The 57,671-nt window shown below is 47.2% G+C and carries 49 protein-coding genes and 1 pseudogene (1 of these 50 cut by a window edge); 20 read left to right on the top strand and 30 right to left on the bottom strand.

The genetic code is table 11. The features are described 5' to 3' along the window. Positions 1 to 73 precede the first annotated feature (73 nt). Complete coding sequence (elbB, locus tag HRU42_RS01470) at positions 74 to 727, top strand: isoprenoid biosynthesis glyoxalase ElbB (RefSeq protein ID WP_295028327.1); 654 nt, start codon at positions 74 to 76, stop codon at positions 725 to 727. A gap of 9 nt (positions 728 to 736) precedes the next feature. Here the strand turns inward: elbB and glpG are convergent, their stop codons facing one another. From glpG to HRU42_RS01445, 5 genes are all read right to left on the bottom strand, one after another. Continuing rightward, positions 737 to 1,576 (bottom strand): rhomboid family intramembrane serine protease GlpG, encoded by an 840-nt coding sequence (gene glpG, locus HRU42_RS01465; RefSeq protein ID WP_295028324.1) that lies wholly within the window; start codon positions 1,574 to 1,576, stop codon positions 737 to 739. A gap of 28 nt (positions 1,577 to 1,604) precedes the next feature. Next, positions 1,605 to 1,913: a thiosulfate sulfurtransferase GlpE gene (gene glpE, locus HRU42_RS01460; RefSeq protein WP_295028322.1), complete on the bottom strand. Its 309-nt coding sequence runs from the start codon at positions 1,911 to 1,913 to the stop codon at positions 1,605 to 1,607. 93 nt (positions 1,914 to 2,006) lie between these two features. Next, a complete protein-coding gene (gene tdh / locus HRU42_RS01455) occupies positions 2,007 to 3,032 on the bottom strand; it encodes an L-threonine 3-dehydrogenase (RefSeq protein ID WP_295028321.1) in 1,026 nt (341 codons plus the stop codon). Continuing rightward, the gene (locus HRU42_RS01450; RefSeq protein ID WP_295028319.1) at positions 3,033 to 4,226 is read right to left on the bottom strand and encodes a glycine C-acetyltransferase; all 1,194 of its coding nucleotides are present in this window, start codon (positions 4,224 to 4,226) and stop codon (positions 3,033 to 3,035) included. Between the two features lie 284 nt (positions 4,227 to 4,510). After that, positions 4,511 to 5,167 carry a TetR/AcrR family transcriptional regulator gene (locus tag HRU42_RS01445; protein ID WP_295028317.1) on the bottom strand — a complete coding sequence of 219 codons (657 nt, stop codon included), beginning with the start codon at positions 5,165 to 5,167 and terminating at the stop codon, positions 4,511 to 4,513. 293 nt (positions 5,168 to 5,460) lie between these two features. Here HRU42_RS01445 and waaA point away from each other — a divergent pair, with 293 nt between their 5' ends. Then, on the top strand, positions 5,461 to 6,747 hold the full coding sequence (waaA, locus tag HRU42_RS01440) for a lipid IV(A) 3-deoxy-D-manno-octulosonic acid transferase (RefSeq protein WP_295028315.1): 1,287 nt from the start codon (positions 5,461 to 5,463) through the stop codon (positions 6,745 to 6,747). A gap of 238 nt (positions 6,748 to 6,985) precedes the next feature. Here waaA and HRU42_RS01435 read toward each other — a convergent pair whose 3' ends face one another. The 4 genes from HRU42_RS01435 to rfbC form a co-directional block, all read right to left on the bottom strand. Next, the gene (locus HRU42_RS01435; RefSeq protein WP_295028354.1) at positions 6,986 to 7,729 is read right to left on the bottom strand and encodes a 3-deoxy-D-manno-octulosonic acid kinase; all 744 of its coding nucleotides are present in this window, start codon (positions 7,727 to 7,729) and stop codon (positions 6,986 to 6,988) included. A 121-nt stretch (positions 7,730 to 7,850) separates the two neighbouring features. After that, complete coding sequence (rfbD, locus tag HRU42_RS01430) at positions 7,851 to 8,717, bottom strand: dTDP-4-dehydrorhamnose reductase (protein WP_295028313.1); 867 nt, start codon at positions 8,715 to 8,717, stop codon at positions 7,851 to 7,853. Beyond that, positions 8,714 to 9,787, bottom strand: coding sequence for a dTDP-glucose 4,6-dehydratase (gene rfbB / locus HRU42_RS01425; protein WP_295028311.1), 1,074 nt, complete (start codon positions 9,785 to 9,787; stop codon positions 8,714 to 8,716). Before rfbB ends, rfbD begins: the two co-directional genes overlap by 4 nt. Positions 9,788 to 9,789: 2 nt before the next feature. Then, on the bottom strand, positions 9,790 to 10,335 hold the full coding sequence (gene rfbC / locus HRU42_RS01420) for a dTDP-4-dehydrorhamnose 3,5-epimerase (protein WP_295028309.1): 546 nt from the start codon (positions 10,333 to 10,335) through the stop codon (positions 9,790 to 9,792). 184 nt (positions 10,336 to 10,519) lie between these two features. Between rfbC and HRU42_RS01415 the strand changes: the two genes are divergently transcribed. Both HRU42_RS01415 and HRU42_RS01410 read left to right on the top strand, forming a co-directional pair. Further along, positions 10,520 to 11,572 carry a glycosyltransferase family 9 protein gene (locus tag HRU42_RS01415; RefSeq protein WP_295028307.1) on the top strand — a complete coding sequence of 351 codons (1,053 nt, stop codon included), beginning with the start codon at positions 10,520 to 10,522 and terminating at the stop codon, positions 11,570 to 11,572. A gap of 241 nt (positions 11,573 to 11,813) precedes the next feature. Next, positions 11,814 to 12,824 (top strand): hypothetical protein, encoded by a 1,011-nt coding sequence (locus tag HRU42_RS01410; protein ID WP_295028305.1) that lies wholly within the window; start codon positions 11,814 to 11,816, stop codon positions 12,822 to 12,824. Positions 12,825 to 12,949: 125 nt separating this feature from the next. On the opposite strand, the gene HRU42_RS01405 is transcribed toward HRU42_RS01410, so the two are convergent. The 3 genes from HRU42_RS01405 to HRU42_RS01395 all read right to left on the bottom strand — a co-directional run bounded on the left by HRU42_RS01405 (position 12,950) and on the right by HRU42_RS01395 (position 16,246). Beyond that, complete coding sequence (locus HRU42_RS01405; protein WP_295028303.1) at positions 12,950 to 14,065, bottom strand: glycosyltransferase family 9 protein; 1,116 nt, start codon at positions 14,063 to 14,065, stop codon at positions 12,950 to 12,952. Between the two features lie 253 nt (positions 14,066 to 14,318). Further along, on the bottom strand, positions 14,319 to 14,732 hold the full coding sequence (locus HRU42_RS01400; protein ID WP_295028301.1) for an adenylyltransferase/cytidyltransferase family protein: 414 nt from the start codon (positions 14,730 to 14,732) through the stop codon (positions 14,319 to 14,321). Then, positions 14,729 to 16,246, bottom strand: a complete 1,518-nt coding sequence (locus HRU42_RS01395) for an asparagine synthetase B (RefSeq protein ID WP_295028299.1) — start codon at positions 16,244 to 16,246, stop codon at positions 14,729 to 14,731. Before HRU42_RS01395 ends, HRU42_RS01400 begins: the two co-directional genes overlap by 4 nt. 408 nt (positions 16,247 to 16,654) lie before the next feature. Between HRU42_RS01395 and HRU42_RS01390 the strand changes: the two genes are divergently transcribed. Further along, complete coding sequence (locus tag HRU42_RS01390) at positions 16,655 to 17,668, top strand: CDP-glycerol glycerophosphotransferase family protein (protein ID WP_295028297.1); 1,014 nt, start codon at positions 16,655 to 16,657, stop codon at positions 17,666 to 17,668. Between the two features lie 56 nt (positions 17,669 to 17,724). Here HRU42_RS01390 and rfaD read toward each other — a convergent pair whose 3' ends face one another. Together rfaD and HRU42_RS01380 are read right to left on the bottom strand one after the other, a co-directional pair. Beyond that, entirely contained in the window at positions 17,725 to 18,678 is a 954-nt protein-coding gene (gene rfaD / locus HRU42_RS01385) for an ADP-glyceromanno-heptose 6-epimerase (protein ID WP_295028295.1), read from the bottom strand. A gap of 69 nt (positions 18,679 to 18,747) precedes the next feature. Next, positions 18,748 to 19,755, bottom strand: coding sequence for a glycosyltransferase family 9 protein (locus HRU42_RS01380; RefSeq protein ID WP_295028293.1), 1,008 nt, complete (start codon positions 19,753 to 19,755; stop codon positions 18,748 to 18,750). Between the two features lie 385 nt (positions 19,756 to 20,140). On the opposite strand from HRU42_RS01380, the gene hldE reads away from it, so the two are divergent. Genes hldE through HRU42_RS01365 form a run of 3 tightly spaced genes read left to right on the top strand, consistent with a single transcriptional unit; the run spans position 20,141 to position 23,554 of the window. Next, positions 20,141 to 21,571 (top strand): bifunctional D-glycero-beta-D-manno-heptose-7-phosphate kinase/D-glycero-beta-D-manno-heptose 1-phosphate adenylyltransferase HldE, encoded by a 1,431-nt coding sequence (gene hldE / locus HRU42_RS01375; RefSeq protein ID WP_295028352.1) that lies wholly within the window; start codon positions 20,141 to 20,143, stop codon positions 21,569 to 21,571. A gap of 2 nt (positions 21,572 to 21,573) precedes the next feature. Further along, positions 21,574 to 22,053, top strand: a complete 480-nt coding sequence (coaD, locus tag HRU42_RS01370; RefSeq protein WP_295028291.1) for a pantetheine-phosphate adenylyltransferase — start codon at positions 21,574 to 21,576, stop codon at positions 22,051 to 22,053. Positions 22,054 to 22,060: 7 nt separating this feature from the next. Continuing rightward, a complete protein-coding gene (locus HRU42_RS01365) occupies positions 22,061 to 23,554 on the top strand; it encodes a capsule assembly Wzi family protein (protein WP_295028290.1) in 1,494 nt (497 codons plus the stop codon). A gap of 153 nt (positions 23,555 to 23,707) precedes the next feature. Here HRU42_RS01365 and mutM read toward each other — a convergent pair whose 3' ends face one another. The 8 genes and pseudogenes from mutM to HRU42_RS01325 form a co-directional block, all read right to left on the bottom strand. Beyond that, entirely contained in the window at positions 23,708 to 24,523 is an 816-nt protein-coding gene (gene mutM, locus HRU42_RS01360) for a bifunctional DNA-formamidopyrimidine glycosylase/DNA-(apurinic or apyrimidinic site) lyase (protein ID WP_295028288.1), read from the bottom strand. A gap of 44 nt (positions 24,524 to 24,567) precedes the next feature. Beyond that, complete coding sequence (locus tag HRU42_RS01355; RefSeq protein WP_295028286.1) at positions 24,568 to 25,056, bottom strand: hypothetical protein; 489 nt, start codon at positions 25,054 to 25,056, stop codon at positions 24,568 to 24,570. A gap of 79 nt (positions 25,057 to 25,135) precedes the next feature. Beyond that, positions 25,136 to 25,306: pseudogene (locus tag HRU42_RS01350) on the bottom strand (GTP 3',8-cyclase MoaA); the annotation flags it as partial. Between the two features lie 52 nt (positions 25,307 to 25,358). After that, complete coding sequence (locus HRU42_RS01345; protein WP_295028282.1) at positions 25,359 to 27,158, bottom strand: bifunctional molybdopterin-guanine dinucleotide biosynthesis adaptor protein MobB/molybdopterin molybdotransferase MoeA; 1,800 nt, start codon at positions 27,156 to 27,158, stop codon at positions 25,359 to 25,361. Then, positions 27,155 to 27,763 carry a molybdenum cofactor guanylyltransferase MobA gene (gene mobA, locus HRU42_RS01340; protein WP_295028280.1) on the bottom strand — a complete coding sequence of 203 codons (609 nt, stop codon included), beginning with the start codon at positions 27,761 to 27,763 and terminating at the stop codon, positions 27,155 to 27,157. The genes HRU42_RS01345 and mobA overlap by 4 nt, the downstream gene beginning before the upstream one ends. Further along, positions 27,747 to 28,466, bottom strand: coding sequence for an energy-coupling factor ABC transporter ATP-binding protein (locus HRU42_RS01335; RefSeq protein WP_295028278.1), 720 nt, complete (start codon positions 28,464 to 28,466; stop codon positions 27,747 to 27,749). The genes mobA and HRU42_RS01335 overlap by 17 nt, the downstream gene beginning before the upstream one ends. Positions 28,467 to 28,469: 3 nt before the next feature. Then, a complete protein-coding gene (locus HRU42_RS01330) occupies positions 28,470 to 29,177 on the bottom strand; it encodes an ABC transporter permease (RefSeq protein WP_295028276.1) in 708 nt (235 codons plus the stop codon). A 94-nt stretch (positions 29,178 to 29,271) separates the two neighbouring features. Continuing rightward, positions 29,272 to 30,084 (bottom strand): substrate-binding domain-containing protein, encoded by an 813-nt coding sequence (locus HRU42_RS01325; protein WP_295028274.1) that lies wholly within the window; start codon positions 30,082 to 30,084, stop codon positions 29,272 to 29,274. Between the two features lie 271 nt (positions 30,085 to 30,355). Here HRU42_RS01325 and HRU42_RS01320 point away from each other — a divergent pair, with 271 nt between their 5' ends. Further along, entirely contained in the window at positions 30,356 to 31,738 is a 1,383-nt protein-coding gene (locus tag HRU42_RS01320; protein ID WP_295028272.1) for a sigma-54 dependent transcriptional regulator, read from the top strand. A 1-nt stretch (position 31,739) separates the two neighbouring features. Next, positions 31,740 to 33,857 carry a HAMP domain-containing sensor histidine kinase gene (locus tag HRU42_RS01315; RefSeq protein WP_295028270.1) on the top strand — a complete coding sequence of 706 codons (2,118 nt, stop codon included), beginning with the start codon at positions 31,740 to 31,742 and terminating at the stop codon, positions 33,855 to 33,857. A gap of 589 nt (positions 33,858 to 34,446) precedes the next feature. Here the strand turns inward: HRU42_RS01315 and HRU42_RS01310 are convergent. Both HRU42_RS01310 and HRU42_RS01305 read right to left on the bottom strand, forming a co-directional pair. Next, on the bottom strand, positions 34,447 to 35,103 hold the full coding sequence (locus tag HRU42_RS01310; RefSeq protein ID WP_295028268.1) for a 7-cyano-7-deazaguanine/7-aminomethyl-7-deazaguanine transporter: 657 nt from the start codon (positions 35,101 to 35,103) through the stop codon (positions 34,447 to 34,449). A gap of 223 nt (positions 35,104 to 35,326) precedes the next feature. Further along, positions 35,327 to 36,685 (bottom strand): isochorismate synthase MenF, encoded by a 1,359-nt coding sequence (locus tag HRU42_RS01305; protein WP_295028266.1) that lies wholly within the window; start codon positions 36,683 to 36,685, stop codon positions 35,327 to 35,329. Between the two features lie 430 nt (positions 36,686 to 37,115). Between HRU42_RS01305 and HRU42_RS01300 the strand changes: the two genes are divergently transcribed. From HRU42_RS01300 to HRU42_RS01290, 3 genes are all read left to right on the top strand, one after another. Further along, complete coding sequence (locus HRU42_RS01300; RefSeq protein ID WP_295028264.1) at positions 37,116 to 38,294, top strand: HD-GYP domain-containing protein; 1,179 nt, start codon at positions 37,116 to 37,118, stop codon at positions 38,292 to 38,294. Positions 38,295 to 38,374: 80 nt separating this feature from the next. Next, positions 38,375 to 39,016, top strand: a complete 642-nt coding sequence (locus tag HRU42_RS01295; protein WP_295028263.1) for a paraquat-inducible protein A — start codon at positions 38,375 to 38,377, stop codon at positions 39,014 to 39,016. A gap of 201 nt (positions 39,017 to 39,217) precedes the next feature. Next, on the top strand, positions 39,218 to 39,367 hold the full coding sequence (locus HRU42_RS01290) for a hypothetical protein (protein WP_295028261.1): 150 nt from the start codon (positions 39,218 to 39,220) through the stop codon (positions 39,365 to 39,367). A 66-nt stretch (positions 39,368 to 39,433) separates the two neighbouring features. Here HRU42_RS01290 and HRU42_RS01285 read toward each other — a convergent pair whose 3' ends face one another. From HRU42_RS01285 to HRU42_RS01270, 4 genes are all read right to left on the bottom strand, one after another. Beyond that, positions 39,434 to 40,390 carry a putative sulfate exporter family transporter gene (locus HRU42_RS01285; RefSeq protein WP_295028259.1) on the bottom strand — a complete coding sequence of 319 codons (957 nt, stop codon included), beginning with the start codon at positions 40,388 to 40,390 and terminating at the stop codon, positions 39,434 to 39,436. Between the two features lie 112 nt (positions 40,391 to 40,502). Beyond that, on the bottom strand, positions 40,503 to 40,994 hold the full coding sequence (locus HRU42_RS01280) for a hypothetical protein (protein ID WP_295028257.1): 492 nt from the start codon (positions 40,992 to 40,994) through the stop codon (positions 40,503 to 40,505). Positions 40,995 to 41,206: 212 nt separating this feature from the next. Beyond that, a complete protein-coding gene (gene gorA, locus HRU42_RS01275) occupies positions 41,207 to 42,562 on the bottom strand; it encodes a glutathione-disulfide reductase (RefSeq protein ID WP_295028255.1) in 1,356 nt (451 codons plus the stop codon). Positions 42,563 to 42,708: 146 nt separating this feature from the next. Continuing rightward, entirely contained in the window at positions 42,709 to 43,248 is a 540-nt protein-coding gene (locus HRU42_RS01270; RefSeq protein WP_295028254.1) for a hypothetical protein, read from the bottom strand. Positions 43,249 to 44,194: 946 nt separating this feature from the next. Between HRU42_RS01270 and prlC the strand changes: the two genes are divergently transcribed. Next, positions 44,195 to 46,237: an oligopeptidase A gene (gene prlC, locus HRU42_RS01265; RefSeq protein WP_295028253.1), complete on the top strand. Its 2,043-nt coding sequence runs from the start codon at positions 44,195 to 44,197 to the stop codon at positions 46,235 to 46,237. 165 nt (positions 46,238 to 46,402) lie between these two features. After that, on the top strand, positions 46,403 to 46,933 hold the full coding sequence (locus HRU42_RS01260) for a thioesterase family protein (protein ID WP_295028252.1): 531 nt from the start codon (positions 46,403 to 46,405) through the stop codon (positions 46,931 to 46,933). A gap of 26 nt (positions 46,934 to 46,959) precedes the next feature. Here HRU42_RS01260 and HRU42_RS01255 read toward each other — a convergent pair whose 3' ends face one another. After that, positions 46,960 to 47,610: a glutathione S-transferase family protein gene (locus HRU42_RS01255; protein ID WP_295028250.1), complete on the bottom strand. Its 651-nt coding sequence runs from the start codon at positions 47,608 to 47,610 to the stop codon at positions 46,960 to 46,962. A 256-nt stretch (positions 47,611 to 47,866) separates the two neighbouring features. On the opposite strand from HRU42_RS01255, the gene HRU42_RS01250 reads away from it, so the two are divergent. The 3 genes from HRU42_RS01250 (at position 47,867) to HRU42_RS01240 (ending at position 53,283) form a co-directional block, all read left to right on the top strand. Next, complete coding sequence (locus tag HRU42_RS01250; protein WP_295028248.1) at positions 47,867 to 48,565, top strand: DNA-3-methyladenine glycosylase I; 699 nt, start codon at positions 47,867 to 47,869, stop codon at positions 48,563 to 48,565. Positions 48,566 to 48,948: 383 nt separating this feature from the next. After that, positions 48,949 to 50,124, top strand: a complete 1,176-nt coding sequence (locus HRU42_RS01245; protein ID WP_295028246.1) for an efflux RND transporter periplasmic adaptor subunit — start codon at positions 48,949 to 48,951, stop codon at positions 50,122 to 50,124. A 15-nt stretch (positions 50,125 to 50,139) separates the two neighbouring features. Further along, on the top strand, positions 50,140 to 53,283 hold the full coding sequence (locus HRU42_RS01240) for an efflux RND transporter permease subunit (protein WP_295028244.1): 3,144 nt from the start codon (positions 50,140 to 50,142) through the stop codon (positions 53,281 to 53,283). 272 nt (positions 53,284 to 53,555) lie between these two features. On the opposite strand, the gene HRU42_RS01235 is transcribed toward HRU42_RS01240, so the two are convergent. Continuing rightward, entirely contained in the window at positions 53,556 to 55,142 is a 1,587-nt protein-coding gene (locus HRU42_RS01235; protein WP_295028350.1) for an AbgT family transporter, read from the bottom strand. A gap of 1,065 nt (positions 55,143 to 56,207) precedes the next feature. Here HRU42_RS01235 and HRU42_RS01230 point away from each other — a divergent pair. Together HRU42_RS01230 and HRU42_RS01225 are read left to right on the top strand one after the other, a co-directional pair. After that, the gene (locus tag HRU42_RS01230) at positions 56,208 to 56,777 is read left to right on the top strand and encodes a LemA family protein (protein ID WP_295028242.1); all 570 of its coding nucleotides are present in this window, start codon (positions 56,208 to 56,210) and stop codon (positions 56,775 to 56,777) included. Between the two features lie 498 nt (positions 56,778 to 57,275). Beyond that, on the top strand, positions 57,276 to 57,671 hold the 5' portion of the coding sequence (locus tag HRU42_RS01225; protein ID WP_295028348.1) for a lytic transglycosylase domain-containing protein. The gene runs 216 nt beyond the window's last position; the window shows 396 of its 612 coding nt (coding positions 1-396); its start codon is at positions 57,276 to 57,278; its stop codon lies beyond the right edge, outside the window.

The following is a 57,671-nucleotide window of genomic DNA, read 5'->3' as shown; positions in this document are numbered from 1 at the left end:
CACGAAAAATAATCGGATCAAGGGCTTTGTTGTCATCTTGTTAAAATAAAAAAGTATATGGAGATTAGTTTTAATGAAAAAAATAGCAGTCTTATTGAGTGGCTCTGGTGTATTCGATGGTAGCGAGATACATGAAGCTGTTTTATCTATGTTAGCGCTGGCAAAGCTGGGCGTGGGCTACCAGTGTTTTGCGCCTAATATTTTACAGATGCATGTGGTTAATCATCTCACTGGTGAGGTGGAATCGGACCAGAGCAGAAATGTTTTAGTTGAATCGGCTCGTATTGCCAGAGGCGAAATTAAGGCGACCGAAGATCTTGAACTCGATGAGTTTGATGCACTGATCATTCCTGGTGGCTTCGGTGCCGCGAAAAATTTATGCAACTTTGCTACTAATGGCAGTGATTGCGTTATTGCGCCAGAAATCACAAGTTTTATCGGTCAGTTTGCCAATAGTAACAAGCCGGTTGGCTTTATCTGTATCGCACCGGTAATGATCCCTCTGTTATACGGCGAGGGTGTCATAGGCACTATTGGTAATGACAGCGAGACTGCACAAGCCTTCAACTCGATGGGCGGGAAGCATCGGGAGGCCGAGGTTCAGGACATAGTAGTCGATGAGATAAACAAGGTGGTGAGCACCCCAGCCTATATGCTGGTGGCTAATATCGCCGAAGCGAGTGTCGGTATCGACAAGCTAGTGAAGAAAGTGGTTGAGATGGCTTAAAGCAGCGGGCTAGCGCTTAATTCTTTTACTATCAATAAATCCTTGTGCGAGTCCGACGAGTAATCCGCCTATGTGGGCGCCATTGGCGATAGAGAGGCCGAACATATCGGTGAAGCCAAACACTAACCAGACCAGCATGAAGCCCATGTAGGCTGGTGGTAGGCCTATGCCTAATTCGGGGCGTTTAGTACCCATGACCCAGGTATAACCGACCACGGCATAGACGACGCCGGATAGACCACCGAAATGTGGTCCTCCGACGAAGTACTGGGCTATGTTGGGTAAGGTTCCCGCAACGATCAGCAAGGTGAGTAGCGGGAGCATGCCTAATTTATTCTCTATCTTGCCTCCCAGATACCACCACCAGAGCAAGTTGAAAATAATATGCAGGGCGGAAAAGTGCAGTAGACTTGGGGTGAACAGGCGCCAAAATTCTTTCAGGCTAGTGTCGGGAACGGCATTAAAAAATGACAGATATTGATAGATCGAGTCGGCAAAGCCCAGATTGAATCCCGCAAATACTAAGACACAGATGAAGATGATGCCTAAGGTCAACGGGCCTGCACCGGTAATAAATTGTGTCACCAGTTGCAGCGAAGGGGAGCCGTAGTCGAGTTTAATTTTGCTATCACCATTATCCCAAGAAGCCTGCAGATACTTAGGATCGTGAGGGTTGTGGGTGAAGCGCTCAAACTCCTGTCTGGCACGAATACTATGATGGTCGTTGAGTACACAGATACTGACGCCCTGTTCGGCGGGCAAGATTTTACACTCAATCTGCTCGCCTTTAAGGTAATCGATCAACGCTTGAGCGGCTCGCTCGTTGGGGAGCCTACCTATTTCAACCATAGAGTATCCTTGAAAGGGATTTATTTGTTTATGCGTGAGCTTGGTGCCAAGCCTGATAGCCACCATCTAGGCTATAGACGTCATCGAATCCCTGCTCGACTAAATATTGTGCCGCGCCCTGACTGCTGATGCCATGATAACAGATAACAATAAGAGGTTGATCCATATTAGCTTCTGCTACGAAACTGGCGAAATTTTCGTTATTGAGATTGATGGCACCTTCAATGTGACCCGAGGTGAAGCTGGCTGCGTCGCGAATATCTACGATCTGAATATCTGAGTGACTCTCTGAGAGCTGAATCAATTGATTGACGCTAAAATGTTGGAAGTTAGACATAGAACCTTACAGCAAAAATTGAGGGATAGATTAATTGTGCGATAAGGGGCCGCAATAGTACAGCCCCTTATATAGCATTCACAACGGCAGCCGTTAATCCCAGTCGAGGATAACCTTGCCCGATTGTCCCGAACGCATGGCGTCGAAGCCTTGCTGGAAGTCATCGATCTTGTAGTGATGAGTAATGATAGGTGAGATATCTAGGCCCGATTGGATCAAGCTGGCCATCTTGTACCAGGTTTCGAACATTTCACGGCCATAGATGCCTTTAATGATCAATCCCTTAAAGATAATCTTGCTCCAGTCGATGGCCATATTATCGCCAGGAATACCCAGCATGGCGATTTTTCCGCCGTGATTCATGGTATCTAACATGGAGTGGAATGCACTCGGTACGCCAGACATCTCCAAGCCGACATCGAAGCCTTCTGTCATGCCAAGCTCAGCCATGACATCTTCCAACTTCTCTTTAGTCACATTGACAGTACGAGTCGCGCCCATCTTCTTGGCCAGTTCGAGTCTGTATTCGTTGACGTCAGTGATCACCACATGGCGAGCACCAACATGGCGGCATACTGCGGCAGCCATGATACCGATAGGACCGGCGCCGGTGATCAACACATCTTCACCGACCAAGTCAAATGATAGCGCGGTATGCACGGCATTGCCGAAAGGATCGAAGATAGCGGCAAGATCGTCTGAAATATCATCGGGGATTTTAAAGGCGTTAAATGCCGGAATAACCAGATATTCAGCGAAAGCGCCATCACGATTTACGCCGACACCCGAGGTGTTACGGCATAGGTGAGTTCGGCCCGCACGACAATTTCGGCAATGGCCACAGGTGATATGTCCTTCACCTGAGACTCGGTCGCCAAGGGTAAAGCCACGGACTTCCTGGCCGATCCCGACAACTTCACCCACATATTCATGGCCGACAACCATAGGTACCGGAATGGTATTTTGCGACCAGGTATCCCAGTTATAGATATGTATGTCGGTACCGCAGATGGCTGTCTTGCGGATCTTGATCAATAGATCGTTATGCCCTAGCTCTGGCTTAGGTGCATCGACCATCCAGATGCCTGGTTCAGGCTTTAACTTGCTTAATGCTTTCATTTAAATAATGCCCATCTCTTTGGCGATGCGAGTAAATGACTCGATAGCCTTATCCAGCTGCTCTCTAGTATGAGCGGCAGACATCTGCGTGCGGATACGCGCCTGTCCCTTAGGGACAACAGGGAAAGAGAAACCAACCACATAGATGTGCTCTTCGAGTAGACGATTAGCGAAGTCACCTGCCAGTTTTGCATCGCCAATCATCACAGGGATGATGGCGTGATCGGCTCCACCTAAGGTAAAGCCTGCTGCGGTCATTTTTTCACGGAAGTAGCGGCTGTTTTCCCACACGGCTTCACGCAGTGCCTGTCCTGTTTTTAGCATCTCGAGCACATGGATAGAGGCCGTGACAATCGAAGGTGCTAAAGAGTTAGAGAATAGGTAAGGGCGTGAACGCTGACGTAGCCAATCAACGACTTCTTTCTTGGCCGCGGTGAATCCACCCGAGGCGCCACCTAATGCCTTACCTAAAGTGCCAGTGATGATGTCGACACGATCCATCACTTGACAATATTCGTGAGTTCCTCGGCCATTTTGACCGATAAAGCCTACTGCGTGAGAGTCGTCGACCATGACGAGTGCGCCATATTGGTCGGCCAGATCACACACACCCTTGAGGTTAGCGATTACACCGTCCATGGAGAACACGCCATCGGTGGCGATCAAAATATTACGTGCGCCCGCTTCTTTGGCTGCCTTAAGCTGCTCTTCGAGGGCGGCCATGTCGTTGTTGGCGTAACGGAAACGTTTCGCCTTACACAGACGAACACCATCGATAATAGACGCATGATTCAGGGCGTCAGAGATAATGGCATCTTCCTTGCCAAGCAAGGTTTCAAACAGACCCGCGTTGGCATCGAAACAAGATGAATAAAGAATCGTGTCTTCCATACCCAAAAATTCGCTCAGGCTAGCCTCAAGCTGCTTGTGTATGTCTTGGGTGCCGCAGATAAATCTGACCGACGCCATGCCGAAACCATGATTGTTTAAGCCGTCTTGCGCCGCCTTGATGAGTTCAGGATGATTGGCTAAACCAAGGTAGTTATTGGCACAGAAGTTCATGACTTCGGCGCCATTAACCCGGATTTCGGTCTGCTGAGGAGAGACGATTATGCGCTCGCTCTTATATAAGCCTTCGGCTTTTACTTCAGCAAGTTGTTGATTGATCTGGTCGTAGAATGAGGTCGTTGCCACCTGAATTCTCCTTAATTAGCATTATATTGAGTATTGGAGTGGCGGCATTTTAACCTTAAAACCGCTCGCCCTACAGCCTTTTTTTACCTGTGATAGCAAGATGAATTAGATTAGGGCTAGTGCGACTTTAACATCAATAAAGCTAATCCATAACAAATGGGGTGCTTCGGTGGGCGGTATCAATATAAGCCTTGATTATAGAAGGAATTTTAACGTTTTGGTGGCTTTATTTTGCTTAACATATGCAGGGGGATATCGCCGACAACTCGTCGGCGATATGGGTATTAGGCTAGTTCTTCGACTCGGGCCGTGGCTAATTCTTGATAATGCTGCTCGAGTCTGACAAATGTCGCGTGGGAACTTGGCGTCGAATAGGCCTTAGACAGCATCAAGATCCTCAGCAGCCCCTCATAGAGGGAGGATTTAGTGATCTTGGTATCCGGGGAGTGGGTCTGCTTATAGCTGATCCAGAAGCAGACAATCATTCTGATGGTTTCCGCCAGAGGGGGGATCTCATCTTGCTCGATAGCGATCACACCATCTTGCTCGAGTTTACTCAGTACATGGCTGCAACGGGTGAGTACTTGTTGCTGCACCTGTAAATATTGCCGCTTCAGTTCATCATCACGACTCAATATATCTGTGAGGTTGGCATACATAAACCTAAACTCCCACATGGCATAGAAGATGGCATCGAAGTAGCCTATCAAGAGGTCGATAGTGACGGGTTTGCCTTCATAGGGCTGAAAACTGCTCTCAAGGTGACTCTCGTAAAGGGAGAAGATTGAGCGAATAATGTCCTCTTTATTACGGAAATGGTAATAGAGGTTACCCGGGCTAATGCCTAAGTGTGCGGCGATATGATTGGTGGTGATAGTCCTTTCACCATGCTCGTTAAAAAGCTCCAGGCTGGCATGTATAATTTTATCGCGGGTTTTCATCTTCGTCCTAATGGCATTTTACTTAATAACTTAGTTGACAAACATACTAGCACTGACGGAATTCATCAGGCAAAACTGATTTGTAAGTTACTGTCATATTACTTATGGCTGTGTGTCTGTTGCAAAGGATATTAGGAGATATAAAATAAATGCTGAACCGACCAGTAATGGTTTCACTCCTGTTTGGTAGGTAGCAGGCCTATAAGTATGGCCGTCCCGTGACATTATCCCTGAGTTTAGGGCTGTGATAGCATTAGCCATTCAACTGCCAAATATTTTAAGTACCTGATCATATGAATCGTTTTTTCTACTCTGCCTTACTTTACCTGTTATTGCCGTTATTGGTTATATATCTAGCCATACGTGGGGTGAAGAGCGCCGACTATCGTGGCCGTTGGGGAGAAAGATTTGGTCTGACATCACTGCAGCCAAGCGATCTGTTAATTCATTGCGTGTCCATGGGGGAGACATTGGCGGCGGTGCCCTTGATTAAAGCGATTCAGCAAGCCTTTCCCCAGCTGACCATTACAGTGACCACCACTAGTCCTACGGGTTCTGCCGAAGTGGTAAAAGCCTTTGGTGATAGTGTGCAGCACTGTTACTTACCCTTCGACATCTCAATTTGTGTCAGGCGTTTCCTCAAGCAGGTCGCGCCTAAGACTTGCATCATCATGGAGACGGAGCTCTGGCCTAACCTGCTGCATCAGGCATCGAAGTCTGGGGTAAACTTGATGCTGGCGAACGCCCGCTTATCTGAAAAGTCGGCGGGAAAGTATCGCAAACAGGCTACTCTGACCTTGCCCATGTTACAGAGCCTAGATCGAATAGCGGCTCAATCTGAGCAGGCGGCGGCGCGTTTTATCGATTTAGGCGTTAAGCCTGAAAATATCAGCGTCTGTGGTAGCCTAAAATTCGATCTCAACATATCGGCAGATAAAAAAGCGCAAGCCAAAGCATTGCGCCTGGAGTGGCACAGGGGCACTAGCCCAATCTGGGTGGCCGGCAGTGTGCATCCTGGGGAGTTTGATGCCATCTTGAATGCCCACCGCCAAGTATTAGCGGCTAAACCCGATGCCTTGCTTATCATGGTGCCCCGTCATCCAGAGCAGTTTAATGCCGCCGCAGGTAAGATTGCCGATGCCGGATTTAACTTAATTCGTCGCAGTTTCAATGAGCCGCTACAGCCAAATACTCAAGTACTATTAGGCGATACTATGGGGGAGCTACTCAGCTTCTATGGCGCCGCGGATCAGGCTTTTGTCGGTGGCACTCTGATCGACAATGGTGGCCATAACCCATTGGAGCCTGCCGCATTTGGAGTACCCGCGTACGTCGGCCCACAGCATTGGGATTTCGCCGAGATAAGCGACTTGCTTCAAGATGCCGGGGCTTTGCAGGTGATCGCGTCGGATAGTGAGCTGGCTGGAGAGTTAATCAATAAGTTCAATGACGGATCGGCCTATGACGCCGCCAGCGAGGCCGGGCTTAAAGTTGTCGCCGCTAATAGAGGCGCGCTGAAGCAGCAGTTTGATCTCGCGAAACAATTGATTGACTCACGAGATGGCTCCCAAACTAAATAGTTATTTGGTTTTACGATGGGCATGTATCAGGCATAAATTCATATAAAAGTTCTAGGCCTGCTTCTTCATGCGTAACTGATATAAAGCCAGTTAATTGGGATAATGCACCTGATTTGTCAATAGAAGTTCGCAATAGGTAGCGAGTACTGGAGTCGTAGTTTGGTTAATACAAGCGCAGCTTTGGGAGCGGTAGGCTCTGCCAAAGAATTAATGAGCTAATACTAATGAATATTTCGATCTAAGGTTTCGCATAACCTTTTAGTAATTCTTGCCAGTTAGATTCGGTGAATGCCAAGGAGGGCAGTTTGCCCTTCTCCTTGTTGAACGAGCGCAATAAGCGCTCAAGATTTGCCGCTTGCCACCTAGCATTCGGCGCGCGGATCTCCCCTCTGTCGAAGTCGATCAGATAGAACTCGTCAGCTGTGATGAGGATGTTTTTTGCATTGAGATCGGCATGATAGACGCCGCGCTGGTGGAACTTAGCGATGCAGCTTCCCAGTTGTCGCCACTGCGCGTCTGTCATTGTTGCTGTGCCTAGCTTGGCCACCAGATCCTGTGCGCCTGCGACTCGCTCGATGATGATATCGGCGCGGTAGTGCAATCCGCTGCGCACAACATTGGCGGCAATAGGCCTAGGCACGGCAAAGCCTTCATTAAACAGCTGGGTCAGTAGCGCCAGCTCTGCCACCGCTCGGGTCTGGTGTAATCCGGTGAACAGGTATTTGTCCTTACTTAGCTTCTCTATCAGGCCGCCACGATAGTAATGGCGTAATACCCATTCACTGTCGCTATCGACAGGTGCCTCGTTCTGAGATGCTTCCGCAGCAGGCTTCACAAACCAGGTGATATAGCGTCCCTTAGATGAGCCGGTGACTGCAGATCGTTGCTGCCAAAAATCAACATCGAACCATTCTGTGGTGATCCCTTGTGCCGCGCTAACGCAAAACGCGATAGCGCCTTGGTTGGTCTGTTTTATCTGCATGGTCATCTTGGGTTGTTCTGTTTGAACGTTAGCTGGCATAGAGTCTGACTTAATTGAGTAAAATTAACGTGAAGCATGAGGGCTGAGCTCATTCTACATCAAGTTGTATGATTCGAAAAAATTATAGCTGTTTCAGCACCGAGGTTAGATTTTCTTGCCAAGGTTTTGCGGTCATTATCTGCCTGGACGCCGTTATATCGAGCAAGCTAAATTTGGGGCGTGAGGCCGCACTGGAGAACTGACTGGATGAGATAGGCTCAATTGGGATACGAGTATCGAGTTTACCCAAATCCAGGGCTATATCTTGAATGGCCAGGGCGAATTGATACCAGCTAGCCCTGCCAGCATCGCTCCAGTGATACATAGGGGCTAACTTATCTTGTTGGCTCAGACTCCAGATAAACTGACCTAGCTCGGATGCCGAAGTTGGACAAGAGATCTGGTCATCAATAACCGATAATTTAGACTGCTGAGTCATGAGCCTGAGCATGGTCTTGACGAAATTCGTGCCAAATTGGGAGTAGAGCCAGGAACTGCGTACTATGCAGGCATCTTCGTAGTTAACGGCCATGACCGCTTGCTCTCCGGCGAGTTTAGAGGCGCCATATACATTGATCGCATCTGGCCTGTCATCTATCGAATAGGCCTGGCCTTGCTGACCGTTAAATACGTAATCGGTCGAAAGGTGGATCAAGCGAGTCCGGGTCTGTTTCGCCGCCAATGCAATATTTCCAGCACCATCTCGATTGACTAAAAATGCCTGCTCTCGCTGCGATTCTGCCATGTCGACTTGGGTATAGGCGGCGGTATTGATGATGAGTTCGGCGCGGGTCAGTTCAATCGCGGTTATGAGTGACGCTAATGAGCCGATATCGACATCATCTCGGCCCATGGTCGTGACATGTATTGAGCTTGGCTTATTGGCGATTAAGGCCTGAGCCAGTTGACCGTCTTTACCTATGATGAGTGCGCGGGATATCGCCGTCATCGAGTCTGACCATCAAGTTTGGGCAGGGCATCTAGGCCTTGTCGGCCCCATTGGGGATTATTGATATACCAGTCTAAGGTGCTGGCTAAGCCAGATTCGAAACTCTGTACAGGCTGCCAGCCCAGCTCTTGCGCTATTTTACTGGCATCTATGGCATAGCGTCGATCATGACCCGGCCTGTCTGCCACAAAAGTGATCAGTTGTTTGAAATCATCAATACCTTGGGGCTTATCTAAGATGCGTGTGTTTAACCGTTCACAGATCTCGGTCACCACCTCTAGGTTAGTCTTCTCGTTACCGCCACCAATGTTGTAGGTTTCACCTAGTTTGCCCCTCAAGGCCACAAGGTAGAGTGCCCGCACATGATCGTCCACATGGAGCCAGTCTCGGATCTGTTGTCCATCTCCATATATGGGCAATGACTCGCCTGCTAAAGCCTTGTGCAGTATCAGGGGGATGAGTTTTTCAGGGTATTGATAGGGGCCATAGTTATTCGAGCAGTTACTCAGCACGACCGGCAGTTTATAGGTGCGCCCCCAGGCCCGCACCAGATGATCCGCCGCCGCCTTACTCGCCGAATAGGGCGAACTAGGTTGGTAAGGGCTCAGTTCGGTAAACAGGCCTGTGTCGCCTAACTCACCGAAGACCTCATCGGTGGAGACATGGTGAAATCTAAATGTCGCCCGTGCTTCGATATCTAGTCGAGCAAAATAATGGCGGCAGGCCTCCAGGAGGCAGTAGGTGCCGACAATGTTGGTCTGGATGAATTCAGCCGAGCCGTCGATGGAGCGATCCACATGGCTTTCGGCCGCCAGATGCATGACGATATCGGGACGGTATTGAGTCAATAAGCGATCGATAAGTTCACGATCGCAGATATCCCCTTGGATAAACTGGTAGCGCCGATGGGTACTGATACTGGCCAGTGACTCAAGGTTGCCAGCATAAGTTAGCTTGTCTAAGTTGATGACTGTGTGTGACGTCTCGTTTATCAAGAAGCGTATTAACGCCGAGCCGATAAAGCCCGCACCGCCGGTGACCAATATCGTTTTATTGCTGACAGTATCCATAATCACACGCCCCTAGTAATGGCATCGAAGGAGAGACCCAGCTTATCTTTACTTGATAATATGGGGACTTGCCCTTCTAAAGGCCAATCAATGGCTAAGCTTGCATCGTCCCAGGCGAGGGTTTTCTCGAACTCGGGGGCATAATAATCGGTACATTTGTAAATTATTTCCGCAAAATTTGAGGTGACATAAAAGCCGTGGGCAAAGCCTTTTGGGAGCCACATCTGCTGACGGTTCTTGGCCGATAGATAGGTGCCGAACCATTGGCATAAGCTTGGGCTGCCTTCACGTAGGTCGACCGCAACATCGAATATCTCGCCAACAACTACACGTATCAACTTGCCTTGGCTGCGTGGCGATTGAAAGTGTAAGCCTCTCAAACAGCCTTTTGTCGAACGGCTATGATTCTCCTGCACGAATGTGACATCGGCTATCTGCTGCCTAAACCAGGAGTCACGGAAGGTTTCGCAGAAGTTGCCGCGCTCGTCTTGATGCACGCGAGGATCAAGTAATTTTAAATCTGCAATCGGGGTGTCGGTGATGTTCATAGGGCCATTATGTTCTGAGCTGAGTGTCACTGTATTTATAATAAGGGAGTTTGCTCTCAATGTTGAGGGCAAATGGATGAGAGTTAAGGTTTTGGCTATATATCGGTGGAACTTGATTGAAAGCTTGGAACCTAATCCAGATCTCAATTAAACTCTCTGGGTGCATCTCTAATTCTCGGATCCTATGAGCTTAAAACTAGATAATATCAATTCCTTGTGTTTGTTACGCTTGTCTGCAATCGGTGATGTATGTCATGCCGTGGCTATGGTGCAGGCGATACAGAGGCAATATCCCCAGCTTAAGATCACTTGGATTATCGGTAAGGTTGAATATCAGCTGCTTAAGCATCTGCACGGTGTCGAGTTTGTTATTTTTGACAAGTCACTGGGCTGGCGTAGCTACTTCAAGTTACGCAGGGATTTGGCGGGGAAAAAGTTCGATGTGCTCTTGCACATGCAGGTGGCTTTGAGGGCGACTATAGCCTCACTGGCAATATCCGCCAAGGTGCGGATCGGCTTCGATCGCGCGCGAGCGAAAGAGGGCCAATGGTTGGTGACTAACCACAGCGTCGAGCCACTCGTCACTCCCCATGTGCTCGAAGGCTTCATGGGCTTCGCTAAAGCGATAGGGGTGACTGTTCTCACTCCAAGCTGGGAGATTCCAGTGCCTCTCGCCGATAGCGAATTTGCCAAGAAGATGATCCCCGATGGCGATAAAACCTTAGTCATCTGCGCCGCCGCCAGTAAAGCCGAGCGCAACTGGTTACCTGAGCGCTACGCCGCGGTGGCAAAGCATGCCATAGCCAAAGGCTTCAGAGTGATCTTGTGTGGCGGACCTGCGCGCCTGGAACTAGAGTTAGCCGAAGCCATCGAACAAGCTTGTGGGCTTCCTCTGGAAAATCAGGTGGGTAAGACCTCTCTCACTCAGTTATTAGCCGTACTGAAACAAGCCTCTATAGTGTTGGCACCCGACACAGGTCCTGCGCATATGGCTGTGACCCAAGGAACCCCGGTGATCGGGCTTTATGCCCATTCAAATCCAGGGCGCACGGGTCCATACACCAGCCTTAAAAATGTGGTGAGTGTGTATGATAAAGCCATCAAGTCTCAGAATGAAGGTGATGTTCTTTGGGGGAAGCGAGCTAAAGGGCAGTCTTTGATGAAGATGATTCTGCTTGAAGCTGTCATCAAGCAGTTTGATATACTCTCGAGTGAGCATCACGCTCACTCAAGTTAAAAAACAACTTGGACCGCACTGGCTGATATTTTTATGGATAGGATGCTGTTGGATATTCGTTAAGTGCAAAGCTCTGTAAAGTGAGTGTCGCGTCTATAATGGGAATCGTGGTAAAATGGCGTGCGTAATTGCACTAGCACATTATATATCAGATCGATTTTTCATGAAGGATAAATGGATGTTGTCGACACCAAAGTTTTTGTTTGTTCCTGTATCTACTCCTGAAGGGATTGGGGAGTACATGCGTTCTAAAATTATCGCCGATGAGGTGATGAATCGCTGGCCGGAAGCGAAAATTGATTTCGTTCTCAATCGACATGTTGCTTATATTGGTGATTGCCCATATTCAACTCACCTTGTGGATGATACGCCAACTAAAAAAACCCGTGAAGTTAACCAGCTAATAACGGAACTCAAGCCTGATGTGGTTATTTTCGATGCGGCGGGCCGTAAAGCCCAACTTAAGCACGCCCATCGCATGGGGGCAAAAGTTATTTTTATCAGCCAGCACAGTAAAAAACGGTCGCGGGGGATGAAGATTGCTCGAGCACGGGTGACTGATAGCCATTGGGTCGTTCAGCCTAAGTTTGTTATAGGAGATATCAGTCGATTCGATAAATTGAAATTAGACCTGATAAAGCGCAAGCATCCGATATATACCGGCAGTATCTTCACCTCGCCAACGACTGAATTGCAACACGCACTCTTCGATAAATATGATATTAAGCAAGGCGAATACCTACTCTATAGTGCGGGTTCTGGTGGCCACCGTCTGAAAACGGGCTTGGCAGCCGATATGTTTGCCCAGCTGGCGAAGACTATCTATCGAGAAACTGGGATTTCGAGTCTCATGGTTTTTGGTCCAAACTATCCGAAGCCTCTACCAGATATGGAAGGGGTCATTGCCATTCCTCATCTTAATACCCNTGAGTTTATTAACCTANTGGACGGTGCTAAGGCTGCTATTTTGAGTGGCGGAGATACCATGCTGCAATCCATTGCCCTGAAAACACCAGCACTCGCTGTGGCAATATCTAAGGATCAACCGCCTCGTATCAATAGCTGTGCCGCTGCTAACGTGATCTTAGCCTGCGGCAGTGACCAGCAGGAGATGTTGGCTAGGACGCGTCAGTTGCTCGACGTCGAATATCTCGATAGCTTACAAGCAAGAATGACAGGCTTGAATGGTTCCAATGGCTTGGATATTGGTATGGCTGAGATTGCCCGCCTGATAGGGAGCCCTGAGAGTTAAATAATCGGCTATAAAGTGATTATTTAACAGTATCTTTGGCATCAAGGCCTTCACTCATTAACTCATTTTTCTAATTGAAAACCATCTATTTAAGAAGTAGATGGTTTTCATTGAAATAGCTGAAATTAGCTAACCTTTATCATCTTGGTGTATTGTTGATAAACAGTGTCAACGGAAATATCAGAAATATGTCCTCTCCCCTCAATGGCATACAAGACGTGTGATGAAGGACTTGCTGGCGGTGCCCAGTAAGGCTTCTTTTGTCGCATCATGGCTATAAGGGGCCTATTCGATGCGGTGGCAAAATGCATTATCGCTGTCTCTACGGTTATGACCAGATCTGCGTTTGAAATCATAGAGGGTAATTCAAAAAAATGCTCATTAACTGTGAACACGGATACTTGCATTGTGGCTAAATGAATATTATTTCTTACCGAATCAGATACTTTTGTATAATTTTCTTTAGTGACATTTACGACAAAACGACTATCGGGGCTTTTGTTGCCAATCAATTGAATTAATTCGAATAGTTGAGGTTCTTGCCAGTCTCGTTTGCTATTGGTTGAAAGGTGATTCAGGAATATCAATGGGCCCTGTCGAGCGTTATCGGTAAAGTGTGTTTTTAACCAGTTTTGCGTGGTTACGGCGACATGATCTGGAATGGTTAAGCTTGGCATAAAATCATCTTTATCCAACTTAATACCTACAATCCTATTCAGCAATTGATAGTACCTGTCGGTGATGTGATGTTTGGCTGGTAAATCATTTTCTTTAAGCTTGAATAGTCGATCGCTTTTTCTAAATAGAAAACTGTCAAACAGTCCAAAATACTTGGATTTCCCTATGCTTGAGACAATAAAAGCATCTGGACCTATCTCTCTGGCAATATTAGAAAATTGCTCACTCTTACTCCCTGAGTGGGTGATAATAAGATCGTAATTGAGCGACTGGGCGTCGAGAATCTGTACTTGTTGCTGTTTATCCGATGAGCAACATCCATAGCTTCTTGTAAAGGCGGGTTCGGTTTCTATCCATTGCTGAAGGATCTTACTGCGCGATAGACGCCAACTCTCTGTATTACACCTGTTATCATCTAACCAAATATCGAGTTCAATATGAGGGTATTGTTTCTTTAATGCGATAATAAAAGTTTTTATGTATAAAAAATCACCCAGCGCGAGAGGTGAAATGAATAGCAGTCTCTTTGCTGCTGTTAGTTGATTTTTTGAGATGATAGTCATAAATAATTGTTATTTATTTGTCGTATGCCAAGCATACCCTGAATGTTCATGTTATAAAAAAAAATCGATAATGATAGGCGCTGATTTCATTGCCTTGCTTATCGTGATTGCTGTCTTTATCTGTAGTCTTGGAGCTAGCGCATATAAGGGGATTTTCCCCTATATGCTGATTATTAGCTGAAAAGTGCAGTAAACTCGCTCCTGTATACCTTGCGACAACGCGAGGTGTTTACTTATTGAGCTGTAAGCGGGATTACTCTCTCAGCTTATTAAGCGTGTTGTTAATTAACGTACTTGAGGTGCCTTGTGTATATGGAAAATATATGACTTTACAGCCAACTTCTTCCAGCTCTTTCTCATGATCTTGCCACTTTTCTGTGGCATACCAATCATCACCTACAAACAAGTAGGATGCGTGATTTTTCTTCGCCGCAGCGGCCTTATCCATATTATTTTGAGGAATCGCTACGTCGACATAACGGCATGCTCTGACGACCTCAATTCGCTCATGATATGGAATAACGGGTTGTTTTCCTTTATAGGCAACCAATTCATCTACCGTAACACCAACGACTAATTTATCGCACATCGCTCTTGCGTTTCTCAGTATATTTACATGCCCTACGTGAAAAAGGTCGTAAACGCCACTCGTATAACCAATTATCATTTCAATACCTCTAAATTTTTTTCAAACCAAAGTTCATATGAGGTGAGTGACTTTGGGTTTTCGAAAATTTTCGTTAAATCGACGGGAAAGCCTACTTTCTTTTCAAATGCAAAACTGGCTCCTTTATAAGGGCTGATAAGCTCTCGTAAAGGGAGTTTTCCCAGTTCCCCAGCCATCAACTGTTGATGTGTATACTTGATGGCTGATTTAAATACATGATGGTTCGCAATTGGATCTCGGCCTTCTACTCCCGCGGCCATCAAGGCAAAATCAAGACGTCTGAATAGTATCGGTAAGTGATATTTGATAAAGAAATACCTTACTTTTTCAAATACAGATAGTGTGTCAATTTGATCAAATAGCTGAGAAAAATTGCGGTAGGTTTCAGTATCTTTAGCAGGAACTGAATAGCAATAATAGTTTAGAAATGTATCTAGGTCGAAATTATTCTCGCAAGATGCAGCCCAGTTAAATACACGATCATAGCCACCGAAAAATTCATCTGCACCTTCGCCTGAAAGTAAAACCTTTATGCCATCTTGTGCCGCAATACTTGCGATTTTATAGAGTAATACTTCATTGGGGACAGACATAGGTTCACCGCGAAGTTTTAATAGATATTCAAAACTGCTTTTATATTCATCGGCTTCACATTCATAGATACAGAGGTTTTTTATATTTTGTGATTTAAGGTAGACAATATCGTCATCGTCTTTGAACCCGATAGTGTACAGGTGGTCAAACTCCGCCAGCTGATGGATTAGGTTACTGTCTATTCCACGACTCAATAGTAGGCCTACTTTAGCGTCAGAGACTAAACGTGTTTTTATTCCTGTGCGGATGTTTTCTTCAAGCTCTGAGAGTGATGGACTATCGTAGTTGTTGAAATCATTTAAACAATCAAAATACGTACCGTTTACTAGGCATTCACCTGGCGTTACACTTTTTATTCCTGAAAAATAGGATCCGCTAAAGATAGGAGCTCTAGCTGAATGGTACTCCTCAATTGCGAGAGGGTTTACCGATAACTCAAATAACGCCTTCAAAACATTAGGCTCTGATGAGAAAGAGAAACCATAGCTATCTTCATGATAAAAAAGAGGCTTTACACCAAACTTATCCCGAGCAACATACTTTAATTCACCATTGCTATCTATATAAACAAATGCAAAAAAACCATCTAACTCGTTAAGGTCAATATGCTCGGAAACGATAAGATCACTAAGTAGTTCAGTGTCACTAGTATAGTCTTTGTTAAAATACTTAAGACCTAGCTCTTTATAGTTCAGTATTTCACCGTTAAAGACTAAAGTACCTCCAGTGTTATCGATAAAGGGCTGGTTACTCCCCGTGTTCAAATCGATAATGGATAGTCTAGAGTGATACGCCTTCCAACCATTACGTTCGACTAGGCCCGATGAGCAGTCAGGCCCACGGAAACGTAAACATTTTTCAATTAAATCGGCATGTTCTCGTAATACATTTGGGTTGTTAGAAATAAAAAATCCACACATATCATCCCTTACTTTTCTTCAATCGTGACGATAAATCGTCAATAACGCTGATAAATTTTGTCTCAGTATACCTGCTCCTTCTGAGACTTCTGCTATTAATTTTCTTACTGTAAAAAAGAGCAAAGCAGCCTGTGGGTTAGACTGAGTAACTCGCTACTATCGATTTATCATTGTTACTATATGGTTGCGTTTGTTTTCAAATTGGAAGGATATAACATAAATTGGGTGACGTTTTTAGACGTCAATACTAGCTGCTGAATGTAAGCGTATCTTGCTCATGAACACCGTGACTTTTCGAGGTGGCTGCCGTACTATTCGCGTTGTTGTTTTATATTTTAATTAGTAAGGTTTATCTTGATTTGCTTTGACGTATTGCACCCTTATTATTTGCCGCAATATTTTCCAGTTATGGAAGAATTAATTGCACGTGGTGAAACCGTGAAATTTGTCGTTTATCGCAGCGTAGATCAGCAAGCTGTGCTAGACCATATTGTTGCCGCACACCAACTTGATACGCATTGGGTTGACTCTACCGATGATGCATTGAATTTTTATTTGGCAGCCAAACCAAGTTGGATCATTTTTGGTAATGCTTTTGAACACATAGATAAGCTCAAAGGACATAGTAAATCGGCTATGGTTCAGCATGGTATGGGCCCCAAAGCATGTTATTACCAAGTCTCCGAGTCTGACTTTGATGTTCGATTTGTTGAGGGTGAATATCGGTTAAAGCGTCTTCAAAACATGTTTCCTCGGAAAACATTTGTCGATACTGGTTATGCTAAATTAGATCCTATTATTCAAGGTAAAGAGCCTGGATTAGACCTCATTTCTCTTGGTTTAGATCACAACAAGCCAACCATTCTATACGCACCAACATTTTATCCTAGTAGTATAGAAAAAATGGCTAAAGATTGGCCTCGGCTATTCAGTGAGTACAATATATTATTGAAACCTCACTATTTTTCGATGACGAAATCAACCTATAAAAAGCAAAAACAATTATTGGAGCATTGGGCGAGCTTTACCAATGTCTATCTAGCAACACTCGAACAAACTAATTTATTGCCATTCATGGCTAGTGCCGATCTGTTGATCAGCGATACATCTTCTGCCCTTTTTGAGTTTGTCGCATTAGATAAGCCGGTTGTATGGTGTGATTTTTACCATTTACGTTGGAGTTATAGAGGTATTTTCAAGTTTCGTTTTGATCGAAGAGTTGATGAAGATCTTTATAAATATGCAGCTGTTGCAGCACATGCCAAAACATTCAATGATTTAAAGCGTGCTGTTGATGAGCAAATTGAAGCGCCTAATTCATATGCACCTCAAAGAGCAAAATATACCTATGAGCTTGCGGGTAAGGTTGATGGCTTGTGTAGTCAAAGGATCGTCGATTACCTTTTATCTGGTAAGGGGTAGTCATAGAGGACATCGCCAAATAATCCATAAGTTATTTGGCGATTCTCAACAGTGGATTATTGGCCGATAAAGTGTTGTGACTTAAGCCAGTCCAGGTATTCGGGTACTGCTTGTTCTACCGTTTTAAATGCCTCAGTGTAACCCGCTTGACGCAGCCGAGTTAAATCGGCTTGAGTGTAATGTTGATAAGCGCCCTTCAACTTCTCTGGGAAGGGGATGTACTCAATTTTACCCTTGCCGTGATAGTTAATGACGGCATTCGCCACATCGTTAAAGCTTTGAGCCTCACCAGTACCACAGTTGAATACACCCGATATCTCAGGGTGCTGCCATAGCCACAAATTCACCTTAACGACGTCTTCTACATAAACGAAGTCACGTAGCTGTTGACCGTCCTGATAACCCTCAACGCCCTCGAAGAGTCGACAGACTTCAGTCGCGTTAATTTGATTATTAAAGTGAAATGCAACGCTAGCCATGCCAGCTTTATGCTGTTCGCGGGGGCCGTAAACGTTGAAGTAACGCAGGCCTGCGACTTGAGTGGTTAATTGCTGCTGCCTAACATATTGATCGAACAGAAACTTAGAGTAGGCATAGACGTTTAATGGCTTCTCAAACTCGCGCTGTTCAACAAACTTATCGCTGCCGCCATAAACAGAAGCCGAAGAGGCATAAATCAGCTGACAATTATTTGCTTGGCAATAATGGAGCATGCTCTTCGAGTACTCATAGTTATTGGCCATCATGAATTTTCCATCCCACTCAGTCGTTGACGAGCAAGCACCTTGATGGAATATCACTTCAAGTTGACCGTCGAAGACGCCAGATGTTATCTGGGCAAGAAAATCATCTTTATCGAGATAGTCGGCGATTTCACAGTCTGCTAGATTAAACATCTGCGTGCCATCGCTGAGATCGTCAACGGCAATGATGTCATTGCGGCCCATATCGTTGAGGGCTTTAACTAAGTTACTGCCGATAAATCCTGCGGCACCTGTGACTACTATCATATTCATCTTCCAATTTTCAGGCGAGCTGAGCATTTCTCAAATCGCGACAATTATTATTACTTGCTTAATTTAAGCATAATGCGCATCTAAGTAGGCCACCACATCTTTTGTGACAGCATCAAAATCGATTAGCGCCATGTTTCGTCCCGTTCTTTTACCTATTGGCGGCGTGTAAGATAAACGTTTATGGCGCTGAGACAGGGTTTGCCAGCGGACGTCAGGAGCAGAGCGTCTGCCGGCATAAAAACCAACTGTGGGCACATTATGTAAGCCTGCGATATGTAGTGGCCCCGTTGAGCCCGCCATAAACATGTCAGCAGCAACGATAGATTTTGCAAAGTCAGCCAGACTCGAAAGCGGTTTTGCCATGATAACCTTGACAGATTCTTGGTCGAGTTTGTCGGAAATCTCTTGGGCTAAGCGCTCTTCATCTCCGCTAAAGGTTAAAACGAATTTGCAGTTTACTCGTGTTTTACTGTCAATATTGATTAATAAGCTTGCAAAATCAGTCGGCGCTAAGCCACCTGATGAGCCGCCGGTTCCTGGATGCACAAAAATGAGTTTTTCATCGCCCTGGCGACCATAATAGCCTTGCCATTTTTCCCGTTCTGCACTCATGTCCCAATATTGCAGAGGAAGCGTTGGGGTTTGGTAGCCGTGCTGTGTTAGAAAGTGCTCCACGAGCATACAGCCTCCACGCCAGCCGCCTTCTCCTTTTTTATACTGTGCATCGGCTGTATATTTATATAAATATTGGTACCAGTTGTGCTTCGGTGCCAGCTTATAGGCTGTATCCAGTTGACGAATAATCTTATAAACTCTGAAACGTGAAAAAGATACGAGTATTGCATCGTAGTTTCGCGCTGCCAATTCTCCGGTAATTGCCTTGTCATCACCGGTATCGACTATGACGTGATCTACGTAGGGGCAGACCTCTGCAAGCGATTTCACCGCTGGAGCGACGAACACCTCAATACTGGCTTTGGGCATTGCTGTCTTTAACAAACACAATGCCGGCCAATAAAGGACAAAATCGCCGATCTTGTCATGTCGAATGACTAACACTCTTTCGATCATTTGCCAGTAACCAAGTTTTGATTATTATTTACCATATGTAATATGCAGCTATTATCCGCATCCTCGATAAAACTAATTTTAAAACGATAAAAATATCGCAAATGATAACAGTTTTACAGGGCTTACACTGCACTAATGATTGTTTGAAAATTGATTTGAAGATTAGATCCCGCTTAACAATAGCGATATAACTATTGTCTTAATCTTGTGATGTTAAATGTCGTTAAGGAGTAGCGAAATGGCATGTTTTATCTGTCTTGCTAGCTAATAACAGTTCCATTAAATAAGTGAACCACAGGCTTAAACAGAAATTGCCTGCAAAGGTAACAGCTGCAAGAAAAATTAGGTACAATCAGTGTCTAACTTTGCAAAAGATAAGAGTGTTATGAAGGTTTCTCTGCCAGCATTTGAAAAAGCTAAGGTCTTAGTCGTCGGTGATGTCATGCTAGATCGCTACTGGACTGGGCCTACAGGACGTATTTCTCCTGAAGCGCCAGTACCTGTGGTTCGAATCAATCACATCGAAGACCGTCCTGGTGGAGCCGCTAACGTGGCACTCAACATAGCTTCTCTGGGTGGTCAGGTTTCCTTAGCCGGCATTGTTGGTCAAGACGAAACTGCCGATGCATTAACCGCTGGGGTGCAAGCGCTAGGGGTGGAACCCAAATGGCATATCGTGGCCGATAAACCGACTATCACCAAACTTAGGGTGATGTCCCGTAGCCAGCAATTGATCCGTCTCGATTTTGAAGAGCCCTATGCTGCGGTTGAGAGTCAAGCCCTGCTAAATGCGGCGCTCGAGCAGCTGGCTAGCGTCGATGTGGTGGTGTTATCTGACTATGCTAAGGGAGCCCTCGTCGATCCCCAGCCCTTCATTCAACAAGCAAGAGCGCTTGGGGTTAAGGTGTTGGTCGATCCCAAGGGCAGTGATTTTTCCCGTTATCGTGGCGCGACCCTGATCACACCAAACCTGAATGAGTTTGAGATGGTCGCTGGCGAAGTCAGCTGCGAAGCCGATCTTGTCGAAAAAGCTCATAAACTGCTTAAGAAATTTGAACTTGAGGCCATACTGGTTACCCGTTCAGAGAAAGGCATGACACTGATCACATCAGACGAACTCGAGCTGCACATACCTACCGTAGCCCGAGAAGTTCATGATGTGACCGGTGCCGGTGATACGGTGATCTCGGCACTCGCTACCGCACTGGCTGCTGGTAGCTCGCTTCCAGAAGCTTGCGCCATTGCTAACACGGCGGCGGGGATCGTGGTGGCTAAAGTGGGGACCTCTACGGTCAGTCGCATCGAGTTAATCAAAGCTATGTCTCTGAGCAATGGTGAGATGGGCTTCGGGGTGATTTCTGAAGACCAACTCGCTTACGCGCTGGAGCAGGCGAAATTACGTGGTGAACGCGTGGTGATGACCAATGGCTGCTTCGATATTCTCCATGCTGGTCACGTGAGCTACTTGCAGGAAGCAAAGGCTCACGGAGACCGGCTGATTGTCGCGGTCAATGATGATGACTCGGTGAAGCGTTTAAAGGGAGATGGTAGACCGATTAATCCTCTCGACAGGCGCATGGCGGTACTCGCAGGCCTAGCTTCGGTCGACTGGGTGGTCCCTTTTAGCGAGGATACACCTCAAAGGATCATCGCCCACTTGTTACCCAATATGTTAGTGAAAGGTGGGGATTACCAAATAGAGGACATTGCCGGTGGCAAAGAGGTGATGGCTGCTGGTGGTGTGGTAAAGGTACTCTGTTTTGAAGATGGTATATCTACTACCAAGATTATCGAAAATATAATGGCGAAAGGTTAACCATGCACACAAAAGCGATTTACCCTGGTACATTCGATCCTGTGACCAATGGTCATACGGATCTAATCGAGCGAGCGGCTAAGTTATTTAAGCATGTGGTCATAGGTATCGCAGCCAATCCTTCCAAGCAACCTCAGTTCTCATTAGCGCAACGTGTGGAGCTGATTAAACTGGTCACTGCACATTTGGATAATGTTGAGGTGGTAGGTTTCACTGGATTATTGGTGGATTTTGCCAAGGAGCAACAAGCCAGTGTCTTGGTGCGGGGGCTGAGGGCCGTGTCCGATTTTGAGTATGAATTTCAATTGGCGAATATGAATCGCCGTTTAAGCCCAGATCTTGAAAGCGTATTTTTAACCCCCGCGGAAGAGAATTCGTTTATTTCGTCAACCTTGGTAAAAGAGGTCGCCCATCATGGTGGTGATGTCAGTCAGTTTGTCCACCAAGAAGTCTCTAAGGCTTTGTTAAAGAAGGTTAAGTAGTTAAGTCATGATAAAAACCATTAACTCTTATCTTGCCAAATTAGGATTAGTTTTTAGTCTGGCTTTCTCATCCTTCCTGTTGGCTGCGCCTTGGGTCGATGTGTCCGATATCTATCTGAGGGCAGACATACAAGCCCTGGCCGATGCTGGTGTGATCACTGTGCCCGTCAATACTTATCCCCTGATGTGGTCAGGTATCGGCGTCGATCTCGCTAAGACAGAGCCATCGGTGTTGACCCCTGCCTTGGCCGAGGCATATGCGAGGGTGAACTATTATTACCGCAGTGCCGTCGGCAATCGGGGTAATACTCGTATTAAGGTCGCTGGGGCAACAGATGCGGCGCGCTTTCAACATTTTGGTGCAGATTATCGAGAGCAAGGTGATCTGCAAGTTTCCCACGAATACATGGGCGAGCGTTTTGCCTTCAAGCTGTCGGCATCGGCTCATTACGATCCTGCCGATGGTGAGGAAGTTCGCTTAGACGGTTCATATATGGCGATGATCTGGGGTAATTGGATCTTTACTGCTGGGGCTATCGAACAATGGTGGGGACCTGGGTTCGACTCTGCCCTACACAGATCGAATAACGCCCGCCCGCTCCCCTCTGTGATGGTGAGTCGCAACAATGCCGCTGGCTTCGACACTCCCTGGTTGTCTTGGCTTGGCCCTTGGACATTAACAGCGGGTATCAGTCAGCTAGAGGAAGACCGCGCCGTTGCTAATCCGCTGTTGTGGAATTTTCGTAGCTCGATCCGTCCATTGCGTCAGTTAGAAATAGGCTTCTCCTGGTCGACTCAGTTTTGTGGTGAGGGCGAGGAGTGTAGCTGGGAGAGCGCGCTGAACTCGGTAACCGGTCAGCGTGATTGCCGCGGTGCCGGTGAGGGCGGTTGTACCAATTATGGTAATCAGATGGCGGGTTATGATATTCGTTATAGCGATACCTGGTTCAACATTCCATTCGGTGTCTATTACGAAAAAACCTGTGAAGATGCCAAGGGCTCAGCGCCTTGGGATATTGTCGACTGCGGCCATTTTGTCGGTATAGATACCCGCTTCAATGTTGACAATGCCCAGTATAAGTTATTTTTCGAGTATACAGATACTCTGGTTGCCTGCGGTGAAAATGATAATGCGTTCAACTGTATGTATGAACATTCAACCTATAAGTCTGGCTCGCGCTATTACGGTAAAACCTACGGCAGCACCTATGAAAGCGATGCTATTGTCTATGCCCTGGGGCTCATTGGCCAGTTCAAAGACAGCAAGGGGATCACCTCGATTCTCAGGTATGCCCAGTTAAATAAAGATGGCTCTAGCCCTAGTAGTGCTTGGGTAGCACAGAGGCCTCAAGAAGATCTCTTGATGTTGGAGCTTAGCTATCGCATGCCTATCTGGCAAGGCATGATGAGTGTCGGCGGCACAGTGTCACGTTCCGAGTTCGATACTCAGGAGAGTGAGTCCGATGCCAGCCTGTTTGGCACTTATGAGTACCGTTTCTAAAAGAAGGCGCTAGCTAGAAGGGACTAGGAGCGAGCGGTAAGGTTCGCACCTAGCCCTTAGTTTCCTAGAAGCAGCTCGCTGCGCGCTGGCAGTGAGCCTGCGAACGTCCTCGTAGCCACATAGTGGCGTTGTCGAAGGCGTTTTTTCAGCCTTCTACCTCGTCTGGCATATGCCGCAAAATACCGTAGCCCGTTGGCCCAACTTTATCTCGCTGAGTAGATTGCCACATTGGGTGCAGGTGTTACCGCCGCGTCCATAGACATGCAGTTTCTGTGCGAAATAGCCTGGTTTACCGTCGGCGTTGGTGAAGTCTTTCAGTGTCGTACCGCCTTGTTTGATGGCACTAGCGAGTATCTGCTTAACTTCGGTGACTAGGATGGTTAAGCGTTCGATATCCAGTCTGCCCGCCTCGATCTGAGGGTGGATCCCCGCCGCAAATAGCGCCTCATTGGCGTAAATATTCCCCACTCCAACCACGATATGGTTATCCATCAGGCAGAGTTTTATGGCTTTTTTCTTGCGCTGCAGCGACTCAAATAAATATCTGGGGTTAAAGTCATCTTTTAGCGGCTCAGGCCCTAACTTGGATAACAGTGGGTGGGCTTCTTCCGGCAATTCACACCAGAGCCAGGCCCCGAAACGGCGGGGGTCGTTAAACCTGAGTATCTTGCCGCTGGCAAGTTCGAGATCGATATGGTCATGCTTCTCCACTGGGGTACTTCTCGGCACTATGCGTAAACTGCCCGACATGCCTAAATGCACAATCGTGGTGCCGGCGTCGGTGTCGATAAGTAAATATTTAGCCCGGCGGCGCACATTACGAATCACCTGACCGACTATCTGTTGGGCTATCTGGGGCACGGGCCAGCGCAGGCTAGCATTGCGTACCACCAAACCTATGACTTCTTGATCGACAAGATGTGGGCTGATCCCTTGGCGGGTCACTTCAACTTCGGGCAGTTCGGGCATAATGAGTTCTCTAGATAAAATAGGCTTAGCTGATCTTCGACTGGCTAATGGTCAATTAACGCCTTGGCCCTGATAATGGGTGATAGGGCTTCACGTTGACTCGGTGGGATCAGATACCAGTTTTCGGCAGGCGACTCGAGTAGCCCTTGCTTAGGGTAAAACTGCCATAATTGCGGCTGTTGCTTATCGGCTATCTGGATCACGAGTCTCTGTGCTCTGGGTTTATTAAGATGGTCATCGATAGCAGCAGGGAAATCAATACTCTGGGCTAGGGCTGACAAATGAATTTCACTCCATGCCTTAGCCCAGGACTGGCAGTTGAGTACATCTGGGTGGCATTGCCAGACTTTACTGCCCTTATTGAGCCAGAGAGTATCGAGTTGTAGCTGCACCAAGGGAGAGTTGTCGTCGAATAGCGGCTGGGCATCATCGGGGAGTTTTGCGGTCTGCTTATCTAACAGGGTGAGGATAGATATCATCATGATCGATGCGAGAATAATGATATTGTTCCACTTTTTCCGTGATAGCGCCATGATGTCCGGTTTCAGTCTTGAGGTGAAGATAAGAGATAAACGCAGTTTAGCATGTCATAAAACCAGCGGCTAATATCGCTCAGCCCCCGGTCGCATCGATCAATCTCAGTATCTGCACCTCGCCTTTCACATCAAATATATGTTGCTTGGGTTTGAGCTTAATCGCATCCAAAATTGCCGTTTTTAACTTCTCTATGTCGCCGGGAAACTCATGCACTATGGACTTGAGATCCACCGAGTTGCTTGACCCGTTTTTCGCAATTCCCTGCTTGCTTCAGACCATATGCAGACCATATGGCTAATTACAGAAGATCGGCAAAGGGCTGAATATAAACGGTTTCACCAGGATTTAACTGACTATCTTGCTCACCTATGATGATAAGACAGTTGCCGTTAACCATAGAGCTCAACATCCCTGATCCCTGTGCGCCTGTTGTCGTTACGTGTAGCTTGCCATCGGGCCCTAGGTGGTAAATACCGCGGATAAATTCGGTACGTCCCTCACGGCTGCGCATCTTACACTCGGCAATGGCGGGAACTAGGCTAGGCTGCCAGTCTTTCTCTCCGGCTAGTTTACGTAGTGCCGGTTGCACGAATTGGATGAAGGAGACCATGACTGCAACTGGGTTACCCGGTAAACCGAAGAATAAACAGTCGCCAATCTGACCGAAGGCCAGCGGTCGACCCGGGCGCATATTGATACGCCAGAAGTTAATTTGACCGACTCGGTCTAGTGCAAGCTTGATGAAGTCGGCATCGCCGACCGATACGCCGCCAGAACTTATTACCATATCCGCATCCACGGCGGCCTGTTGCAGTGCTTCGGCGAGAGCATCTTCTGAGTCGTGAATGATGCCTAAATCGATCACCTCACAACCCAGTTTACGCACCATAGACTTGATGGTGAAGCGGTTAGAGTCGTAGATACAGTTGTCTTTTAATGGCTCGCCGGGCTGGCAGACTTCATCTCCGGTAGAAAAAACGGCGACCTTAGGGCGTCTAAATACCGGCAGATGACCGAATCCTAAGGATGCCAACATGCCTTGCTCAGGCGCCTGCATACGCTTATGGGCTGCCAGTGCCGTCTTGCCTTTAGCGATATCTTCTCCGGCTAAGCGCACATGTTGGCCTAAGGTTATCTCTCCCTGGAAGCTGACATCTGTGCCTTGTGCATTAGCGAGTTCCTTGGCCTGTATAGTGTCGGCACCGGCAGGAACTGGAGCACCGGTCATGATGCGCACGGCTTCACCGTCTTGCAGTGTGCCCTTGTATTGATGCCCGGCCATCACGTCGGCGATTATGGTGTAGCGCTCGAGTCTAGGCTCGGAAAATCTGAATGCATAGCCATCCATAGCCGAGTTGGTATTTTGCGGTACATCGACCGGAGAAATGGCATCTTCGGCGAGTACACGGCCGCTAAGATCATCTAATGCCAACCGCTCGATGGCGGTGATTGGCTTCACAAACGAGAGAATATTATCTACGCCTTGTCTGACGGAGAGTGTCTTACTCATCTCTAATTCACAGCCAGCAGAGGGGGCTAGCGGTAGAGCGACCGCAGATACTTGCCACTTGGCGATATAGTCGATGACAAAGTCGGCTATCTGAGCGACATCGTTGATATCCAGCCGCTGCAGGTCATCGGGCACCTGGGTGTCATCACAGCAGGCGATAGCCTGGATATTATCATCATGAGGGTGAATAAAGGGTTTGCCATGGACGGCCCTGTGTAGCTCGATCTTGGGTAGCTCGAGCTGCTTGAAACCTTCGACCAAAACGATGTCGACCTTGTCTTGTTCTATCTGTTGCAACAGATGTGGCAGCTTAGGATCGCCTTCGACCGTATCTTCGGTCATTAGAGCCCAGCGGACGTGGGAGGCGACCAATACCTGACGAGCCCCCGCCTTGCGCATCTCGAAGCTGTCCTTTCCAGGAATATCCACATCGAAGTTATGGTGGGCGTGTTTAATCACCGCCAACTTAACCCCACGACTATTTAACTCAGGGATCAGTTTCTTGAGTAGGGTGGTTTTTCCTGTGCCGCTATAGGCACAAAATCCGAGTACCGGGATCGATAGCGGATTGGTAAAAGGGATGCTCATTTAGACCTCGATATTTTTTTGGCAATTGCCTCAGCAAGCTGTTGTTTTTGTTCTGGTGTGTTGACGTTAACAAAGGCATTGGCTTGATCTGAAAAATCAGTGACAACACAGTCATGTTTGGCGTACCAAAAATCTATTTTGCGTTCGCCGGCATCTAAGAAGGTTTTCATCGAGTCTCTTAGGCTGGGCTTGAGCAACAATACCACGGGTTGTTCCCTCTTGCCGTCACTGGCAACGGCAAGCTCGGCACCTTGGATCTCTACTTGTGCCAGCATGCGTGATACCAGGTCGGTAGGTAGCAGGGGGCAGTCACAAGGTACGACTAACAAATAGTCTGCCTGGGTATTGCCCATGGCGGTGATCATTCCCGCCAGTGGACCTAGGTAACCTGTGTCTTCATCACTGATGACAGGGTAACCAAACTCAGCATAGCGACTTTGATTACGATTGGCGTTAATCAGAATCTGGTTAACTTGTGGTTTTATCCGATCGATTGCATGTTTTATCATAGGTTGCGAATTTAGCTCGACTAAGCCTTTATCCTTACCACCCATGCGTCTAGCCATTCCGCCGGCTAAGATAACGGCATCAATTTGCAATGACATATTGAGAGTCCTGTATGTTTATTGGAGCTGTATGGCTTGGGTTATCACTTGCTGGCGACGATATTATCGCCCGGTCTTTTATCATCCAAGTCTGATTGCATAGGCTGGTTAGTACACAAGCCTGATGGCTACTGATCAACATGCCTGTACCAAACTCTTGTAGTTCACTGATCATAGCGAGTACCAGCTGTTGAGAATATTTATCCATGTTAGAGGTGGGTTCATCTAACATTAATAATTTGGGTCGCATGATCCAGGCTCTGGCGATGGCGAGTCTTTGCCTCTCGCCGCCTGATAGGCTGGAGGCCGCCTGTTGACATAGATGTGTCAACTGGGCCATCTCGATCGCGGCAAGGGTGCGTTTATTGAGGTCACTGGCTGACATAGCGCTGAATGCATGCGGGTAGCGCAGGTTATACTCGACGCTACCGTCGAACAGGTAAGGGTGCTGATGTAAGTAAACCGCCTTACCCAACAGAGGATTGGAACGCCACCAAGGCAGTGGCGCGAAACCTTCGGCTGTGATGGTGCCACGGCTTGGTTTCAGTAAGCCTGCGAGCAGCTTCATTAAGCTAGTCTTACCGCTGCCGTTATCACCCTGCAGGTGGATGGTCTTCCCCTCAGACAGTTGTAGCCGATCAATGGTGAATAGCTGTCTGTCATCGAAGTACATCTCGATATTTTTCGCTATCAAGTTGGCCATAAGTTAGTGGCTCCTCGGTTCGGCTTTGCCTCTGAGAATACCTAAGGTGAAGTTAAGCACCAGGGACAGTATGAGCAAGACTAAACCTAAGGCTATCGCTTGGGCAAAATCACCTTTACTGGTTTCCAAAGCGATAGCGGTGGGGATATTACGAGTCACGTCGGCAATGTTCCCCCCCACCATCATGGAGCAACCGACTTCGGTCAAGATACGACTGAAGCCAGCCACAATAGCCATCAGTAAGGGGACTTTCAGCTCTCTGCACAAGGTCCAGATCGATCTTAGCCAGGAGGCGCCTAAGGTACGGGATGTTTCCCAGGCTCTGCGGTCAACACTGGTAAAGGCGGCTTGACTCATGGCTATCAGCACCGGGGCACAGATGAGCATCTGGCCTAAGATCATGCCTTTTTGGGTGAACAACCACTTGAGATCACCCAGAGGCCCCATACGGGTTAGCATCAGGTAGACGAGTAAACCTATGACCACAGTGGGGATAGATTGTAGGGTTTGAATGAGATTGGTGATCAGCCAGCGGCCGGGAAAACGTCCGAAAGCCAGCACGAATCCCAGTATTAAAGAGGGCAGCAAGGTGATCACTAGCGCTGCAAAAGATACAGAAAAAGAGACGGAGACGATGGACCACACTTCGGGGTCCAATGAAAACAGCAGGCTCAAGGCCTGCTGTAAAAGGGCTAACCAGCCTTCATTCATCTGTGATAGACCGATTCAGATAACGGCATATTCAGACCTTCAAATGTGTCTGCTGTATCGCATTTTAAAAAGCTGTTTAACCAAAACCTTAGAGTCATTCGCTATAAGTTGCCTTAAATAGTTGCTCACCTTTAACTTTATAACGATTGATCATGCCTTGAGCTTCGGCGCCGATCAACCAATCACTCAGGGCTCTCGCGCCTTTGTGGTTCAGATCTGGGTATTTAGCCGGATTAATTAGCATGATCTGATATGGGTTAGCCAATGCTTGTCCGCCATCGAAATCGATTGCCATATCCAACTTGGCCTTATAAGCCACGAACGTGCCTCGGTCTGATAGAGTATAGCCTTGTAATTCATTCGCCATGAGTAAGGTCTTTCCCATCCCTTGGCCTACTGACTTATATCCAGTGAAAGAAGGATCTACCTGGGCATTTTTCCAGATGATCTGCTCTTTCATGTAAGTGCCTGAATTATCTCCACGAGAGATAAACAGCTCACCAGACTGAGCTATTTTAGCAAATGCCTGCTCGACTGTCTTACTGCTACGTATGTTTGCGGGGTCATGTTGAGGGCCCAAGATCACAAAATCGTTCATCATGATGCCACGAGGGAGCAGACCATAACCAGCATCGACAAATTTAGCTTCGGCGGCGGGAGCATGAGTCATGATGACGTCGACATCGCCTTGGCGAGCTAGCTTTAATGCCTTGCCTGTGCCAGTCGCAATGACCTGCACCTGGTAACCCGACTCGGCTTCAAATCTTGGTAGTAAATTTTTCAATAAACCTGAGTTTTCGGTACTAGTGGTGGTGGCTAATTTTATTATCTCTTCGGCGTGGGCTGGTATGGCCGTTATTAACGTCGCGACTAAGGCAACACTGAAGATAGATTTTAGGTTTAACATGCTTACTCCTTGGCTTTTTTACTAAGAGGGCCCATTGCCATGTGTAGTCATCCAATCATTTATCTAGAATAAGCAATTACAATGCCAAGTAACAGCTCGTTGCGCCAACCTCGCAAAACCGCCAGAAGTGGGAGTCGAGTCGCAAAATTTATCGACGCTAAACAGACATATTGTCCCAAGCCCGGCATTCTTTGGTTCACAGTGACCTTTTTGGCTAAACTTGATGCTAGAATCAGCATTAAATGAGTCAAAATGTCCTAAAGTAGACAATATGAGCCAATTAAAGAAAGATCCCAAACCACTTCCCTCTGCGGTTTCTGTGCTGATTGTAGATGATGAGCCGGGAATGCGCAGCTTCCTGAAAAAAGCCTTATCGAAGAAGTTTGCCTTAGTGGAGACGGCCGCGAGCGTCGAAGACGCCGAACAGCTGAGAAGTCGTTGTCACTTCGATTTGCTCATTGTCGATATACGCTTACCAGGGCGCTCAGGCATCGAGTGGCATGAGGCGCTCGATGATCAGGATCGTCGCTCAGATGTCATCTTTATGACAGGCTACGCCGATATGGACGTTGCCATTAGGGCACTGCGAGCCGGTGCTGCCGATTTTATCATGAAACCATTTCATCTGGAGCAGATGATGAAGGCGGTCGACCGTTGCATAGAGCGCCGCCTCCTCAAACGTGAAAATTTGATGCTGCGCCGTGAAGTCTCTATCGGTCAATCTTCTACCATAATTGGTAGCAGTGATGCCATGCAGGAGGTAAAACACGTGATCGAGCGTGTCGCACCAAGTAATGCGGTGATCTTGATCGAGGGAGAGTCCGGCACCGGCAAAGAGCTGGTGGCCAGACAGCTGCATCTACTCAGTGGTAGGCGGGGGCCCTTCGTGGCAGTGAATTGTGGCGCGATCGCTCCAGACCTGTTGGAGAGTGAGCTATTTGGTCATTCAGCCGGCGCTTTTACCGGTGCTAAGGGCAGCCGTGAGGGCTTGTTTAGCTTCGCCTCTGGCGGGACACTGTTTCTCGATGAAATTGGTGAGATGCCACTCAAGATGCAAACAGCCCTGCTAAGGGTGCTGGAGCAGAGAACCATACGGCCGGTAGGCAGCGAGAAAGAGATTAATATCGATGTCAGGGTGCTAGCGGCGACGAACAGAAAGCTGTTGGAAGAGGTTGAGCTAGGTAACTTCAGACGAGATCTCTATTACCGTATCAATGTCTTAGATATTGTCATTCCCCCTTTGCGCGAACGGCCCGAAGATGTGGTCGAACTGACCCATCATTTTACCTTGCAGCTAGCGGCCGAGCTCGGGGTCAAGGAGGTGGTCTGGAGTCATGAAGACATGCTTAAGCTACAGCAATATAGCTGGCCCGGTAATATTCGTGAGTTGCGCAATATGATCGAGCGTTGCATCTTACTAGGTAAGCCACCGGCAGAATATTGGAAACAGCAGCCTAAGAGTGAATCGTTAAATGAATCAGGGTATCCATTGGACTGGAGCTTAAAGGAAGTAGAGAAGCACCATGTGATGCAAGTTGTCGATATACATCAGGGCAATAAATCTGCTGCCGCCAGAGACTTGGGGGTGTCGCGAAAGACCTTAGATCGCAAGTATAAAGAGTGGTTCAATACAAATAAAGAAGAGGACAATTAAGGTGTCTTTTTTTCCTCGAGTATTCGGTGTTAACTGGAAGCAGATGCAGGCTAAGGTACGCTATCGCATTCTTATTCTAACCTTGCTACCTATATTACTGACCTTAGTCAGCTTAGTGTTTATCACTATCTACTGGAATATCAGTTATACGGGCAAGCAGTTGTTTATGAAGGTTAAGGCTGACCTAACTGTTGCTAGTAACACCTTGATTTCGATGCAGAAGAGTCAAGAGAAGCAGCTAGAGTTAGTGATGAGCTCCTGGGCGTTCCAGAATGAGTTCAGGCAGTTCGACAGCAAGCAAGATGACTCCCGTCGGCGGCTAGATGTCTTGCTGGAGGCGCAAAAAATAAAGTTGGATTTGGATTTTCTAAGCCTGGTCAGTGTATCTGAAGCCGCTGCGGATCCGGATCTGCGTCTCATGTTGCCTAAGGTGACGGGGAGTGATGCCTATTCAGGCATGATGGTGTTGGGCCCAAATCGTCTTGCCAGAATCGACCCAAAACTGGTTTCGGTCGCCAATATTCTGCTGGTTGAAACTCCCAGATCTCAGAAGCTGACTAAGACGGTTGAAGATAGGGGCTTACTCAGCCGTAGCTTGTTACCTATACCTGATGCTAGTGGCAATATCGCCTGGTATCTGGATGGTGGTATCCTATTGAATCGCGACACTCGCATAGTCGATCATATTCGTGATCTGGTTTATGACCAGGGGACCTTACCTGAGAGCTCTATAGGCACTGTGACCATCTTCCTCGATAATATTCGTATCAGTACCAATGTGCCGTTACATGTTTATCCCCAAGGTGGTGAAACCGAGGGGCGCGCCCTAGGAAGCCTAGTATCGGAAGAGGTAAAACAGAAAGTCTTGTCCCAGGGGCTGCTTTGGGTCGATCGCGCCTTCGTGTTTAATGATTGGTTTATCTCGGCATATTCGCCATTGGTGGATATTCAGGGCAAGCGCATTGGCATGATCTATACCGGCTTTTCTGAATCGCCGTTTATTCATAACTATCTGCTTAATATCATAGAGCTGGGGACCATCTTGATGCTGGTTCTTCTGGTGTCAGGACTCTTAGTCTATCGCGGCGCTTACAGCTTGCTACAACCCATAGAGCGAATTCACCATGTGGTTAAAGCGGTCCAGTCCGGGCGTAATCTACGCATCGGCTCTTTAGGTTTAGAGCGGGGTAATGAGCTATCAAATCTAGCCGAACAGTTTGATCGTATGTTAGATCTGCTGCAGCGCAGAAACTCGCAGATCCAGGCGGCATCAGAGCTATTAGAGGATAAAGTCGAGGAACGTACCCGTAGCCTGCAGGAGAAGACCGAGGAGCTACAGAACAACCTAGTCTTATTAAATGAGACTCGACAGCAGCTGGTTACTAACGAAAAGCTGACCGCCTTAGGCGAACTGACCGCTGGGATAGCACACGAGATCAACAATCCGACAGCGGTGATCTTAGGCAATATGGAGCTGCTTAAGTCTGAACTCGGTGATAATGCAAAAATAGTCGAGGAAGAGATCGATCTGGTTATCCAGCAGGTCGGACGTATTAGTACGATTATTCGTAGCCTATTACAGTACAGTCGGCCCGGAGAGTTCAATGCGCCGCTGGAGATGCATCAACTGACCCCTATCATCGAAGAGATGTTGGTGTTGGTGAGGCATTCGATTCAGGAGAAGGAAGTTATCTTGAATCAAGAACTCAATGCCAGTTACCCCATCGAGGTTAACCGGCCTCAGCTGCTGCAAGTTTTGATTAATCTGGTGGTTAATGCAGCCCATGCCATGGATGAACAGGGACGGATATGGATCAGGACCTATGATTGGGTTCATATGGACGAACCGATCGGCGTCAAGATAGAGATTGAAGATGAAGGCATGGGCATACCTCAGGAGCTGCTGGGTCGAATCTTCGATCCCTTCTATACCACCCGCAAGGACGGTACAGGTTTAGGGCTATCTCTAAGCTACGGCATCATCAAACGTATTGGCGGCACTATCGAGGTAAGTTCTACTGTGGGCAAGGGCACCTTGTTTACCATAGGCTTATATCATAATGCCAAAGAGGAGCGGACTGATACGCCCTATGAGGGGCTACATTTCAATGGCACGTAATTGAAGTCGGGCATCTAGGCAAAACCTCGAAGAGGTTAGCGCGAAACAGACAAAAAAAAGCCTGGAAAATAGAATCCAGGCTATAAAGAGTGTGTGAGCAATGTCGTGCTTGATAACCCAACTTCATTATGACCTATGGTATGAAACATAGGCTGAATCACATAAGTAAGTACGAGTCCTTGGAACGCATGCAAATAGTAATCATTATCATTTGGTTGTGCAAGTGTTTTGTTAATATTTTAAGTTAATAAACTGAAGTTGAATAACATTTAAGGCAAAAAAATACCGGGATAAAAAATATCCCGGCTATAAGAGTGTGTGAGCAATGTCGTGCTATGCGAAACTCGCTTAACTTTTCTATTGAGTTAACTCTTGATGAAAGTTAATTAAATAGTGAGCCAATTAAAACAGAGATGAAGTGTTTACCTTAGCCTTGTAGAGTGAGTCCTTGGAACGCACTCAAATAGTAATCATTATCATTAAGGTTGGCAAGCTGTTTTATTGTAAAGATTAGAATATCGTCATATCATCTATACTGAGTTATTATAAGGTACTGTAAATAAACATTATTAATTACATCTCTGCATTACTATTTGTTCGGCACTGGTCGTATGTTGACGATTCTTCGTTCTAAAACTTTTAATAAAATGCCGTATGCAGGTAGGAACAGGCATAAGCTCACAATAAGTTTGAAACCATAATCAACACTGGCAATCTCAGGCCAGTTCTCAGCCATAAACCTATCGCTGGAGGCGTAAAAAGCGATGCTAAAGAAGACGATAGTATCGATCAGGTTACCGACTAATGTTGACGCGGCAGGAGCTAGCCACCAAGATCTAGTATCTCTTAATTTGGCAAAAACGGTGATATCCATTAATTGGCCAACAAGATAGGCCGCAAAACTCGCAAATGCGATCCTAAATACAAAGCTATTGAATTCTGCTAAAGCGCCAAACCCTTGAAAACTAGCCTGGTGAAACAGGACCCCCATTAAATAAGAGATCACTAAAGCGGGCAGCATGGCCTTAAAAATAATTTTTCTCGCATGACTCTGACCGAAAATTCTTACGGTCAGATCGGTAGCAAGATAAACGAATGGGAAGCTGAATGCTCCCCAGGTGGTATGTAAGCCAAATATTTGAAACGGCATCTGAACTAAATAGTTACTGGCGCATATGATCAATATGTGGAAGCCGACGAGCAGCAGTAGCGCACGACGAATTTGCGTTGTCGATAAGGAGAACATCTTGTGACCTTTTTATAGCGTAAGCTTTGATGCGGGGTGAGGGAACCCGCTAGTTATGGGTAACACTGTATTAAGTGGCCAATGCATAGGCGTCTTAGTGAGTGTTTTTATTATTCTTCCCCTGTAAGGGCGGCACAGTATATAGGCGTCAAGTTTACTGGCAAGTAAAAAATCCAGATTAGTGAACGAATAGTCGCTTTAGCATCTAAACGTGTCGCAGGGTTTAGAGTTCCGTTAATATGGAGAGTATCGTGGTGAGCTTATTTTCCAGCTCTACCCACTCCGCATCAGCCTCAGAACCAGACACTATGCCTGCACCGGCAAACAAGTTAATTCGACCGGGTTCAATCAGTGCACTGCGAATAGCGACGGCAAATTCACTGTCATTTTTATTAAAATATCCACAGGCGCCAGCATACCAACCTCTGTTATACCCTTCTCGCTGGCGAATAAAGTTCATTGCCGCTTCTTTGGGTAATCCTCCCACGGCTGGGGTCGGGTGCAGGGCAAGTAATAGTTGGAAATCATCCACCCCAGGTTTTAACTCGGCGCGAATGGAGCAATGCAGATGCTGAATATGACTTAATTTAAATACCTTAGGTATTTCTTCAGCGCCGACATAGTTACTTAAGGGGCTGAGCACATCGACGATATGCTGTCTTACCAACTGGTTTTCATGGCTATTCTTGCTATCTTCCATTAGCTGTTTTGCGAGTAAGGCATCTTCTTCTTGATTGAGCCCACGTGTCGTTGTGCCCGCCAATGCTTCGGTAAATAGCTCTCTCTGACGGCGGCGGAAGAGGCGCTCCGGTGTACAGGAGATAAAGGTACGATCCGGACTAAATTGAAAGCCAAATTGAAAGCTATTTGGATTTCGACCTTGCCAGCAGGCGAGCAACATCCAAGGATTAACCTCTTCATTGACTTCCAGTTGAGTCAGACGAGATAACACCACCTTAGGAGTGCCTTGGATAAATTTCGGGTGAGTGACCCTATTGACTAATTCTGTCCAATGATAGTGATCCGGCCTATCATTACGACCTAGCAAACTGACTTTGTTTGGCGGTGGTAATGGTCTAGGGATGGCTAAGCTAGCTAAGCCCTCGATTGCCTGTCGACGTTCCGACTCGGTATCCTGATTTTCACAATTCAAATTGACCAGCAATTTATATTCAGTACCACTGCGTCTTAACTCTATTTGGGGTAAAACAAATCTGGCTCGGCCAAATTCAGGCCAAGACTCAGTTGTTCTATCGAAGGCGACACCGCCGTAATAGCGAATGTCTTGATTATTGGTTAGTGCGCGCTGCTGCTGGTACGCCATGGCGAGCTCGTTATCGTCTACAGCCTCGGCATAAAAAAAGTCTTTGCAGCTACCAATAGCGGCGACTTCTTCTTCGGTATCTCTGCCTTTCCAATAGATCCTTGGATAAATTGGTTGAGCTGATAACCAGGCTATAACAGGTATGGCTTTGATACTAACGGACAGTTGAATGATGGGATCACTAGGGGACAGGAAATTAAATTTTTTCAGCTTATCGGTAAGAGACGAGATAGCCTGTGACAGCAATAGGGCAGCCAATAAAAACTCCAAACAGATCAGAACAGTAAACGGTCATGTAACGACATGAACTTAGCCATTAAGACTCATGAAAACAATTAGTAATAACAAACTTTGCGACAAAGTAAAGCGCGAGCCAAAAGCTGTCAAGTTGTAGGTCTGTAAGCTGTGAGCTTGGGCTTAATTTTCTACAACCAAGATCTCAGGACTTTCTGTTATGAGATGTTTGTTAATCAAATGATTTTGGTCGAACATGGCGTTAATGGTGTTTTAAAGTGGTGATTTAACTTATCTAGTAATACAATGTCCCCCTTTTGTACTATTTTTCGAGATATGTGTCGGTAAGGTATCTGGCGTTCTGAATAATTATATAAAAATGTATCAGGGTGATGCGGCTAATGTTTTTTAAAAAGGCGCTATATCCCTAGAACATTCGGGTGGATATGAGTACATGGACGGTTTGACGGATTCTAAAGCATTGATTAAATTTCCTGTGTCTAAATTGGGCGTAGGTATGTTTGTGTCGGCCATTGATCAGAAAGATCTGCTCAGCATTGCCAATGCAGGACGGATCCGTAATCGAAATACGATTGTTAAACTGAAGCAAAGTGGCATCGAATATGTGTGGATAGATATCGAACGCTCGGCCGATAGCTGTGGACTCAAGCGCGCCATCTCACCTAAGCCCGTAGTTAAGAAAAATACGCCAAGCAGAGATAAGTCACAACAAGAGGCCAGGAAATTGATCGTCGAGGCGAAAGATCTGGTCAAGAAGGTGTTGTCAGAAGTCTTCGAGGGCAAAGCCATCGAGGTCGAGCCATTTGAAGCCCTGGCCGACAATATGATCGAATCTGCACTGCTTGACGATGATGCTCTCAAGTGTGTATCGGCCCTGAGAACTAAAGATGCCTATCTGTTAGAGCACTCGGTCAACGTCGCATTTCTGCTTATTACCTTCGGTAAATACCTGAAGCTGGATAAAGAGATCCTCAGGCAGATGGCCGTGGGTGGGATCTTACATGATATCGGTAAGATTAAGGTCGATAATATGGTGCTGCACAAGCCAGGGAAATTAACTCCTCAAGAGTTCGAACACATAAAACAGCATCAGGTATTTGCCATCGATATTATGGCCGAGACCAAGGGCTTGTCTGATCTCAGTAAAGATATTTGTCTGATGCATCATGAGAAGCTCGATGGTAGTGGTTATCCTCGAGGTCTTAAGGGAGATGAAATCCCCCTGCATGGGCGCATGAGCTGTATCGTGGATATCTTTGACGCTCTGACTGCAACCCGATGTTACAAGGAGGCTATGAGCCCAGCAGCCGCCTTTAAAATTCTCCTTAGCCTGACCCCATTTCATCTGGATGAGAAATTGGTTTACGACTTTATCCGCTGTGTGGGTGTGTATCCTGTGGGGTCATTGGTGGAGTTATCGGACGGCCGAATAGGCATAGTCTGGGAGGCAAAGGACAGGGATGCTCTGCATCCGATCCTTAAATGTTTCTATTCCATCAAACTTAAACGCTATACCAGGGTGACCATGGTCGATCTACTCAAGTCAAATCTACATATCGAGCGTGGTGTTTCCCCAAGAAGTCTGGATGTCGATCCTGCTCCATTTTACTAGCCCCTTTTAAATTAGGCTGTTTTTGATCTGTCTGTTACATCACAGGTATAATTTGCAGTTCACTATCTGCTGAGCACAACATGAAGCCAATATTACCTGCAATCGTTATCCTCCTCTCTCTGGCCTTATTGGTCCCTGGTGTGACTCTGCCTATTTTAAGTATCAGTGGCAGCATAGAGAAATCAGCGCTGGCTCAGGCTGGGATCAGTCATCTGGCCGATGGCAGTGGTAGCGCGCGCGATATGCTAACCATGATGTCGAGCATGTTAGGGTTAGATACCATCCAAGGTGAGGTAGAGGTCTTTCAGAAAACGCGCAGTATCTGGGGGACCGTCGAGGAGCTGTACCAGTCTAGAAATATCTTGGTGGCTCTGCTGGTGGGGTTATTCAGTGTCGTCATTCCGGCATTGAAACTGATCTTGATGTTGATACAGCAAGGGCCAATTACCCCTAAGGCTAAATTCAGGCTTAGTCAGTTTACTGGCAGCATAGCTAAATGGTCGATGGCCGATGTGTTCGTGGTGGCACTCATGGTGAGCTATATGGCGGGTAACGCCTCGGCGGGAATGGGAGAGCTGTTAAAAACTACTGCGAGTTTCGGTGTGGGTTTCTACTATTTTTGCGCTTATTGTGTTTTTTCTATTCTCAGTAGCTATCTAATGCGCCGTAGAAGTGAAGCGGTTGACACCAGCGATGGCTCAGGGATTGAGGCTAGGAGTTAGATATTTTTATTCAGCCTTAGCCGATCTAGCTATTTGTTATTAAAAATGGGTATTTGGGATTAAATCGTATTCTGATAAATAATCATCACTGAAGATAGATCTGCTGCGCATTTCTATTTATGCCAGTTTGTGGCGTTATTTGGGCTATATTTCAGAGTCGTCGAGCGCTAGCCCTATTCAAAGTCAGCCGGAGGTTAGAGCATGAAGCAGTGGTTAATTATCTTATGTTGTGCCGTCTTCGTTATCGCCTCAATGCTCACCAGCGGTCTAATTCGAGCCCTAATCGATCTCGGCGCCTTCGCATGCTTGTTATGGTTAGTGCTCGGATATAAACCCGCGCCAGTGAAGTGATCTAGCCTCATCGCTGGCAAATAAAAGACCCGCTTCCCGCTTATAACTCAAAACTTACAACTCCTGTTAAACATACAAAATATACAACAGCGAACCTGTGCCGATAGACAGCCAGAGTGTTGCCCCAAGTATCAGAGGTTTCGCTCCGGCGGCTCGCATCTTACTCACAGTGATCCCCGTCCCTATCAAGAACAGACACAGAACTAATAGTCGCTTGGATAGCTCGAAAATGGCCTGATATGCGCTTTGTCCCTGAGGAAACCAGTGGGCGATAGCGATGGCTAGGCAGTAGAAGCCGATAAAATAGGGGATGGTTATCTTTTTCTTGTCACCGCCAAACAGCATGGCGCTGATGAGTGCGATTGGGATGATCCACAATGCGCGAGCGAGTTTGATGCTAGTGGCTGTGATCAGCGCTTCTTCACCGTAGGCAGCGGCTGCTCCCACAACGGAGGAGGTGTCGTGTATCGCTATGGCGCTCCATACACCAAAGTCATACTGGCTCATGGCAAACAGGTGACCCAGGGCGGGAAACAGGAATAGAGCGACCGAGTTAAGAATAAATACCGTGGCTAAGGCAATAGCCGATTGTTGGCTGCTGGCATTGATGGCTGGTGACACAGCTGCGATGGCACTGCCGCCACAGATAGCCGTGCCGGCCGAGATCAAGTGTCCCGTCTTGGCATCGAAACCCAGCGCCCTAGTCAATAAGTAGCCTAAGACTAGAGTGAAAGCTATTGAGCCTAAGATCAACGGCAGATTGTCTAAGGTGGCAGAGATTGCGGTCTGCAGATGAATACCGAATCCCAAGCCAATGATCGAATATGACAATAATCGCTTAGTCAGTGACGCAATATCTAGCTTGGCGGGCACTAAACCTAGGCTCGCTAAGGTAAAACCGAGTATTAAGGCGATAGGCGAGGAGATAACCGGCAGCAGGCACAGGGATGCGATTAAGAAAAAAGGCAGATACTGTTTAATGATGGGCAATTTTTGCTGCCATGTCTGTTTGTCGACTGCCATAGGATCTAGTTGAAGTAAAACGGCTAATGATTATAGCCAGAGAACTAGTGTCAATAAATTCAATTAATTTTAGTTACCGATTCAATAAAATTGAATCGGTGTAAACAGGAGTTTAAATGCCTAAGTATTGTGCTATTTGTTGTTCAGTATAAGTAGCTTGTTGGTCGGAAATAAACCCGCTGACTAATTTTTCATCCGTACCATTGCGCTTGATAACATATACCGAATATGAGGTCTGTCCATTCTGATTACAAAACACTTTTTTAGTATAAAGTTGCGTTATATCGTTAACCTTTATTTTCTTGCAGCCAAATGATGGTAAGGGGGAATGAGAAACTTGGATCTCTTGCCTGGTGACGACTATGGTGGTTTTGTTAAGAAATATGCTGAGTAAATAATAGATAGATAGCAGCACCATGCCTATAAGCATCAAACGTTCCCACGCTGAATTTGAGTTCAACACCAAACTGAAAATAAAGGTATCCATAACCATAAAAATGGCAACGACAGGCATAAAGTACCAGCTAAACCACTGCCGGGAAATAGTCAGAGAATCATGCTGGTTTTTTATCTCCATTCTCTTGGGCAATCCTATTTTATTCATACCACTTCCTTTTTATAGCTTGAGTATAGAGCTGTAGCCTGCCAAACACAGTCAACAGGCGTTTAGCCATTTAGCACTATTGGCTTATTTAACTGGGAGAGAGTATGTATACGCGCAAGACTAATCGAAGACGAAGCAATAATGCCTGTCATAAAAATCACCCTCATTAAAGTAATGAATTTAATGAGGGGGATACTATTTCCAGCCGATAACTATCGCATGGTAACGAATTCTTCCGCGCCCGTTGGGTGGATAGCCACGACAGAATCGAAGTCTTTCTTGGTCGCGCCCATCTTCATGGCGACGCCGAAGCCCTGCAGGATCTCATCCATGCCGTAGCCTAGACCATGTATGCCGACAACTGTCTCATCCGGACCGGCGCAGACCAGCTTCATCTTACAGGCTTGACGATGAGCAGTGATTGCGGTGTACATGGAGGTGAAACCTGAGACATAGACGGTGACATTGTCTGCGCCATACTCGGCAATGGCGTCTGGCTCGCTGAGCCCCATGGTGCCAATCGCAGGATGACTGAATACCACAGTCGGAATAAGCGTGTAATCCATCTTGGCATCGGTCATGCCGTTGAACAGACGCTCGGATAATAAACGGCCCGCCTTAACGGCAACCGGAGTCAGTTCGACGCCGCCTTGGATGATATCACCGACACAGTAAATCCCCGGGTTGCTGGTATTTTGCTGCTCGTCGACGATGACATAGCCTTTATCGTTAAGCTTAACTTGCGTGTTTTCAAGACCGATATTGCCGGTAGAAGGCTTACGGCCGATAGCCCAGATCAGGGTATCGACTTCATAGCGCTCACCATTTTCAAGCTTGAGGGTCAGGCTGCCATCGGCATTCTTCTCTACCGCTTGCGGCGTGCTATTGATGTGCAGGCTAGGGCCATCTGTAGCCATAGACTCCATCAAGGCTTCGCTCAGCATAGGGTCGAAGCTGCGCAGTGGTGCGTGTTTACGCACGAATAGATGCGTCTCACTGCCTAAAGAGTGCAGTACACCGGCTAGTTCGACGGCAATATACCCAGCGCCGATAACGGCGACACGTTTAGGCTGCTCCCTGAGTGCGAAGAAACCATCGGAATCGATACCGTGTTCTGCGCCAGGAATATTGGGGATTGTCGGTGAACCACCGGTGGCGATAAGAATATTATCGGCAGTGTAATGCTCGCCATCGACTTCTATGGTGCGCTCGTCGACGAAGCGACCATAGCCGCGGACTAAGGTGACCTTGTTGCTTTCTAGGCCACGGTCGTAGGCGCCGTGGATGCGATCGATATAGGCCTCACGGCTGTCGACTAAGGTGCTCCAGTCAAACTTATTTACCGTGACATCGAAGCCATAATCTTTGGCGTAAAGGTGCAGTGCTTCGGCGACTTGTGCGCCATACCACATCACTTTTTTTGGTACACAGCCCACGTTGACACAGGTTCCGCCGAGGGCTTTAGCCTCGATAAGAAGTACTTTAGCGCCGCGCATAGCCGCACGATTCGCCGATGCAATACCACCACTACCTGCGCCAAGACAGATATAGTCAAAATGTTGGGCCATCTTTATCTCCAAAAGGTCTGTAAAAAGTTGCTCGAAAAAGCATGCCTCATTGTAGAGGGAATTTATGTCTTGAACCAGCGCTCTATCTTCAGACCCGTAATACAGAGATTAAATTTCAACATTATGTCCCAGCCAAAAAATTGCAGTTAACGCCGATACTGGCAAGATTGACGATCTCTCTGGTTTGGCCCCTGGGCACCACACTTCATGCACAGCCACTCCTGTCGTCTTATGGTTAATTCGTCTCGATGAAAACCATAGCTTGTTTGGTTGCCGGCGTAAGCTAGGCTTCGCTCTAATTTATCCATGCGCTTGTCGAGCCAGCGGCAACTGGGATCGTTGGCGACATTGGCTCTACTGGTTAACTTCTGCTTTCTCGACTGGGTGTTGGCACTTTTTTTCTTGGTGCGTTGAGAGGGGTTACTTTTTTTGCTGTTGGTTTTTTTAGAGCTGTGGTTCTGTGGCGACCGATACTCAAGGGCACTTCCCGTGGTGGGCATGGCAATCGGTTTACCTTCACTGTCTAAGGCAACACCTATGCCCAGGGGAGGTGCATCGGCATTGGTGAGTAAGGTGTTGTCGTTGGCTTGGCAAGGAGAGTGAACTAACAAGAGCAGCAGTAACCCTATAGACTTGACTAAACAATGCTGACGCGCAACCAGTGTGTGGATATTGAAGAGTGACATTCCTTGTTCCTCTGTATTGCTAACTTCGAGTCTAGATGCTGGATACTTTAAATTTGATTAGGCTAACGGCGTTCCTTGCCATTCGTGTAGATCTTGTGACTTGATTGCTCAGCATCCACTTTTTAACCATGAGTTAGGGTAAATTTAGACGATAAACAGAGGTTTAAGCAAGTTTATCTCTACACCGTTTTGCTTAGCCGTATTCAGGTTAGAAATTCCAAGTCAAATGCCTGAGTAATGTAGGGAGTAAGAGTCAGACCTTGGCTCAATTGCCAAGGGCTATTCTTGCTGGCAACCTATTGATGTTATGCGAGTCATCTAGGTTTGAAATATCATCTGCATGGGCGGGAACAATGGCAATGACCAGAATGGAAACGAGTGCTAACGTAATCATCTTGTGCATAATTAAACTGATTTAGGCGAAGTGGTGTCTATGGGATGATATTCTTCACCCCTGGATTGTAAATGAGAAGGTGTTTCACTTGTGGGCTAGTTATCAATAGTTAACCTGTAAATTACGTGTGAATCAATACTTTGAAGCTGGTCAAGGCTTCCTCGGGTTTCGTCTGCTAGGCAATACCAGCCTCATCAAATATTTGCTCAGTTCAGAGCCACTCAGGCTTTTCAATTCAAGGCGCATTGATGTAGAAATGGTCATTCCCTCCTTCCATGGAGGTCAGATGCAGAAGGTAGAGCAACGCAGGAGCTTGTTGCCGAGAATAACTATTAGCTTCAAGCATCCGCAAGCCACATGGATGTGGTAAATGTATATATTGCAGGAGCAATATATAGACCTTGCCTACAGTGCTTTGAACTCCCGCTGAAAGATCACATATTTAATAGGGTTGGTATAGAATTTTATACCGGAATTTAGCGATCTTTCTTGAATATGACTCTCTTCGCCCATATCTCTTAGACATACTCGTTAATTTGCTGAGGAATAAACATGAGCAACCCCTTGCTTACCAGCACCAAGTTACCCCAATTTTCTAAGATTAAACCTGAACATATTCAGGTGGCTGTAGAGCAAGGCATCGCTAATTGCCGCAGTAAAATCGATCAAGTGTTAGCCCAGTCAGAAACCTTTACCTGGGATAATTTAGTGGCCCCTCTAGAAGAGGTGGACGATGAGTTAGGCAAGATCTGGTCACCAGTTTCTCACATGAATTCTGTGGTCAGTAGTGAAGAGTGGCGCGAGGCCCATGATGCCTGCCTGCCGCTGTTATCTGAGTACGGCACCTTTGTCGGTCAGCATCAGCCACTTTATGAAGCCTACAAGTCATTGCGGGCATCGAGTGAATTCGAACAGATGAGCCAGGCCAAGAAACAAGTTATCGAGCATAGTCTGCGTGACTTCGAGCTGTCAGGTATCGGCCTCAGCGATGCAGACAAACTCAGATATGGTGAGCTGGTCAAGCGTATGTCTGAGCTGACTAGTCGCTTTTCGAATCAGCTGCTCGATGCCACTCAGGCCTGGAGTAAGCTGATCACAGATGAGGGCGACCTAGCCGGCCTGCCCGAGTCTGCGATTGCCGCGGCCAAAGCCATGGCAACAGCCAAGGAGCTTGAAGGTTGGCTATTTACCTTAGATATCCCATCCTATCTCCCCGTCATGACTTACAGTGATAATCGTGACCTACGTGAAGAGTGCTATCGCGCTTTTGTGACTCGAGCATCCGATCAGGGCCCCTTCGCCGGTGAATATGATAACGGCCCCTTGATGGATGAGATTGTGGCCCTGCGCCACGAGCTAGCCCAGTTGCTAGGTTTCGAGAGCTTCGCCCATAAGTCATTGGCCACTAAAATGGCCGAAACGCCTGAGCAAGTGCTGGAATTTCTTAATCAGCTGGCGAGCCGCTCTCAACAACAAGGCAAGACCGAGCTGGCGGAATTGACAGAATTTGCCAAGCAAGCGTTCGATGCCAGTGAGCTTCAGCCCTGGGATCTCAGCTTTTATGCCGAGAAGCTGAAGCATCACAAATACGAGATCTCTCAAGAGTTACTGCGGCCATACTTTCCCGAAGATAAGGTGCTTTCGGGTCTGTTCTATACCGTGTCTCGTCTATTTGGCCTGAGTGTTAAAGAGCAGCAAGGGTTCGATAGCTGGCATGACGATGTGCGCTTCTTCCATATCAGTGATAGTGACGGTGTACATAGAGGCAGCTTCTATCTAGATCTTTATGCTCGTGAAGGCAAGCGTGGTGGTGCCTGGATGGACGACTGTCGTGGCCGTCGTCAGACACCCAATGGCCTGCAAGATCCTGTGGCTTATTTGACCTGTAACTTCAACGCTCCAGTTGACGGCAAGCCAGCCTTGTTCACTCACGATGAGGTGACGACCCTGTTTCATGAGTTCGGCCATGGTATTCACCATATGCTGACCAAGATAGATGTTGCCGGCGTTTCTGGTATCAATGGCGTGCCTTGGGATGCGGTAGAGCTGCCTAGTCAGTTTATGGAAAACTGGTGCTTCGAGGAGGAGGCGTTAGCCGAAATCTCCGGTCATCATGAAACCGGTGAGCCATTACCGCAAGCCTTGTTAGATAAGATGCTAGCGGCGAAGAACTTCCAATCAGGCATGGTGATGCTGCGTCAACTCGAGTTCTCGCTATTCGATTTCAGACTGCATCTGGAATATAGCCCAGAGCAGGGGGCTAAGATTCAAGCCAAACTGGATGAGGTGCGTAGACAAGTTGCCGTGGTCAAAGCCGCCGACTTCAATCGCTTCCAGCACAGCTTCGCTCATATCTTCGCCGGTGGTTATGCCGCAGGATATTACAGCTACAAGTGGGCCGAAGTGCTTTCTGCCGATGCGTTCTCCCGTTTCGAAGAGGAGGGGATATTTAACCTAGGAACCGGTCGTAGTTTCCTCGAAAATATCCTGCAGATGGGTGGCAGCGAAGAGCCGATGACCCTGTTCAAGCGTTTTCGTGGGCGTGAACCTAAGATAGATGCCCTGCTTCGTCATAGCGGTATCGGCGGCGAATAATAGCCTGCCCCCTAGATGCCGCTCTATGCTTATTAGGGCGGCATTTTTTTGCTTGTTTTTCCGTTGTTAATTCGACAATCGCAGCGAAATGGTCGGCTTGTCATCTGGTATGACCTCTGTTAGCCTAGCTGATTCCTTCGGCAAACAATGTGTTCAGGACAGTTAATGAATCTCTATTTTCGGCTAATTTGGCTCTTGCTTTGGCGAGTTCGCCATTGTAATGCTATCGGTTTCCTCGACACCAGCCGTATCAGCTATCGTGCCTTGCCTTTCGATTGTGATATTAATTTGCATGTCACCAACTCGAGATATCCAGCATTTCTGGATCTGGCCCGTACCTATATGATGGCCGAGATGGGTTTTTTGAAGAAATTTATCAAGATGAAATGGATGCCAATCGTTAATGCAGCCGAGTTTACCTATATCAGAGACATCAAGCCCTTCGTTAAGTTTGACATAGAAACCAAGTTGGTGGGGTGGGACGAGAAATATTTCTATATCGAACAAAAATTTGTCAGCGGCGATACCTTGCACTGCATAGTACATGTACGCGGCGTGTTCGTGTGTCGAGGCAAGCAAGTGCCCATAGCGACCATGCTTAAAGAAGTGAACTTTGATGATCCTGTCCCAGAGCTGCCCCCGGAAGTGGTGAAATGGAAAGAGTTTCTGCAATTGAAGAAAGAGCGAAATATTTAACCGCTCCTAGGATTTAAGCACCCATTCTAGGGGATCGGCCTTCTTCCCGAGAGGGCTTCTATCTGTGCCAGATCGACCTCCTCTGCTACTTGTTGAAATGCACCTCTTAATTGAGCCTGATGCCAGTATCTGTCCAGGTTGTCATATTCAAAAAATTTAAAGTGGTCTTGCGCGCAATATAGGCATGGGAAAAGCGCGCAGTCTGCCAGCGTTAAGCTATCACCACACAGCCAGTGCTTATTTTCTAATATCGCATCTAAGTATTTGAGGAAGCGGTTAATGTCGTTTTCTAAGTGCTTTATTCGCACCTGGTTTTTATCTCCTGACTCGAGTTTTTGATGTTCGAGTTCAAATAATCTATCACTGAAATCTTGATCTATTAGGCGATCTTGTAAACGCGTATCCAGAGCGATTCTATGCTCCTTAGGTAGCAAGCGAGTGCCAGTGGAGAATTCAGTATCGATATATTCGATGATAATACTCGACTCAGGGATCAGCTGCCCAGTCTTAGTCTTGAGCAGTGGCAGCTTACCCGGCGGATAAAACTGACAGAAGGCCTTACGGGAGAAGGGATCTGTGAGGGTGGTGATCCTGGGGTAGAAGTTGGCTTGTTTTTCGTAGAGAGCGACGAGGACTTTCTGTGAATAGCGCGAGAGTGGATGATAAAACAGCTCCATCAGCGATCGCCCTCAAAGATTAACAGTAAGCCCTATAGATAACTTTAGTCGCTACAGGTTAGAGCGCAAATCCATAAGCTATCCGAGTATTAGGTTAAAATCTGTTGCTCGTCAGGATTAAACTTGCTCGTTATTAAAACTAGATGTTTGCTGGTTTTTTGTCCAGCCGCATTGGAGTCTCTATGGGAGTCATTGCTTTCTGTCTTATATTTCTTACTATGGACAGATTATTTTAATTAGGAATCGATATTTCAATATGAGTCGACAAGAATCTTACTCTGCCATCTATCAAAGAGCCAGTGACCGCAAAGGTGGCGATGAAGGTCTGGAGAGCCTGCTGGATAATCCTAATTTGAATCTTAGCGTCGATGAGCTAGGTGAGTATAGCGATGCTCAACTCCTGTCTGAGATGAGCAAGAAGGTATTCCAGTCCGGGTTCGTTTGGCGCATCGTCGACAATAAATGGCCTGCCTACGAGAAAGCCTTCTTCGGTTTCGAGCCTATGAAGGTGCTGATGCTATCGCCTGAGCAGTTACATGATAGAGCCAGCGATGTGACGCTTATTAGGCACATGAAAAAAACCATGGCCATCTATGATAATGCGCTGATGATTCAAGATATTGCCAGGGAGCACGGCAGCTTGGCCGAGTTTATTGCCAATTGGCCTAGTGAGGATATCACCGGCTTGTGGGCACAGCTTAAACGCCGAGGCACTCGACTCGGCGGTAACACGGGTCCCTACTTTCTGCGGGCCATGGGTAAGGATACCTTCCTGCTGACCGGCGACGTGCAGGCATATATGAAAGCGCACAAGCTGGTGGACTTTGGTTTTAGTACTAAGAGCGGACTAAAGCAGGTGCAAGCCGTATTCAATGTCTGGCAACAAGAGTCGGGTCGCAGTCTTGCCGATATTAGCCGTATTCTCGCTTACGGCGTAGGGGATAATAGAGTTTAAATTTCTGCTAGGAGTCTTGACAGTCTAGGCCAACGTCAGCTTACCTGTGATGCTACTGCCTAGCGCTTCTGTATTTTAGTCAGGCTCCGTAGCCTGTGTAAAGGAGTAGGCTGAAAGTAAAAATCTGCCTAGAAGCAAGCAGTGTTCTAGAGTCTGAAATGCCACCCGTGTTAACCTGCTCGTAACATAAACTTATGATTTATCGGTTTAAATTTGCATTAACTTACAAATTTACAGCTAGTTTATCTTGTTGACTCTGTTCAGGTGTGAGATAAAGGCAGGTTCAATATTACCCAATAATTTATGCTGCCAAATATACCTGAAATAGTCGTTGCTATTGTTCGGGATACCATGTCTGGTCGGTTGCTTTGATAGGAGTTCTTATGCGGCAAATAGTGAAAATTGCCTCGTTTTTAAGTGTGGCGTTATGGATAACTGCTTGTGGGCAGAGTGGCGATGCTAAGCAAGGTCAAGGTCCAAGAAGCGCGGAAGTTGGCGTTATTCAGATTAAGACCCAGTCGCAAGATATTCGCGTCGAGCTGCCGGGACGGAGTAAGGCATTCCTCGAGGCCGAAGTTAGGCCACAGGCCACAGGTATCATTACCGAACGTACATTTGTCGAAGGCAGTGATGTGAAGAAGGGCCAGTCTCTGTATCAGATTGACTCGGCAACCTATGAAGCGGCCGTTATTAGCGCCGAAGCCGAACTGGCGCGTGCTAATGCAGGTTTAGTGTCAGCCAAGGCGAAAGCATTACGCTTTAAAGCCTTGATCAAGACCAATGCCATCAGCGAGCAAGACTTCGATGAAGCCGATGCCCTGTATAAAGAAGCGCTAGCCAATGTGGTCGTGGCTAATGCCGCCATCAATACCGCCAAGATTAATTTAGTCTATACCGAAGTCAAGGCGCCTATCTCGGGCCGGATCAGCAAATCCAGTGTCACAGCCGGTGCGTTAGTGACGGCAAATCAGGCACAGACGTTGGCGAAGATTCAACAGCTAGATCCCATCAATGTGGATATCGCTCAGTCCAGCGCACAAGTCTTGCGCTTAAAGGCCAAGCTTAGGCAAGGTAAGTTACAGGCAAGCGATAACGCAGATGTGCAGCTTATTCTCGAAGACGGTACGACTTACGCCCATACGGGTGTGTTGCGCTTTGCCGAGGTGAGTGTCGATGAAAATACCGGCTCGGTTATCTTGAGAGCCGAGTTCCCTAATCCAGATGGTCTGCTTCTGCCTGGCATGTACGTGCGTGCAGTGCTCAATGCGGGTACCGATCCTGAAGCTATTCTGGTGCCGCAAAAAGCGATCACCCGCAATACCAAGGGTCAGGCCGTTGCTATGATAGTCAATAGCGACAACAAGGTCGAAACTCGAATCGTGACCACAGCTGAGGTGATCGATCATCAATGGCGTATCCTAGATGGTCTTGCCGTCGGTGATAGCCTCATTGTCGAAGGATTACAAAAAATTCGCCCTGGCGCTTCAGTTACACCTGTAGCTATCACTGCAGATGATTCGGCGAGTACACCTGCCAGTCAATCGACTAACCAAAAATAACAGTAAGGTAGAGTTATGGCTCGTTTCTTTATCGATCGCCCTATTTTTGCTTGGGTGCTCGCCATTATTGTTATGCTGGCTGGGGTCTTGTCGATCTTTAGCCTACCCGTATCTCAGTATCCAAATATTGCGCCGCCATCGGTAGTGATCAGCGCCGTTTACCCAGGTGCATCGGCTAAGATCATGGCTGATTCGGTGACTCAGGTCATCGAGCAGCGAATGACGGGTTTGGATAACTTGCGTTATATCACATCGACCAGTGATAGTTTCGGTAATGCGCAGATCACCCTAACCTTCAATGCGGAGGCGGATCCTGATATCGCTCAGGTACAGGTGCAGAACAAGTTACAGCTTGCTATGCCCTTGTTGCCTCAGGAAGTACAGGCTCAAGGTGTTGATGTCAGTAAGTCGAGTGCTGGCTACTTGATGGTGTTGGGCTTCGTTTCTCAAGACGGTTCTTTAGATAAGAACGACATCTCGGATTATGTGGCGTCTAACATACAAGACGCCATGGGCCGAGTGCCAGGTGTGGGAACTGTGCAGCTGTTTGGTGCTCAGTATGCGATGCGGATCTGGCTAGATCCTCTGAAACTGACCCAGTATAAACTGACCAGTGTAGACATCATGGCCTCGATACGTGAGCAAAATAATCAAGTCTCAACGGGACAGTTGGGTGGCTCTCCATCGGTAGCTGGCCAGGAGCTGAATGCGACGGTATCGGCACAGAGTCGTTTGCAAACAGTAACAGAGTTCGAACAGATCATCATCAAGTCAGATCCCAGCGGTGCCAACGTGTACCTTAAGGATGTGGCTCGGGTCGAGCTAGGTGCAGAAAGCTATGCATCAGAGTCTTTCTATAATGGTAAGCCTGCGTCGGGAATTGCCATTCAATTGGCAACCGGTGCTAACGCACTGGCAACGGCTAACGCGGTACGCGCCAAGGTCGATGAGATGCAGCAATTCTTCCCCCAGGGGTTAGAAGTGGTTTACCCCTATGATACGACACCATTCGTGGAGCAATCCATCCAAGGTGTTGTGATGACCTTACTGGAAGCCATCGTGCTGGTCTTCTTGATCATGTACTTGTTTCTACAAAACTTCAGGGCGACGCTCATTCCGACCATAGCCGTGCCTGTGGTGTTATTGGGTACTTTCGCCATTCTGTCGGCGCTCGGTTTCTCCATCAACACCTTGACCATGTTTGCCATGGTACTGGCCATCGGCTTGCTGGTAGATGATGCCATCGTGGTGGTGGAAAACGTCGAACGTGTGATGCAGGAGGAGGGGCTAAGCCCAGTCGAGGCCACCAAGAAGTCCATGGATCAAATTACCGGCGCCCTGGTGGGTATCGGTCTGACCCTATCGGCAGTATTCGTGCCCATGGCATTTATGTCGGGATCTACGGGTGTCATCTATCGTCAGTTTTCGGTGACGATAGTGTCGGCCATGGGACTGTCTGTGATGGTTGCCTTGATTCTGACTCCAGCCCTGTGTGCCACCATGCTTAAGCCAATGAAAAAGGGGCAGACGCATATTAACACTGGCTTCTTCGGTTGGTTTAATCGCAGTTTCGACCAGCTGACATCGCGTTACACCGACACAGTCGCCGCCATGATCAAGCGTACAGGCCGTGTCATGTTGACCTACTTGGCGATAACCGTCGCCGTGGGTTGGATCTTTATGCGCATGCCGACCGCTTTCTTGCCAGATGAAGATCAAGGCATCATGTATACGCAAGCGATCTTACCGGTGAACTCAACATTGGAGAGTACTCAGAAGGTGATGAAAACCGTTACCGACTACTACCTCTCTGAAGAAAGTGACAACGTGGAATCTGTATTTACCGTTTCTGGCTTCAGCTTCGCGGGTAGCGGTCAGAACATGGGTATCGCCTTCGTCAGCATGAAGGACTGGGCCGAGCGAGAAGGTCCTGGACAAGATATTCAATCGGTTGCGGGACGAGCCATGGGGATGTTTATGCAGATGAAGGAAGCCTTCGTATTTGCATTTGTGCCTCCGGCGGTAATCGAGCTGGGGACGGCGAACGGTTTCGACTTCTATCTGCAGGACAGAAATGGCCAAGGCCATGACAAGCTGGTGGAAGCGAGAAACATCTTGCTGGGTATGGCATCGAAAAATCCTAACCTGATAGGCGTACGCCCGAATGGTCAGGAAGATGCGCCCATGTACCAGATACATATCGATCAGGCTAAGATCCGCGCCTTGAGTGTTGACATCAACTCGGTGAACAGCGTGCTGAGTACGGCTTGGGGTGGGTCATACGTGAATGACTTTATCGATCGTGGCCGCGTGAAGAAGGTGTACGTGCAGGGCGAAGCCGAGTATCGCATGCAGCCGGGTGATATCGATTACTGGTATGTGCGTAACAGCCAAGGTGAGATGGTGCCTTTCTCAGCTTTTGCTACTGGGACTTGGGAATATGCATCGCCTCGACTGGAACGATTCAACGGTCTGCCCGCGATGAACATCCAAGGTGGAACGGCACCAGGCTATAGTACAGGTGACGCCATGAACGATATCGAAGAGATGGTGAAGCAGTTACCACCAGGATTCGGTGTCGAGTGGAGCGGTCTATCCTATGAGGAGCGCCTATCGGGTAATCAGGCACCGGCTTTGTATGCCCTGTCTATCGTGGTGGTATTTCTAGTACTGGCGGCACTCTATGAGAGTTGGTCTGTGCCGTTCGCGGTAATCTTAGTGGTGCCTCTGGGTATTATTGGTGCGCTGATTGCCATGAATGCCCGCGGATTACCTAATGACGTATTCTTCCAGGTGGCGCTGTTAACCACAGTGGGGCTGGCGACTAAAAACGCCATTCTGATCGTGGAATTTGCCAAGGAATACTATGAGAAAGGGGCAACCCTTGTCGATGCGACCTTGCATGCGGTAAGGGTACGTCTACGACCTATCCTGATGACTTCCATGGCCTTTGGCCTGGGTGTCGTCCCTCTGGCCATCAGTACCGGTGTTGGCTCAGGTAGCCAAAATGCCATAGGTACAGGTGTACTAGGCGGCATGTTGAGTTCGACCTTTATCGGAATATTCTTCATCCCAATCTTCTTCGTGGTTGTCGAGCGACTCTTTAGCAGACGAGAGACGAAGAAGGCAGTCGAAGCCGAGACCAGTGCTACGCGATAGCAAGTGATGGGCTCAATTCGATAAGGTCTTAAAAAAACCCGGCAATCACATTGCCGGGTTTTTTGTTGGTTAAAAGGAAGTAAGAGAAGGTGCGAGGACGCCAATAAGTTGGCTAGGAGAGCGCTCGCCGGCTCACTTCGAGAGCGGCACCTTGTGCCTGCTAGGAAAAACAAGCACAAATTCTAGCCTTTCCTTAACGCGACGAAGTCGCGCCCTCATAGGGCGAAGCCCGACTTCGTCTTAGTTGTCCTCGTAAAACCTAGTGGCTTCTCCTAAGGCGTATAATAGGTCGCAGCCCCAGGTCCCACCGGCATCTCCAATACGAACACCCAGAGGAAGAAGAACAGGGTCCAACCGATAAAGAACACGATGGAGTATGGCAGCATGGTGGCGATAAGCGTGCCTATGCCTAAGTTCTTCTTATACTGGGAAGCGACTGCGAGGATCAGACCGAAGTAACTCATCATAGGGGTGATCAAGTTAGTCACCGAATCTCCAATCCGATAAGCCGCCTGAATGGTTTCCGGCGCATAGCCTATCAGCATTAGCATGGGCACGAAGATGGGAGCCGTTACAGCCCATTGAGCCGAGGCGCTGCCTAACATCAGGTTGATGACACCACACATCATGATGAACAGTAGGAACACCAAGGGACCGGTTAGGCCGATGGCGCTGAGTGCATCGGCGCCGGAAACGGCCAGCACAGCGCCTAAGTTTGTCCATTTGAAGAAGGCAACAAACTGCGAGGCGAAGAAGACTAGCACTATGTACATGCCCATGGAACTCATGCTGTGGGACATGGCATCGATGACATCCTTATCACGCTTCATGGTGCCAACAACCTTACCGTAGACCAGGCCTGGTATGGCAAAACAGATAAAGATGAAGGCGACAATACCCTTAAGAAAGGGCGAGTCGGCCACTAAACCTGTTTGTGGATTTCTCAGTGGCGCACCTTCCGGAACTATGGTCAGTGCCAGTAATACGGAAAGTACCAGTATGGCTATCCCTGCGGCTTTGAGGCCACGCTTCTCTAGAGCGTTGACTGAGTCCATTTTCTGATGACTTAAGTCGACAGCGGCTTCACTGGCATCATATTTGCCTAGCTTAGGCTCGACAATCTTCTCGGTGACAAGTGCGCCTAAAATAGTAATGAGAAAAGTAGAGACGAACATGAAGTACCAGTTGGACTCTGGCCCAACCGTGTATACAGGATCGATCATCTGAGCCGCCGCCTCTGTGATACCCGATAACAGCGGATCGACTGTGCCTAAGAGTAAGTTAGCACTATAACCTCCGGATACTCCGGCGAAAGCCGCTGCCAGCCCAGCAAGCGGATGACGGCCCAGAGAATGGAAGATCATCGCCGCCATCGGGATCAGAACCACATAGCCTAGCTCGGACGCGGTATTTGAAACGATACCGGCGAAGACTATGGTCAAGGTGACCAGACGCTTAGAGGTTCCCATGACTAATGAACGCATAGCCGCAGAAAGCATGCCTGAGCGTTCGGCAATTCCCACACCTAACAAGGCTACCAGTACGGTGCCGAGGGGGGTGAAGCCGGTGAAGTTCGTCACCAGATTAGAGACGATCATTCGCAGACCTTCGGCGTTCATCAAGCTGACTACATGAATGAGGCCGTCTTCACTGCGTCCCGATGAGCCTAGGGGGCGAGGGTCGGTGATAGAGAGTTCGAAATAACCTGCGATACCGCTGATAACGATAACGGCGATACAAAACATGGCAAATAGTGTGATGGGATGAGGGAGTAGATTACCTAATCGCTCGACAATATTGAGAAAACGCACGAAAGCGCCGCTCTCTCCCCCAGGTGAACCCGATGATTTTAGAGGCATATCTATGCTCTCATCTTTATTTAAACCCATACCCTTATTCCTTCAATGTTGGCCTCTGTGGGCCTTTTTGTCGCCACTTAGTCACTGGCTTTTTTTGGTTTTTAAACTCGGGATTTCCGAGTGGACCGGTAATAGTGTCTTAGTAGGTTTAATTGAAGCTTAATTTAAGGCAAAAAAATGGACCCAAGTATGGGTCCAAAAGGGATAATTCATGTGCGCTTGCACTAACAATTAGAGAAGTAACAACTAGTTCGAACCAATGGGATGATGTTCGCTTGATGGCTAATATAGCAAGCCGCTGCTGTACCGGAACTGAATGATAAAATAATTAACTTGTGTAATTTCATTAAATTACAGGCAAAAAAATGCCTCTAATCTAAGAGGCTAATGGGTTCTATGTTTTCTTAACAACTAGTTTGGTGCTTAAGAACTGGTTGTTAGAATTATTTCCAGCAAAGAGAGTTTAAATCCAGGGAGATGATTAACACTGTTTGCTTAACACCTAATCTACTCGATCTTATCTGTATGAATGCTGAATCATGATTAAGATAGTGCGAAATTGATATTTATGAGTGTACATATTTCCATTGATGGGCTGGTGCGCATCCGCCTTACGGATTTATTCATCAAAAGACCTAAAATGTGTCTACGCTTAGTCAATGCTTACCTTAATGATAATAATTTAGAGTTAGATGCGCATAAATTCGCTAGTTTCACCTAGTTTTCTGAGTAAGTGTCTATTTTTTATCATAATTGACGTTTTGTTTTTATCATTTAAATCAATAGCTTTTATGGGTTGTGTATTTTTTTTTAATTTAATGACCTATTTATTGGCTTTAATCAATGTTTGGCTTACCCCCTTGATGTTTTACTCGGTTTAGTCGATTGAAAGCAGGGTAAACATCCAGGTTTGCTTAAAATAGTGCAATAAGCAGCCTCTTTATCTTCATTAGACCTTTATATAAAAGTATGGAAATAATGTAAAAAATAAGTAAGAGTAGAGGGTTAAGGCTTAATCAAAAAGCCAAGTAAATTGTCGCGAAAAAAAAATAACAAGGACATAAGATGGAAGGATTGCTGTTAGCTGTGGGATTAGTAGTGATTATCGCCTACCTTTGGTACGTCAGCCTGGTGAAAAAGCGTAATACGGGTCGTGAAGCCTTGTCTGGTATCGATGTGCAGTTCAAGAAACGTTCGAATCTAGTGCCGAATATTTTGAAAATAGCTCAAAAATTTATGGACCATGAGAAATCATTATTGACCGATATTACTGAGCTGAGGGGGCAGGCGACCCAATCATATGACACCAATGATGTTGCTCAGATAAAGGAGCATCTCGCTGTTGCCGAACAGCTTAATAACAAGATGGGCCAGCTTATGCTCAACGTTGAAGCATACCCTGAGCTTAAGTCAGACAATACCATGCTACAGGCTATGCAAACGTATAATGAAGTCGAGGCCCATATCTCGGCTGCGCGTCGTTTCTATAATGCCGCAGTCACTGAGCTGAATAATGCGGTTGAGATTTTCCCTGGCTCTATCATAGCCTCCATGGCCAATATCAAGGTTATGCCTTTCTATGAAGCCGATGAGGCCTCGAAAGCAACGATAGATGCGGCTGATTTTCTTAAATAATCTGATGTTGCGGTCTCTTGGGCCGCACCCATTCCTTGTAAACTAGTTTTAAATCAAATGAATAAAGAGATGCAGCAGCTGTTTGCTATGATAGAAGTACTTAAACTCGACGAGTACACAGGGCTCTAAATGGTAAAAAAGTGTGGGAACGCAATGGAAGGAGAGCATGGGCATAGGTGTTTGATCACATTTTCACTCTTGAGTCTCATCATAGGTATCTTGCTGCTCGTGAGCCCAGTTCAGGCGGAAAATGAGGCCGAACTAGCACTACAACCAGAGTTACAACCACAGAAAAAGCCTCACTATAAGGCTAGTTACTCAGAAGGCGGGCTGGTGGTGACTCAGAAAATCGGTGAGAAACCTCGTCATACTGCAGCAAGGGATGCCGGGGTTACCGATACTGGATCACCTGGTACTCAGGGTTCGGGAGCTTGGGTAAAAAGCGTTAATTCGCCCGGTGCTGTAATTTCGACAGCGGCTAAAAATAATAAACCTTATATGCTGGATAACAACAGCCTAATTCAAGTATCAAGCACACCCATACCCAGCTATTTAAAGCCAAGTAGCTCTAAGACTAGGGGATTATCGATTGGCGTAACTGGCAATGGCAGCGAGCAACTTAAAGTCTATCGGTATGAACAAGCCAATGGGCTGATGGTTTTTGCAGATCATGCACCGGGTGGCAATGATTATCAGGTGCTGCTTTATGACTGCTATGCCTGCGCTCCTGACTCAGATCTGGATTGGCGTAGGATGCCACTGTTTTCCCATGACTATGATGAATTGATTGCCCAAGCGGCTAAGAGACACAAGCTGGACCCGGCGCTCATTCGCGCGGTGATCCACGCAGAATCAGCCTTCAATGTGTTTGCACTTTCTCGCACCGGAGCCATG

The organism is Shewanella sp. (genome assembly GCF_013214165.1).
In the GTDB taxonomy this organism is placed as follows: Bacteria; Pseudomonadota; Gammaproteobacteria; order Enterobacterales; family Shewanellaceae; genus Shewanella.
The sequence above is the reverse complement of the archived record's forward strand: the minus strand, read 5'-3'. Positions and strand labels throughout refer to the sequence as shown.

Bases quoted from the DNA above. Each gene is read 5' to 3' on its own strand.
- HRU42_RS01435 (WP_295028354.1), bottom strand. From the start codon at position 7,729: ATGCAGATAAAACAGACCAACCAAGGCGCTATCGCGTTTTGCGTTAGC.
- HRU42_RS01330 (WP_295028276.1), bottom strand. From the start codon at position 29,177: ATGAATGAAGGCTGGTTAGCCCTTTTACAGCAGGCCTTGAGCCTGCTG.
- HRU42_RS01295 (WP_295028263.1), top strand. From the start codon at position 38,375: ATGAAGCCAATATTACCTGCAATCGTTATCCTCCTCTCTCTGGCCTTA.
- HRU42_RS01325 (WP_295028274.1), bottom strand. From the start codon at position 30,084: ATGTTAAACCTAAAATCTATCTTCAGTGTTGCCTTAGTCGCGACGTTA.
- rfaD (WP_295028295.1), bottom strand. From the start codon at position 18,678: ATGATAGTAGTCACAGGTGCCGCAGGATTTATCGGCAGTAACTTAGTT.
- hldE (WP_295028352.1), top strand. From the start codon at position 20,141: ATGAAGGTTTCTCTGCCAGCATTTGAAAAAGCTAAGGTCTTAGTCGTC.
- waaA (WP_295028315.1), top strand. From the start codon at position 5,461: ATGAATCGTTTTTTCTACTCTGCCTTACTTTACCTGTTATTGCCGTTA.
- HRU42_RS01260 (WP_295028252.1), top strand. From the start codon at position 46,403: ATGAATCTCTATTTTCGGCTAATTTGGCTCTTGCTTTGGCGAGTTCGC.
- HRU42_RS01335 (WP_295028278.1), bottom strand. From the start codon at position 28,466: ATGGCCAACTTGATAGCGAAAAATATCGAGATGTACTTCGATGACAGA.
- elbB (WP_295028327.1), top strand. From the start codon at position 74: ATGAAAAAAATAGCAGTCTTATTGAGTGGCTCTGGTGTATTCGATGGT.
- HRU42_RS01405 (WP_295028303.1), bottom strand. From the start codon at position 14,065: ATGACTATCATCTCAAAAAATCAACTAACAGCAGCAAAGAGACTGCTA.
- HRU42_RS01270 (WP_295028254.1), bottom strand. From the start codon at position 43,248: ATGTCACTCTTCAATATCCACACACTGGTTGCGCGTCAGCATTGTTTA.
- HRU42_RS01240 (WP_295028244.1), top strand. From the start codon at position 50,140: ATGGCTCGTTTCTTTATCGATCGCCCTATTTTTGCTTGGGTGCTCGCC.
- HRU42_RS01310 (WP_295028268.1), bottom strand. From the start codon at position 35,103: ATGTTCTCCTTATCGACAACGCAAATTCGTCGTGCGCTACTGCTGCTC.
- rfbD (WP_295028313.1), bottom strand. From the start codon at position 8,717: ATGACGGCGATATCCCGCGCACTCATCATAGGTAAAGACGGTCAACTG.
- HRU42_RS01290 (WP_295028261.1), top strand. From the start codon at position 39,218: ATGAAGCAGTGGTTAATTATCTTATGTTGTGCCGTCTTCGTTATCGCC.
- HRU42_RS01400 (WP_295028301.1), bottom strand. From the start codon at position 14,732: ATGATAATTGGTTATACGAGTGGCGTTTACGACCTTTTTCACGTAGGG.
- HRU42_RS01415 (WP_295028307.1), top strand. From the start codon at position 10,520: ATGAGCTTAAAACTAGATAATATCAATTCCTTGTGTTTGTTACGCTTG.
- HRU42_RS01255 (WP_295028250.1), bottom strand. From the start codon at position 47,610: ATGGAGCTGTTTTATCATCCACTCTCGCGCTATTCACAGAAAGTCCTC.
- rfbC (WP_295028309.1), bottom strand. From the start codon at position 10,335: ATGAACATCACCGACACCCCGATTGCAGATTTAAAATTACTTGATCCT.
- HRU42_RS01355 (WP_295028286.1), bottom strand. From the start codon at position 25,056: ATGGCGCTATCACGGAAAAAGTGGAACAATATCATTATTCTCGCATCG.
- tdh (WP_295028321.1), bottom strand. From the start codon at position 3,032: ATGAAAGCATTAAGCAAGTTAAAGCCTGAACCAGGCATCTGGATGGTC.
- HRU42_RS01280 (WP_295028257.1), bottom strand. From the start codon at position 40,994: ATGAATAAAATAGGATTGCCCAAGAGAATGGAGATAAAAAACCAGCAT.
- HRU42_RS01230 (WP_295028242.1), top strand. From the start codon at position 56,208: ATGGAAGGATTGCTGTTAGCTGTGGGATTAGTAGTGATTATCGCCTAC.
- coaD (WP_295028291.1), top strand. From the start codon at position 21,574: ATGCACACAAAAGCGATTTACCCTGGTACATTCGATCCTGTGACCAAT.
- gorA (WP_295028255.1), bottom strand. From the start codon at position 42,562: ATGGCCCAACATTTTGACTATATCTGTCTTGGCGCAGGTAGTGGTGGT.
- HRU42_RS01300 (WP_295028264.1), top strand. From the start codon at position 37,116: ATGGACGGTTTGACGGATTCTAAAGCATTGATTAAATTTCCTGTGTCT.
- HRU42_RS01245 (WP_295028246.1), top strand. From the start codon at position 48,949: ATGCGGCAAATAGTGAAAATTGCCTCGTTTTTAAGTGTGGCGTTATGG.
- rfbB (WP_295028311.1), bottom strand. From the start codon at position 9,787: ATGGATACTGTCAGCAATAAAACGATATTGGTCACCGGCGGTGCGGGC.
- prlC (WP_295028253.1), top strand. From the start codon at position 44,195: ATGAGCAACCCCTTGCTTACCAGCACCAAGTTACCCCAATTTTCTAAG.
- HRU42_RS01380 (WP_295028293.1), bottom strand. From the start codon at position 19,755: ATGATCGAAAGAGTGTTAGTCATTCGACATGACAAGATCGGCGATTTT.
- glpE (WP_295028322.1), bottom strand. From the start codon at position 1,913: ATGTCTAACTTCCAACATTTTAGCGTCAATCAATTGATTCAGCTCTCA.
- HRU42_RS01345 (WP_295028282.1), bottom strand. From the start codon at position 27,158: ATGAGCATCCCTTTTACCAATCCGCTATCGATCCCGGTACTCGGATTT.
- HRU42_RS01445 (WP_295028317.1), bottom strand. From the start codon at position 5,167: ATGAAAACCCGCGATAAAATTATACATGCCAGCCTGGAGCTTTTTAAC.
- mobA (WP_295028280.1), bottom strand. From the start codon at position 27,763: ATGTCATTGCAAATTGATGCCGTTATCTTAGCCGGCGGAATGGCTAGA.
- HRU42_RS01250 (WP_295028248.1), top strand. From the start codon at position 47,867: ATGAGTCGACAAGAATCTTACTCTGCCATCTATCAAAGAGCCAGTGAC.
- HRU42_RS01320 (WP_295028272.1), top strand. From the start codon at position 30,356: ATGAGCCAATTAAAGAAAGATCCCAAACCACTTCCCTCTGCGGTTTCT.
- mutM (WP_295028288.1), bottom strand. From the start codon at position 24,523: ATGCCCGAACTGCCCGAAGTTGAAGTGACCCGCCAAGGGATCAGCCCA.
- HRU42_RS01365 (WP_295028290.1), top strand. From the start codon at position 22,061: ATGATAAAAACCATTAACTCTTATCTTGCCAAATTAGGATTAGTTTTT.
- HRU42_RS01395 (WP_295028299.1), bottom strand. From the start codon at position 16,246: ATGTGTGGATTTTTTATTTCTAACAACCCAAATGTATTACGAGAACAT.
- HRU42_RS01390 (WP_295028297.1), top strand. From the start codon at position 16,655: ATGGAAGAATTAATTGCACGTGGTGAAACCGTGAAATTTGTCGTTTAT.
- HRU42_RS01285 (WP_295028259.1), bottom strand. From the start codon at position 40,390: ATGGCAGTCGACAAACAGACATGGCAGCAAAAATTGCCCATCATTAAA.
- glpG (WP_295028324.1), bottom strand. From the start codon at position 1,576: ATGGTTGAAATAGGTAGGCTCCCCAACGAGCGAGCCGCTCAAGCGTTG.
- HRU42_RS01235 (WP_295028350.1), bottom strand. From the start codon at position 55,142: ATGCCTCTAAAATCATCGGGTTCACCTGGGGGAGAGAGCGGCGCTTTC.